The following is a 57,671-nucleotide window of genomic DNA, read 5'->3' on the forward strand; positions in this document are numbered from 1 at the left end:
GAATGCCCATTTTGTGTTCGATGGCGCCGCAGTTGATGGGGTTGCGTGCACCCAGTGAACCGTCAGCGTTGGGGATGAACTTGGGCACGAGGAACAGGGAGATACCCTTGGTGCCGGCAGGCGCGTCGGGCAGGCGGGCCAACACCAGGTGAATGATGTTCTCGGCCATGTCGTGTTCACCACTGCTGATGAAGATTTTCGCGCCGGTGATTTTGTAGCTGCCGTCGGCTTGTGGCTCGGCCTTGCTGCGCAGCATGCCCAGGTCGGTACCGCAGTGGGGTTCGGTCAGGCACATGGTGCCGGTCCATTCGCCGCTGGTCAGCTTGGGCAGGTAGGTGGATTTTTGTTCGGGGGTGCCGTGGGCGTGCAGGCAGTCGTAAGCGCCGTGGGTCAGGCCGGGGTACATGGTCCAGGCTTGGTTGGCGGCGTTCATCATTTCGTAGAAGGCCTGGTTCACGGTGACGGGCAGGCCTTGGCCGCCGAATTCAGGGTCGCAGCTCAGTGAGGCCCAACCAGCTTCCACAAACTTGGCGTAGGCTTCTTTGAAGCCTGTGGGTGTTTTGACGGAGAAGTCGGTTTTGTTGTGGGTACAGCCTTCGGAGTCGCCCACGGCGTTCAGGGGTTGCAGAACCTCAGCGCAGAACTTGCCACCCTCTTCCAGAATCTGGTTCATGGTGTCGGCGTCCATGTCTGCAAACGCGGGAATTTCCTTGAAGGTGGCTTCGGCGTTAAACAGCTCGTGCATCACGAATTGCATATCGCGAATGGGTGGCGTGTATTGGCTCATGCTAAGTCTCCTGGTACTGCGTAGGTTAGGGTTCTGTCGTTTTGGCTTCTTGGTTTTGGTAATGGGCAATCATGCGCTCAAAGCCATTGCGGGCACGTTGCACGGAATGAATATCGCCCATGAGGCGACCTTGTTGGTGGGCTGCGAGAATGAGCCCCACCATGTCAAAGACCAATTGGTCCGCTTCCAGCGCACGGGCACACAGGTGCCCTTCGTCGATGGCTTGAGACGCTGCACGATGCATTTCCTTTTGCCAATCGCGGTGCATTTTCACCAGCACGTCGCGCACGGCGCCGGGCCGGTCGTCGTATTCTGTGGCGCCGGAAATGTAAATACAACCGCTGTCGATTTCCTTGCCGATCCGGTCCAGCCAGCGCATGAAAATCGCCTTCAAGCGGGGCAAACCGCGAGGCTCTTTCAAACAGGGGAACAGCACGGACTGGATGAACTGGGTTTCGTACTCTTTAAGGACAGCGATCTGCAAATCTTCACGCGAGCCAAAGTGGGCAAACACGCCGCTTTTGCTCATGGTCATCTTTTCCGCGATTGAGCCAATGGTCAAGCCCTCGAGCCCTTGTGTGGACGCGATGTCGAGAGCCGCCTCCACGATGGCGACACGGGTTTGCTCACCTTTGCGCATGAAAAATAGACCGAACGTTCGTTTTTTTATGAGTGTACGTTATTTCCGGGAAAAAAGGCAAAGGCCTTGGGGTGGCTGGGCTTGGCCTGAGTTCGGGGGTTTGGCTGCGTATTTTTATTCTATTTTTTTGAACAAGATAGAAAAAGGATTATTAACCCACGCTGGGCGATGGGGCGCATGATTCACCCATCATCAACAACCACAAGAGGTGGACGATCATGACAACAAGCACTGAAAAACTGAATTTTATTGAAGCAACCCTGAACACTGTACAGGCCCCTTTGGCCCATGTGGGCCGAGTGTTGTTGGCGCTGATGTTTGTGCTGGCCGGTTTCAGCAAGGTGACGGGCTTTGCTGGCACAGCGGGCTACATTGCCTCGGTGGGCCTGCCCCTGCCCGAAGTGCTGACCGTGGTGACCATTGTGGTTGAGATTGGCGCTGGCCTGGCCTTGATGCTGGGCTTTCAGGCCCGCATTGCAGCCTTGGTGCTGGCAGGCTTTACCTTGGCGGCCTCGGTGATTTTCCACAACTACTGGGCCATGCCTGCCGACCAGGCCTTTGTGCAGCAGTTGCTGTTCATGAAGAACATCAGCGTGGCCGGTGGCCTGCTGCTGGTGGCTGCACTGGGCGGCAAAGCACGGCAATAAGGCCCGGCAGTAAGGCCCGGCGTTAAGCCCTAGCCCACCACGGGCACACACCAATCGGCGGCGTCTGGTTTAACCGGATGGCCGCCGGTGAACGTTCCAAAGGCAGGCAAGGTGAGCACGCCAGCCTCGCAATGAAAACAGGGCAAGCGTGCCCTGTCCCGCCCCTTGCCCTGCAAGTGCACGACCGGGTGCACATGCCCGGCAATCACCAATTGCCCGGTCACGGTTTGAGGGTGGTGGCACAGGCTGAAGCGGCCCATGGCCCAAGGTTCATCCACTACGGCGATGTTCAGGCTGGCTGGGGGGTCGCCTGCGCGGTCGTCGTGGTTGCCGCGCACCAGCGTCATGCCCACTGCCGCGTGCTGGCTGCGCCATGCGGCCAGGGCCTGCAACAGGTCGGGGTTGTGGGCGGCCCGGGCGTGAAGCAGATCACCCAGGAAAACCAAATGCGCAGGCTGGTGGGCAAGCATCAACGCGGTGAGGCGGTTGAGGTTGTCTTGCGTGGTGCCTGCCGGCACGGGTACACCCAATTGGCGAAACGTGGCGGCTTTGCCCAGATGCACATCGGCCACCAACAGAGCCTGATGTTCGGGCAACAACACAGCCCGGCCCAACAACAAGTCGATGGGGCCAAAGGGTGTTTGCTTGCGGCAAACAGGCTGGGCTGAGGTGAGCAGCTGCATGGGCAGAACGGAACGTTGTTCAATCAGACCGGAGTGACTGCGGAATCATTGGGACCGAACAAGACACCAATTTTTTTCAGTTTACCGAAGAGGTTGATGATGGGTTGGCTTACTAGGACAGATCCTGCAAAAACTGCACGGAATGAATTGGCATTCAACACTCTGGGCGATCTGGCGTCACACAACCATGTGACTGCAACAGGATTCAAGATTATTGCGGAGCAAGAACTTCGAAGAGCGGCCAATCTGCACCAACGCGCCCTCCACCAAGCCGCCTATTCAGTGGCCGACCAATTGGCCAGAAGCCAGACCAACTTAAGTGACTTGACTCAGTTAATACAAATGGGAACCAAAGCGCTTCAAAATTGCGAAGATGCAATTGATTACCTAAAAAGGCAATGTTCATTGAAACGCTCTGATCGCGAAGTGAACATGAATTCGGCTGAGTTAGTCAAAGCTGCCGAAGATGAATTCGAACAGGTACAAAGTGTGATGGTCAATATGGCCATCAATGATCACAGCCACCTGAAACGTGTAGTCGCAGAAATCGACAAAGCGGATGCACAACTTAACGGCCAATACTCTACCGCAAGGGCGGGGTTCATCGCCGTTCCACAATTCAAGTTTGGCTAAGCCCTAACCCGCCAGCGCCGCCTTCTCCAGCTCGGCCACCATCCGGGCCACACGGTCACTGAGGCTTTCGGTACTCACACTTTCGCGCAAGCGTTCAATCAGCAACGGGAAGGCGAAAGGGGTGGGCCTGTCGATGGTGCGAAACACCAGCCGTTTGCGCTGCATGGCTTTCAGGCTGCTGCGCATGCGGGTCAAATCCAGCTCATGTTCCAGCGCCTCGCGTTCGGCCTGGGTGAGCAGCAAATTGCCTTGGTCGAATTTTCGGAATACATCGAAGAACAGGCTGCTGGAAGCCTGCAACTGGCGGGCACTTTTACCCGCGCCGGGAAAGCCTTGAAACACCAACCCTGCAATGCGGGCAATTTCGCGGAAACGGCGCTGGGCCAATTCCGAGGCATTCAGGCAGGCCATGACATCGTCCAACAGGCCTTCGGTGCTCAACACCGGGGCCTGACCGCCCTTCAAGCCCAGCCAATGCGCCCAGTCCACCGGCTCGGGGCTGAGCAATTCGAAACCGTAGTCGCTCATGGCGATGGAGAATGTACCGGGCACGTGCTGCGAGGCGCGCCACGCAAACAGACTGGCCAAGCCAATGTGCACGGTGCGCCCTTCAAACGGATACACAAACAAGTGGTGGCCTTCTTTGCTGTGCAGGGTTTCAACCACCAGAGTTTGCGTGTCGGGAATGGCACTCCAACGGGCCTGCAAAGCCAACAAGGCTTGAACAGCCTGCAACTCCGGCCCCGGCATGGGTGTGCCTTGGGCCAGTGCTTGTGAAGCGGACTCAAGCATCAACAGTGAGGCGTGGGCCAGTTCACTGCTCAGTGGCATTTTGCCGCCCTGCCACTGCGGCACGGTGGCCTTTTTGCGCGAGGCCTTGCGCACATACGCAGTCATGTCGCGCACCTTCACCAATTCCAGCACGCGGCCTGCGAAGCTGAAACAATCACCGGGTTTCAAGCGGGCAATAAACCCTTCTTCAATGGTGCCCAATCGGCCGCCTGTCATCCACGCCACTTGCATGGACGAGTCCGACACAATGGTGCCCACCGACATGGCATGACGGCGCGCAATGTCGCGGCGCGGTACGCGGTACACACCGGCTTCGTCGCGGGCGATGCGTTGGTAATCAGGGTAGGCTTGAAGGCTGTCACCGCCCTGCTCGGCAAAACACACGGCCCAGTCGAACGCTTCGCGCGTCAAGTCTTTGTAAGCCCAGCTTTGGCGCACTTCTGCATACAAAGCGTCAGGCTCAAAGCCTGAGCCCATGGCCACAGACACCACATGTTGAACCAGCACATCCAGCGGGGCCTGTGGGCTGTGACGGCTTTCAATTTGACCAGCCAGCGCCGCGTGACGGGCAGCGGCCGCCTCTACCAATTCCAGTGCATGGGTGGGCACCACGGTGATGCGGGAAGGCCTGCCCGGCGCATGGCCAGACCGGCCAGCCCGTTGAAGCAAACGGGCCACACCCTTGGGCGAGCCGATTTGCAGCACACGCTCAACAGGCAGAAAGTCCACACCAAGGTCCAGCGATGAGGTGCACACCACGGCTTTGAGTGCACCGGCTTTCAGGCCTGTTTCAACCCAGTCGCGCACTGATTTGTCCAGCGAACCATGGTGCAAGGCGATAAGTCCGGCCCATTCGGGTTTGGCTTCCAGCACGGCGTGGTACCAAATTTCAGCCTGTGAACGGGTGTTGGTAAACACGAGGGTGGAGGCGCTGCTGTCCAGTTCGCGCACCACCCAGTCCAGTTGTGACAAACCCAAATGGCCACCCCACGGAAAGCGGTGTTCGCCATCGGGAATCAAGCTATCGATGAGCAAGGCCTTGGGCAAGGCGCCCTGCACCAACACAGGTGGCTTGGGGGCGGCTTGCACTGGGTGGGTCAGCACCTGAAGCGCGGTCTGCAAATTGCCCAAGGTGGCACTTAGGCCCCACACCTGAAGCGCAGGGTTCACCGTGGCCAAGCGGGCCAGTGCAAGTTGCAGTTGCACGCCACGTTTGTTGCCCACCAGTTCGTGCCATTCATCCACCACCACAATCGCAATGTCGCGAAGGGCGTCCTGCCCGGCTGCGCGGGTCAGCATGAGGGTGAGGCTTTCAGGGGTGGTGACAAGTGCAGCCGGTGGCTTGCGCTGAATCTGGCTGCGTGTGGCGGTGTCTGTGTCACCGGTCAGCATGCCCACCTGCAGGTCGGTGAGCAGTTCGCATGCGCTGGCTTGAAGGGCTTTGGTGGTGTCTGCGGCCAAGGCGCGCATGGGCGTCACCCACAACACGCGGGTTCGCGCTGCGCGTGGGGCAGGCTTGGGGGCCAGGGCCAGCAAAGCCCCAAACCAAACCGCCATGGTTTTTCCGGCACCCGTGGTGGCATGCAACAAGCCGCTGTGGCCAGCCTGCATGGCGGCCCACACCTGTTGCTGGTAATCGAACGCGCGCCATTGTCGGCGTTCAAAGAACGCCTGCACCTGCACCGGGCCAAGTGCCGACAGGGGCACGGCATGGGGTGAAGCGGCGGCCTGGGTGGAGGGCTGTGTGGGTTCGCTGGGCGCTTGGGTTTTGGCTGCACGCCGTTGACGTTGCCGCAAGGCTTTGAGCTGGGTTCCCACATTGGGACCCGGCGGAATTCCCCGAAACTCTGCCATAGACCACCCAGTACTGCATTGAATGGCGCTTATTGTGCCATGCCCAGCAATTCCGGATTGCCGCCCATGGCGGCTGTGTTCACGCTGAGCACTTGTTCCCACAGCAGTGCGTGCAAGGGGTAGCGGCCATCAGGCCCCGGGCCACACACGGGCACCAGCGCAGGCTGATTGTCAAACACTGCGCGATGCACCAGCTGCAGTGTGGCGGCGTCGCCAGCCACCAGCACAGCGTCCACCCGGCTTAAAGGTGGGTTGGGGCCTGCCCACACCTGGTTGCCAGTGGCCAAGGCCTGTTCGGTTTGGGCTCGCACATCCGAGGGCGATGGGCCTGCACACCACACCAGCCCGCGTGGCTTGTGGTTCAGGGTGTTGCGCTCGCCGACCGGGCCGGGCAGCAACAAGGGTTCGGCTGCGGGCAAGGGGCAAGCGCTGACCCAGGGCAACAACCAACGCCCACCCGCCTTGGGCCCGGTGCCCGAAAGGCCACGGCCACCAAAAGGCTGCGAGCCCACCACCGCGCCGATGGTGTTTCGGTTGATGTAGAGGTTGCCCACACGCAATCGGTCCGCAAACGATTGGTGAACGGATTCTATGCGGCTGTGCAAGCCCGCAGTCAGGCCATACCCCAGAGCGTTGATGCGTTCCAGCGTGGCTTCCAGTTCGTGGGCGCCATAACGAAGGATGTGCAACACCGGGCCAAAGACTTCGTCGCCCAAATCCTCCCAGTCATTCAATTCCACCACCGTGGGCGGACAGAACCAGTCCGACTGACCCTGTCCATGGTCGGGCCAGTGGGTGCGGTGCACGGGCAAGCCACGGTCCAGGCACTGGCCCACATAATGTTCCACCGCCATCCAGGCCTGTTGGTCGATCATGGGGCCAACATCGGTGTTGGGCTGATGGGCCGGGCCGATCACCCAGGTGGCCATGACGGCCTTCAGGCGTTGAAGCACTGTGTCGGCAATGTCATCTTGCACACACAGCACGCGGGTGGCTGAGCAGCGTTGGCCGGCGCTGTCGAACGCGGACTCCATCACATCACGCACCAGTTGGTCCACATGGGCAGTGGCATCGGCCAGCATGACATTCTGCCCACCCGTTTCCGCCACCAGCAGGGCTGGGGGGCCATCGCCGGACGTGTTGAGCAAGGTGTTTTGAATGTGGCGGGCCACCTCGCAGGAACCGGTGAACATCACCAAACCAACACCGGGGGCCTGAACCAGCTGGGCGCCCACATCACCATCACCATGCAACACCTGAACCAGCGACTGCGACAAGCCCACGGCTTTGCAGGCTGCGTGCATGCAACGCAGCACCCACTGTGCGCAATGGGGTGTTTGCTCGGCGGGCTTGAGCAGCACCGGGCGGCCACTGGCCAAAGCCGTGACCATTTGGCCCACCAAAATGGCCACCGGGAAATTCCATGGGCTGATGCACAGGGCCACACCCGCAGGTGGCTTGGTGGGCTGCAGGGTGAGCACCTGCGTGGCGTTGTGTTCGCAAAAGTCGATGGCTTCACGCCATTCAGCCACAGCACTGCGCCAGGTTTTTCGGGCTTCGTGGACAAGGCACACGAGGGCGGAATCGCGGTCCTGAACCATGGCGTGGGCCAAGGCTTTAAACAGTGCCGAGCGCTGCTGCAGACTGGATGCAGCCCATGTGTGGTGTTGTGCCCGAGCGGCGTTCAATGCTTGGCCAATGTGGGCTGGGTTGGCCCATTCAGGCCGTTCGCCCAGCACAGGCCGGGGCACACCCAAGGCCAGCAGGTGGTGTAACTCGGCGGGGTCCAGAATGTCCAGTCCGGGGGAATTGTTGCGGGCCATTGACGGGTGGCCTGTGTACAGTTCGCTGGCCTGAAGGCTGTGGGCTTTGGCCCTTGAAGCGGACGCAGCACGCAAGGCACTGAGCGGTGATTGCAGCACTTCATCCAGCGGCGTTGAAGGGTCCGCAAGGCGGTGAACGAAGGAGGTGTTGGCGCCGTTTTCCAGAAGGCGGCGCACCAGGTAAGGCAACAGGTCCACGGCCGGGCCAATGGGCGCATAGGTTCGACAGGGCACAGGCACATGGCTGTAAAGGGCCTCGCCCATGCCATGCAGGGCCTGCATTTCAAAGTCGCTGACCCCGTGGCGGCGTGCAAGGTGCAGCACCGCCGCCACCGACCACGCGTTGTGTGTGGCCAGTTGGGGGAAAAACACATCGGGCCGGGCCAAAAGTTGGTCGGCACACACAAGGTAGTTCAGGTCGGTGAGGTGTTTGCCGATGAACACCGGGCATTGCGCAAGGCCAGCCTGTTGGGCCAGCTTGACCTCAGTGTCCCAGTAAGCGCCTTTGACCAAACGCACCGGGAAGCGATGGCCCGTGTTCTGCGCCAACTGTGCCAAGCTTTCAAGCACGGCATGCGCACGGGTCTGGTAGGCCTGCACCACAAAACCCAAGCCTTGATAAGCCCGCAATGAAGGCTCGTACGCCAAGCGTTCAAACAAGGCCAGAGACAACTCGAGGCGGTGGCATTCTTCAGCGTCCAAGTTGACCATGACACCGTGGCTGTGCGCCTGCTGAACCAAGCGCAGCAAACGCGGATACAGATGGCGATGTACCTCTGCGGCGTGCAAGGTGTCGTAATGCCAATAGAGGGCGGACAGTTTGATGGACACACTGTGCTTCGGGCTCATTGAATGAGCCTGAGTGTTGCCCACACAATCGATGGCATGGCGGTAGGCGGCCTCGTAACGGTCAGCGTCTGCCGGGGCCAGCGCGGCTTCGCCCAGCATGTCGAACGAGCACAGTACACCGGCTGAATCGGCCTTGTGCATACCCTGTTCAATGGTGTCAGCCATCACAAACTGTTGGCCCAGCACACCGACCGCCTGTGTGACTGCCGCGCGCAGCAGGGGCTCGCCCCCCCTCGCCAGCGCCGCTGTAAGGGCACGCCAACCCTCGGTGTGGTTGAGGGCACTGACCCATTTGCCTGCAATCAACAGCCCCCAGGTGGTGGCATTGACGAACAGGGAATCACTGTGCCCCAAGTGAGATGACCAATCGGGCTTGCCCAAGGCATCGTGAATCAGGGCATCTCGGGTGGCGTTGTCAGGCACCCGCAACAGGGCTTCGGCCAAACACATCAAGGCCATGCCTTCGGGGGTACTCAAGCCGTACTCATGCATCAGGCGGTGCACACCAAGGCGGGCGGGTTGCCTTTGCCGCATGGCGGTGACCCACTGCGCGGCATCGGCGTGTATGCGGCTTTCGTCAAGGTTCAGGCGGCTGACTGTTTCGGCAAGCTGCTGTTCGTGCTCGGCCTGTGGCCGATGGCGAGCGGCCTGAAGACCAGCCCGGTTGGAGAGGGCCAGCCTCACCAACTGCTGAACCGCCTTGGCCGTGCGGCCTGCCTCATCGCGCCGGGGGTTGTATTCCACCACGTCCATCGACGCCACCTGCCCTGTTTGGGCAAGCCTGAGCAGGCACTGCGCCATGGTGTCCACCCCGGGCCCGCCCTGCACCGGGGTTCCAACACCGGGCGCCTCCTCGGGGTTGAGGCTGTCCACATCGAAGCTGATGTGCAGGTGCGCGTTGGGGGGAATGTGGGCAAGGACACGCGTCATGGCCTCGTCCACACCCAAGTTGGCCAGGTCAGCGGTGCTGACCCGGTGCAGCCCGCTGGCCTCGACAGCAAGCGACTCCAGCGGGTCCATTTCACGCAGGCCCAGGTAACAGACTTGATCGGGTTTGAGGGCGGCGCGATGGCCCATCACAGCCAACAACTCAGGCGGCCCTTGACCGCACAGGCAAGCCAAGGGCATGCCATGCAGGTTGCCGGTGGGTGAGGTGTCGGCGGTGTTGAAATCGGCGTGGGCGTCCACCCAGACAACACGCAAAGGGCGGTTGACTGCGCGACAGTGGGCCGCCACTGCGGCAATGGACCCGATGGACAAGGCATGATCACCACCCAGCATCACAGGCAGGTGGCCTTGCGCCAGTGATGTTTCCACCGCCCCATACACCTGCTGCACCCACGCCGCAGTTTCCTGCAAATTGCGATAACCACCCAACACCGGTGTGTTGGGGTTGGCAGGGCCACTCAGTGGGAGTGGGCAATGCACAGCCCAGTGCTGTTGGCGCAAACTCTCAGCCAGCGTGGCGGCCAGCACTGCAGGCGCCTCTTCGGTGCCCGGGCTGGTGGTGCCCACGCTGGTGCCCGCTTGAATGAGGGCAAGGGCTGGATCACGCCGCATGAACCACCCCATTGTGCGCGGTGTGCAGGCAACCGTAGAGGTCTTTCGGGTTGGCGCTTGAAGGGGCCAGTGACACCCAATGCCCAAGGTTGTCCTCTTGCGCCATTTGCCACCAGGTACGCAAGGTGCTGAAGTCTTCCAGCGCAAAGCCGACAGAATCGAACACGGTGATTTGGTCGGGATGTTGACGGCCGGGCACTTGGCCCGAGAGCACGCGCCACAATTCGGTGACGGGGAAGTCGGCGGGCATTTGTTGAATGTCGCCTTCCACACGGGTTTGTGGTTCGTATTCAACCACCACACGGGCAGCGGCCAGCACGTCGGGATGCAACTCGGTTTTACCGGGGCAGTCGCCCCCCACCGCATTGATGTGCGCACCGGGCCGCACGGCCTGCGCCGTGAACAATTGGGCCTTGCATTTGTCCGCCGTGAGGGTTGTGATCACATCCGCCTCTTGGACTGCTTCATCCACGCTATGACACAGACTAACCCGCAAGCCTTCAGTCTTCAAGCGTCGGGCCAAACGAAGGCTTGCCTCTGGGTCCACATCAAACAGCCTGAACTGTTGAACGCCCATCAGGCCTGCAAAGGCCAGCGCCTGAAACTCGCTTTGTGCGCCATTGCCAATGACCGCCATGCAGACAGGAGGCGCGGCCACCATGGCCCGTGCGGCCAACACCGAGGTAGCCGCCGTGCGCAGTGCGGTACTTAAGGTGAGTTCGCTGAGCAGCACCGGCACCCCGGTGTGCACAGGGGCCAATGCCCCCAAGGCCATGACTGTGGGCAAGCCTTGCTTCGGGTTGCCAGGGTGGCCATTGACGTACTTGACCGAGAACCAATCCCCGTCGGAAATGGGCATGAGCTCAATGACCCCCGCCACGCTGTGACACGCCATGCGGGATGATTTGTCGAATGCGGACCAACGCCGGTAGTCGTGCGCAATGGCGTCGACCAGCGTGTTCAAGACAGTGCGAAAACCCCGGCGGGCAACCAACTCGGCGATGTGATGGGTTTCCAGCAGACGGGTGTGGGGAACGGTGTGCATGGCTGCCCTCCTGGCCGTTTCGGCGGTGTGATGCATGGCCCATGGTGACCCGAGCTGAGGTGCAAGAACCAGCCTGCAAGGTGATTGCAAAAAGCCACTTTTTGCGCACAATGGGTAGACGACTTGCACACAATGAGCAAACACCATGGACAACACGGATTTGCACTTGATCAGCCTGCTGCGCCAGAACGCGCGGCTTGGACTGGTGGACCTGGCCCACAAACTGGGGCTAAGCCGCGCAACCGTGAAAAAGCGGCTGACGCGGCTGGAAGACGAGGGCTTGATTGTGGGCTACACCGTGCTGCTGAAGCCCGAGGTGCAGGACAACACCATCAGCGCGTGGATGAGCATTCAGGTGGAAGGCAACGACACCCGGCGGGTGGTGGCCAGCCTGCTGGGCGAGCCCGGCGTGGCGGCTTTGCATGGCACCAATGGGCGATGGGACTTGCTGGCCGAGTTGCGGGCTGAAAGCCTGCAGGGGCTTTCTGATGTGCTGGAGCGGATTCGGCTGATTCGGGGCATTCAAACCAGCGAAACCAGCATTCACCTGTCGTCTTACAAAGCCTGCTGACCGAGCAGGCTGAGGGCAGCGGCGTTCAGGCTGTTGTCGTCCAGGCTCTGAATGGGCAGGCAGTGGGCTGCGCTGTAACCCGCCAGCCATTGCGGGGTTGATTTTCGGTAAGCCCGGTCGTAATGGCGGGTGAGCAGGTCGGTGACCAAGGCTTCCCATTGACCGGCGTCCACCAAGGCGTGCCACTGTCGAATTTGTTCATGACCGTGCAAGTCTTTAAGAAACGCCAACTGGGTTTTGAGTTGCGCAGGGTTGCTCAGGAAGTAAGCGTAATCGCGCAGTAAAAACTCAACACGGGCTGGCACCTCGGCCTGAACGCGGATGACTTCACCGTGGCGTGTCATTTGCTCGAACACCGCTTCGGGCACCCGCAGCAGGCCAATTTTTTTGCTTTCCGCTTCCACATACACGGGGCGTTGGGGGTCGAACCCCGAGAGGACTTGCCACACGGTGGAGTCGAACATTCTCTGGCTGGGTTGGGCCCGGTCCATCAACAGGCCCAGCACCGACCCCTTGTGGGCGGCCAGGTGTTCCAGGTCCAGCACCTGAGCACCCAGTGCAGCAAGGCGCTGCAACAAAGCACTTTTGGCGCTGCCGGTTTCTCCACAGATGACGCGGAACTTGAAGCGTGAAGGCCACTGCGCCAAGTCCTCAAGCACGCGCTGCCGGAAGGCCTTGTAGCCGCCTTGCAATTGCGATGCGCCCCAGCCAACCTGCCTGAGGATGTGTGTCATGGCGCCGGAGCGGTTACCCCCACGCCAACACACCACCAAGGGGCGCCAGGTTTTGTCATGGTTGGCAAACACCGTGTCCAGGTGATGGGCCACATTGCGCGCCACCATGGCGGCACCCACTTTCTTGGCCTGAAAGATCGACACCTGTTTGTACAGCGTACCCACCACCACCCGCTCTTCATTGCTCAGCACCGGGCAATTGATGGCACCGGGAATGTGGTCCAGCGCGAATTCCGCTGGGGTTCGCACATCGATGATCTGGGTGAATTCGGACAGGTGGTCCAGTCCGACCAAGGGTGGGTGTTTCACGGCGGGCAGGCCAGTGGGCGTAAACCTTGATTATACCGGGATACCGGCAATCCACCCTTCCACCGGGTCTACCCTCAGGGGAAGGCCGAAGCGCTGGTCGGCACGTTTGGCGCACCAGCCCGCCACCAAGGCGCACAGCGCTGCGTCCAGGTGGTCGGCCTTGGGGTCTTCAAGCATCATGCCCCGCACCGACCTTGGAAAGGCCATGCGTATGCCCAGCACCATGCCTTCTTCGAGGGCGCACAACAACTCGGAGCGCGCCATGCGGCGGTCGGCGGTGTCTTTGGCAGCGTCGTCGGATTTGTAACTTTGCCGCCCCAGAATTTGGCGGGCCCAATAGCCCGGGTAGCCTTCCAGGGCGATGCGCCGTTCATCGCCACGGTGCATGCCCGGAATGAACACACCCGCCCTCTGCAGCAAGGGCGCACCGGCATGCAGCATGTACGCCACCGGGGGGTTGACCCACTTCATGGAGGGCGATGAGCCTGCCGGTTTGTCGCAGTACCGGTGGGCGAACTTTTGGCCGGCCGGGCGAGCATCGCACCAAGCCTTGAAGGTGGTGCGGATGTCGGCACGGCTTAGTTTGCTGTAGAAGGTCATGAGGTCGACCCAAGTGCGGTGATCAGACCGGCGCGCACCCGGCCAATTCAAGCCATCCACCAATTCGCGGGACAAGCCAAAAGGCATGTCGATCACCGCCAAAAAGGGCTGCACACTGTCGACCTGTGTCGCTGCGCCGGGCTGGGCTTGTACACCAACACGCATCAGGGTTTCAAACTCCGGCAGGGTGGGCAAGGACAAAGCCGACTGCACCTTCAGCACCGGGCCTTCCCAGCGGGCATGCACCACCGCCACCGGTTTTTTTCGAGTGGGGCTGCTGGAGAAATCAATCCCCAACAAGTCGAACTGTTCCACTTCGGAGAGGGGCAGGCTGCTTTGGGATTCAGGCTCACGGTGTGAGCCTGGCGCGGAGACTGTCATTCCATGTCCTCGGTTGAAACAGATGGGGCGTTGCCGGGCAACAAGGCCTTGAGGGTAGCCAGTGTATCGGCTTGGTGGAGGGCCTTGTCATCGCGAATGCGCAGCATGCGCGGAAAGCGAACCGCCACACCACTTTTGTGGCGTCCAGAAAGGCTGATGCCCTCAAAACCCAGTTCAAACACCAAGGTGGGCACCACGGTGCGCACGGGGCCAAACTTGTCCACGGTGTGTTTGCGAATTTCACGGTCCACGCGTTTGAATTCTTCGTCGGTCAATCCTGAATACGCTTTGGCAAAAGGCACCAAGCGGGGCAAACCCCGGGCTGTGGTGTCGGCCACGGCTTCGCCCTTTGCAATGGCTTGCGCAACGGCCTGTGCCTCCTCGGGGGTTTGGGGGCTGCGGTCCCACACGGCGAAGGTGTAGTCGGTGTACAAGCTGGCACGGCGGCCATGGCCACGTTGGGCGTACACCAGCACACAGTCCACTTGCATGGGGTCGATCTTCCATTTCCACCACAGCCCGTCGGCTTTGGTGCGCCCTGCCCCGTAGCGCGACTGGGCGTGCTTGAGCATGAAGCCCTCAACACCCCGCTCGCGGCTTTGTGCCCGAAGCTGCGCCAACGCGTCCCAACTGTGGGCAGGGTGCGCGGGCGAGCTCACCAAAGGTGAACAGCGAAGCAAAGGGTGATTCAACAAGCCCGGCTCTTGCAGCGATTGTCGGCGTGGCCACTGTGGAGTGTCCAACAGGGTTTGGCCACGAAGGGCCAGAAGGTCGTAGGCCATGAACACGACGGGCGATTCCTGCATCAATTTGCGGGTGACTGATTTGCGGTTCAAGCGCGCTTGCAGGGCCTGAAAGGGCGCAGGCCCTTGCCCGGCCCACACCAGAATTTCACCGTCGAGCACGGTGCCCTCCGGCAGGCCACGCAGGGCCTCGACCAGTTCGGGAAACTGATCGTTGATCAATTCTTCACCGCGAGACCACAGGCACACGGTGTCGCCGTCGCACACAGCCTGTGCGCGTATGCCGTCGTATTTCCATTCCACCAACCAGTCTTCCACCGGCCCCAGGGTGTGAACCTCGTCCTGAAACGGGTGGGCCAGAAAAAACGGGAACGGCTGCCCCGGGGCGCGTGGCAAGTGGGCGTCTTCATCGGGGGCCACCAAGGCCAAGAATGCGCTGGCTGTGGGTTGCCGTTTGGCGTCGGTGTAGCCCATCATGCGGGCGGCAATGCGCCGTGCATCCACCCCGCTGACTTGCGCCAATGCGCGTGTCACCAACAGGCGCGACACACCCACCCGAAACCCACCGCCCACCAGCTTGACCAGCAAGAACCGTTCGGTGGGTGGCAAGGGCAGCCACGCCCGCAAAAAGGCGGTGACGCGTTCGGTGTCATCCAAATCCCGCAGGGGAAGAATGATGCGCTCCATCCATTCCGCCAAACCGGCCTCGATGCGGCTGCCTTGGCCGTCAGTGTGGCTGTGTGCAGCAGGGGGCACCACATGCGCCATGGTTTCGGCCAGGTCGCCCACAGCCTGATAACTTTCTTCAAACAGCCAATCGGGCAGGCCACTGGCTTGCAAGGCCACAGCACGCAGACTGCGGGTTGGCACTGTGCGGCGGGGCTTCCCACCCGACAGGAAATACGCAGCCCACGCGGCATCGGCTGGCTTGGCCTTGGCGAAGTAGTCGGCCATGGCCTGCACTTTGTGCGCTGTGGAGGTGGACGAATCCAGTGTGTTGTACAGGGCGGCGAAGGCTTTCAAAACGGCGCCTCCTGCGGTGCTGTGCCCTCGGGCTGAGGGGCTGGTGCGGGTTCCTCAGCGCCCTGTTCCCCACCATATTCGGTTTGGAAGGCGCGGGCCTGCAAACCCTGATCGCTTAACCAGCGCACCATCGGCTCGACATAGCCGTGGGTGACAATCACCTGCTGGGCACCGGTGGCCCCGATGGCGGACATCAAGCCCGGCCAGTCGGCATGGTCGGACAACACAAACCCCCGGTCCACATTGGCCCGCCGGCGCGAACCGCGCAATTGCATCCAACCCGAGGCCAGGCCGTCGGAATAGCCCTTGGCGAAACGTTTCATCCAGGCAGCGCCCTGTGCGGCGGGGGGTGCAATTGCCAAACAGCGGGACCACACGGCTGGGTCTTCAACCTGACTCACCATCATCGTGTGGGGCAAGGCGACACCCGATTCGGTGTACGCCACATTCAAAGCCTGCGCCGCGCTGTGGCAGACGATGGGGCCTATGAACGCATCCACCCCCGCAACGATGCGTTGGGCCTTGCCGAAGGAGTAGCCATACAACACACTGGCCTTGCCTTCGGCGGCATTGGCCGCCCACCACTGGTTGATGTCGGCAAACACATCAACGGGATTGCGCCAGCGGTACACCGGCAAACCAAAGGTGGATTCGGTGATGAAGGTGTGGCAACGCACTGGTTCGAAAGGGGTGCAGGTGGGGTCGGGCTGGGTTTTGTAATCGCCGCTGATGACCCAGACTTCACCCCGGTATTCCAGCCGCACTTGACACGAGCCCAACACATGGCCTGCAGGGTGCAGGGACACCGTAACCCCACGGTGCACCAAGGTTTGGCCATAGTCCAAAGTGTCGAGATTCAACGCCCCCAAGCGGGACTGGAGCACCCGCGCGCCCGACGTTGCGCACAGGTAATGTTGGTGCCCTGCTCGGGCATGGTCGGCGTGGGCGTGGGTGATGATGGCGCGGTGCACCTTGCGCCAGGGGTCGATGTAAAAATCGCCCGGCGGGCAATACAAACCTTCCGGACGGCTGACCACCAAGTCCATGCTGCAACCCTGCTGTTCAGTAACGGCTACCCCAAGCGGTGATCAACACCGCCAACACCGCCAGTTTATAGCACAGCCAGCTCATGGCCCGGGCGCGCCAGCTTCGCCGTGCGGACCAGTCGGTGTCCACCACGCGGGCATCGTGTTCAATGGCCCGCAGCAATTCCGCCTTCAGTTGCTGGGCAAATTGGCGGTGTTGCACCACGATGTTGGCCTCGCGGGCGAACAAGGTGCTTAAAGGGTCAAGGTTGGACGAACCCACGGTGGCCCACCAGGAATCGACCACCGCTACTTTGGCGTGCAGAAAACTGGGCATGTATTCATACACCTGAACGCCGTGGTCCAACAGTTCATCGTAAAGGTGTTGGGTGGCGTAATGCTGGAAGGGGTATTCCACACGGCCTTGCACCAGCACCTGGACCACCACACCCCGCGCACGGGCGTCGTAAAGTGCGTGGCGCAGTCGGCGGCTGGGCAGAAAATAGGCGTTGGCCAGCACGACCGAGGTGTGGGCCTGTTTCAGGGCCTGAATGTACGCACGTTCAATGCGGCGGCGAAACCGGAAATTGTCGCGCAACACCAGTTGGGTGCGCATGGCGCCGGCTGGGGGCACCGGGCCCAAGGCGTCGTCCTCCGCAAGGAAGCGGGCCAGCCTTTCGCGGCGCAAGCGCCACCAACGCGCAGTGAAGGTGTCGGTGACTTTGCCGCGCGGCCCCACCTGCCACCACAGCCATTGCATGGCGTTCCACACATCCTGCACCACAGGGCCTTGAAGGCGCACTGCGAAATCGTACCGGGGGCCCATCGGTTCGCCTTCCACACGGGCTTCCTGCACACGTTGGCTTAAACCAGCCGCGCCGGCCAGAATGTGCACATAGGCTTGGTGCTCACGCAGTTCAGCCATGCGCAGTTCGTGTTGTTCATCTTCGTGGTTGAGGTCGTCAATCAGGTTGATGCCGCCCACGAAAGCCAATTGCCTGTCCACAGCAATCAGCTTGCGGTGCAAGCGCCTGAGCCTGCTGGCAGACAGGCGCAGTTTCGAACGTTCCGGGCGGAACACGCGCACATGGACACCGGCGCGACGCAGGGCGGGCACATGGTGCTCCACCCCCTCTTGCCCGCCAAAGCCGTCGATAACCACCCGCACATGCACACCGCGCAGGGAGGCATCGCACAGTGCCTTGCACACGGCCATGCCCACTTCGTCGTTGGCGAAAATGTAGGTTTCCACACGGATTTCACGGGTGGCTGACTGCAAGGCCGCCAACACGGCGGGAAAGTAATTCTGCCCGCCGACCAGCAGTTCGGCCTGGTTACCCGGCCGTTCAGGAGGGTGCTGTGCGGGTGTCATGCCGGGCCTTTGGGTTCAAGGTCCACCACGAAGGGCGAGTGGTCGGACAGCGCACTCCATTGGGGGCCATGGGGCACCACGGCTTTCACCGCCTCAAAGCCGCGCACGAACACGCGGTCCAGCCCCAAGACAGGCCAACGCGCAGGAAAGCTGCCCACGCGCACCCAGCGGCGCGCGTGCTGGTCGGGAATCACCTCGTGCGCCTTTAAGCCAGCGCGCAACACCGGGCCCAACTTGCGCCGCCAGTCGTTGAAATCGCCCGCCACAATCAGTGGCAGGTGGGGGTCTGTGTGGCGTTGCACATGACTCACCAGTTGTTCAGCCTGCCGGGCACGGCTGCCACCAAACAGGCCAAAGTGCACCACCAGCGCATGCACTGGCCCCTGCGGGGTGATCACCCGGGCATGCAGCAGGCCGCGTTGCTCAAGGCGATGGTCGGACACGTCCTGATTCATGGCCCATTCAATGGGGAAACGCGACAGCAAAGCATTGCCGTGGTGGCCTTCCGGGTACACCGCGTTCATGCCGTAGGCTGAAAAGTACCGGGGCGCGGAGGCGTGGCCCAGCACGTCGTCCAGAGCGGAATGACCGGCGAGAAATTCATGCTGGCCCTGAGTCGGCCAATGGGGAAACCGACGAGCATGGCCATCGTGCCGACCTTGCACTTCTTGCAGAAAAACAAGGTCTGCGTCCAGATCGTGCAGACAGCGGCGTAATTCATGAATGGTGAGGGCCGGCCTGCGCAGGCCCATCACGCCTTTGTGAATGTTGTAGGTGGCAATGCGCAGTGTCATTGGGCCCAAAAAGTAAGCACTTTACCGACAAAAGCAAAGAAAAACAGAATACTTGTCACATGGACCGGGTATTGTTCACCCATTAGGGTTACCCCTAAACTACGTTCAACTATTCAAGTTTTTCAATTACTGAAATCTGCAAGATTCAGAACAGTTATCTGCATACAGAATATACCAAGGAGCCCTCGGGCTCCTTTTTTATTGCCTGTGCGTTGTGGCCAGCAGTTCGGCCAGCGCCAGAATGGCCCGTGAGTTGTTGGGCGAGAAACAGAGCCCGGCTGCCTCGGCAGCGCTGCACCACCGCCAGGCGGTGTGCTCGCGCGGGGCCAACACGGGCTGGGTGCCCGCGGGCAAACACACCGCAAACCAATGCTCGGTGTTGTGGGTGACGCCGGGGCCGTAGCGGTGCCGCCAGTGCTCAAAAATTTCATACTGCTCGCTGTGGGGCCAGGCACGCACAAAGCCCGGCTGAACCAGTTCCGCAGCCGTGGCGTGTTGCACGGTGCACGTGGCATCGGGCTGCGCAGCCAAACCGGTTTCCTCATGCAGTTCACGCACTGCGGCCAACATGGGGGCTTCATCCACCGCATCAAGACTGCCGGTGACCGACTGCCAATAGCCCGCCTTGTCAGCGCGCTCGATCAATAAAAAATCCCCGTCGGCGCTGTACATGACGACCAGCACGGAGACGGGGATTTTATGCGCCATGACGCTGCGCCGCTTAAACCAGCGGCTTGGGCTCGGTTTGGCGCAGGCGAATGTGCAATTCGCGCAGTTGCTTCTCGTCCACAGGGCTTGGCGCTTGGGTGAGCAAACACTGGGCACGCTGGGTTTTGGGGAAAGCGATCACGTCGCGGATGCTTTCTGCGCCACTCATCATGGTCACAATGCGGTCCAAACCAAAGGCCAGGCCACCGTGGGGAGGTGCGCCGTACTGCAGCGCGTCCAGCAGGAAACCAAACTTCTGGCGGGCTTCTTCTTCGTCAATGTTCAGGGCGCGGAAGACCTTGCTCTGCACGGCCTCTTTGTGAATACGCACCGAGCCACCGCCCAGTTCCCAACCGTTGAGCACCATGTCGTAGGCCTTGGCCAGGCACTTGCCGGGGTCGGTGGAGAGGAAGTCTTCGTGACCGTCTTTGGGGCTGGTGAAGGGGTGGTGACAGGCCACCCAGCGGCCGCCGTCTTCGTCGAATTCGAACATGGGGAAGTCAACAACCCACAGGGGTTCCCACGCGCCTTGGACCAAGCCGTTCTTCTGGCCAAATTCGCTGTGTCCCACTTTCAGGCGCAGGGCACCGATGGCGTCGTTCACCACCTTGGCTTTGTCGGCACCGAAGAAGATAAGGTCGCCATTTTGGGCACCCGTGCGGGTCAACAGGGCGTTCAGGGCCACATCATGAATGTTCTTGACGATGGGCGACTGCAGGCCTTCGCGGCCCTTGGACAAGTCGTTGACCTTGATGTAGGCCAGGCCCTTGGCACCATAGATGCCCACAAACGTAGTGTAGGCGTCGATTTCCGAGCGGGGCATGTCGGCACCACCGGGCACGCGCAGGCCCACCACGCGGCCACCGTCCATGTTGGCGGCACCGGCAAACACCTTGAAGTCCACGTCTTTCATGACGTCGGTCAGTTCGGTGAATTCCATTTTGACGCGCAGGTCGGGCTTGTCGGAACCAAAACGCGCCATGGCTTCGCCGTACGTCATCACGGGGAAGGGGTCGGCCAGTTGAACGTTCATGGTCTCAGCAAACACTTTGCGGATCATGTGTTCGAACAGGTCACGGATTTCCTGCTCATCCAGGAAGGAAGTTTCAATATCGACCTGGGTGAATTCGGGCTGACGGTCAGCGCGCAAGTCTTCGTCGCGGAAGCACTTGGTGATTTGGTAGTAGCGGTCAAAACCCGCCACCATCAACATCTGCTTGAACAATTGGGGCGACTGGGGCAACGCAAAAAACTCACCGGAATGCACACGGGAGGGCACGAGGTAATCGCGTGCGCCTTCCGGGGTGCTCTTGGTCAGCATGGGGGTTTCAATGTCGATGAACCCTTCGCCGTCCAGGAAGGTGCGAATGGCCATGGCCACTTTGTAGCGCAGCATCAGGTTTTTCTGCATCTGCTGGCGGCGCAGGTCCAATACGCGGTGGGTCAGGCGTGTGGTTTCGGACAGGTTTTCATCGTCAAGCTGGAACGGAGGCGTGACGGATGCGTTGAGGATTTCCAGCGACTTGCACAACACTTCCACGCCACCGCTTTTCAGGTTGGCGTTTTCAGTACCGGCAGGGCGGGCCCGCACCAAGCCTTGAATGCGCACGCAGAATTCGTTGCGCACGGTTTCGGCCAAGGCAAACATGTCGGGCAGGTCGGGGTCACACACCACCTGCACCAAACCTTCACGGTCGCGCAGGTCAATGAAGATCACCCCACCGTGGTCGCGGCGGCGTTGAACCCAGCCACACAGTGAAACAGTCTGGCCCAGGTGGGCCTGCGACACATTGCCGCAGTAATCGGTGCGCATTTTCATGGAAAGTCAGTGCTTGTTTGAAGAATGGGAATCGGGCGCGTCAGCCGGCGGTACAACCACCCCCAGCGACACGATGTATTTCAGGGCTTCGTCCACGGTCAAGCCGGATGGACGCAAGGATTGTTTCGGCACGATGATGACATAACCCGAGGCCGGGCTGGGCGCAGTGGGTACGTACACGGACACAACAGGTTCGTCGTACTGCCGGGCCAGGTCCACCGGCGGGGTACCCGTGACAAACCCCAAGGCCCAGACATCAGGGTGGGGATACGGCACCAGCACAGCCTCTTGAAAGGCTTTGCCTGAGGAGCTGAGCAGGGAATCAGAAATCTGCTTGACGCTGGTGTAGATGACCTTGAGCAAGGGAATGCGCGAGAGCACCGCATCGCCTGTGCGCAGCAGCCAAGCCCCAAAAAAATTGGCCGACAGCACACCCGTGAGCACCAGCACCAAGGCAGTCAGCACCAAGCCCAAGCCCGGCACATAAAAACCGAACAGGGCTTCGGGCTGCCACGCGTCGGGCAACAGCAACAGCACCTTGTCCACCAGGCCGACCACGGTCAGAACCACCCACGCGGTAATCAGCAGGGGAACCCAAACCAGCAGGCCGGTGAACAGGTGCTTTTTCATCTCAGGACGCCGTGCTGCAGGGGCCCGCGCAGCCGGTGCCGGATGCATCGGGCGTGGCGCACGCCGCAGCGGGCGCGTCGGCCTTGGCCGGTGCGGCACTGCTGCTGGCGGACGAAGCACCGCCCCGGAAGTCAGTGACATACCAGCCGGAGCCCTTGAGCTGGAAACCCGCCGCAGTCACCTGCTTGGCAAAACTGGGTTTGCCACAGCTTGGGCAGTCGGTCAGTGGTGCATCACTGAGTTTTTGAAGAACGTCTTTTTGAAAGCCACAGGCTTCGCAGCGATATGCATAAATAGGCATGGTCTGGAACCCCCCGGGTAAACAACGACAAACCGCCTATTATACGGCGGCCAAGCCGGTGTTCCAAGAATTTCGCCTGCGATTCCGTGGGTTTAGACGTTGTACACGTTTTTCACAGCCCCCAGGCCCGTCAAGGGGTTGCGCGAACCCCCGGGACGCTGCTGGGAAACAGCCTGGGCTTCCCCGCCCCCACCATCCATGCCGACATACAAATGGATGGAGATGGCCAGTTCGGTGTTGGGTTCGAGGCCCAAGTGAATTTGCTCGTCCTGAACAACCCACGTGCACACCAGTGGGTCATTCTGAAGGCGATGGGGATCGTCGAGTTCGCCGTCAACAAATTCCTCCACTGAACCAATCTGCCGAACACGATCATTGTCTTTGATGGCGCGCTGACCACCGGCGGCCAAGGCATAAAGTACTTCGCGAAGGCGGCCTTGAGCCACAAGGCACCAACATTCGCAGGGGTGGCTGTGTACAGCGGTCTGCTGGCCCGGTTCAAAAGCAAACAGTTGCAGACACCAAGGCTTCTCGGGATTTTTGGACACATACAGCAGGTTCTTGCTGTACCCACCGGGCTGCCCCGGCGCTTTGGGGCGATACACCGACAAGTCAAGACTGCCTTCTTTGATCAGCGCCAACAACACGGGGGCAAGCCGCTTGCGCAGTTGAGTCAACTCCTTTGCGTTACCCTCGGTGTATAACGGGTCCACGGCCTGCGCAACGCATACCCGATTGGCGTCGTGGAGGCCTGCCCTTGTGCATCAAACAAGCCCTGCTCGTACTGCTCAGCACCCTTGTAAGCGTTTTGCCGGTGAGGCATGACAGCGGCCTCAGGCCTATGGCCCAATATGTCTTCAGACAGTTGACGGACGCGCAAGGCCAGTCCCGTGTGGTCAACGGCCGTCAAGGCGCCGATTGGGGGCCACTACTGGACAATTCAGAAACGTGCATCGATTCATTCAGAAAGTGAAAGGATGCATAGAGTAATGACTGGAAGCCTTGGGTGCCAACAACAAAAATAGCATACCCATAGAAGAAAAAAAGAGCGTCAGGGCCCTCGTGAGGCTGACGCTCTTTGTGTCGATCAACCAGGCGCCCTAGACAAACGCCTTACGACACGATGGAAAAAGGTTCAGGGCTGGGCCGTGGCTGGCTGCATGGCCTTGGGGTCGTTGCCCCAACGGTTGGCCCGTGTGAAGGTGCCCAAGTCATTGAAACGCACGCCATTGGCCCGCATCACTTCATGCGCTTTGGCCGCGGTCATCTGGCGGATGTAAAACGGGTCGCGCACGACAAAATGGTGAATGGCGTGTGTGGAGCCGAAGTTGAAGCAGAACAAGTGGGGAATCACAAACCACTTGCTGTTCAGCACCTGGCACTGCTGCACGAAGTTGCCGTCTTCAATGTCGCCGAAGTAATGCATGTTCGAGCTGATGAAGTTGATGCTGAACGAGCGCAGCAGATTGGGCCAGAAGATCAGCACTGCCACGGTGTTGGCCAGGGCCAGGTTGTCAGTCACCACGGAAGGCCAGGGCACACTGTAACCCACAGCCCAGGCGGCGGCTTCAATGGCCCAGTAGGCCACGTAGGCGTGCCAGCCAATGTAGAACAGCGAAGCCAGCGGGAAGTTGCCGATGGCACCACGCATGATGGCTTTCACACGCAGGTGGGGCGGCACTTTCAGGATACGCAGAACAACCGACAGCTCAAGGTCAAACATCATCAACAAGCGCAGTGGGGTAAAGCGTTCGCCGTTGGTGATGGCGCGCTCTTCCAGATCGGTGGCGGTGCCGGAATGCTTGTGATGGTGCAGGTGCAGGTGACGGCGCAACCAAGGGTTGATGGTGCTGGGGCGGCACACCCACACCAAGGCCATCATCAGGTTGTGCATGAACTTGTTCTTGCGAAAGTACATGTAGTGGATCAGGTCGTGTTCCAGCTCATGCGTGAAGGACAGGAAAATGGCAATCACGGGAATGGTGATGGCCCAGTGAAGCACGCCTTCCAGATACGCCCAGCCCGTGAGAATGGCACCGGCCATGGACAGCAGCAGAATGCCCATGCCGATCAGGTCTTGATGGGCCAGCACAGGATACTTGGCACGGATGCGGTCGCCTTCGGCCAGAATGGCTGACTTGATGGCCGCGATACGGGTTTGATCCGTGGTGTTGATGTGGTTTTGCTTGATTCGCGATGTTGTCGGCGCGGCGGGGGCCGGGCTGCCGTTCATGAGTTTGTCGCTCAATGTGGCCATGGTGTTGTCTCGTCTCTGCGTTATTGGAGTGATTGCAGTATGCTAGGCCCACACATGCGCCGCATGTTCCTGCACGACAACCTGTTGACCCGACGCGCCACCCATGACCGCAGACACCAGCCCCAAACGACCCGAACCCACCGCCTTGGCGAGCTGGATGCGCGGGCTGGCGCGCGAGCTGGAGCTTCGGGGCCTTCAACCCGCACTGCTTTTTGAAGAAGTGGGGCTGGACCTGGCCTTGCTCGACCAATCGGAAGCCCGTTACCCGGTGGCCCGCACCACCAAGCTGTGGCGGCGCGCCGTGGAACTGACGGGCGACGAAGGGCTGGGGCTGAGCGCCATACGGCACATCACACCCGCCACCTTTCATGCCGTGGGTTTGGGGGTGATGGCCAGTGAAACACTGGAACAGGCCTTCACGCGAATGAGCCGCTTTGCTGACTTGGTGACGGATGCCAGCCAGATTGTGCTTCGTGAAGAAGGCGACACCTTCATTGTGGAACTGGCCGTGCGGGCTGACGCCGAGCCAGCAGACCAGTCCATTGACGGTTTTGTTGCGCTGCTGGCCAACGCGGGCAAAGGGCTTGGGGAGCCCAGCCTGCGGCCCCGGGAAGTCAGGCTGCGCCGGCTGGCCAGTAACCGCCTTTTTCAGGAGGCACTGGAACGAACCTGCGCGGCACCCGTGCTGTTTGGCCAGCCACACATTGAATTGGTCTTTGACAGCGCCACAGTGCGCACCCGGCTTAAAGGCGCCAACCCCCTGATTGCCGAGCATTTGGACCAAGCGAGCCTGGCTGCCATCGAACGCTTAAAACCCGTGGGGCAACTGAGCCAAAAGCTTCGAAGCTGGGTGACCACTCAGCTTGCCGAAGGCACCCCCGGGCTGGAAGACGCGGCAGCCCACATGCACATGAGTGCGCGCAACTTGCAACGAAAACTGGCCGAGGAAGGCAGCAGCATGGCGCTGTTGATTGACGATGTACGCCAGCACGAGGCCATGCGCCGCTTGAAGCAAACGCAGGACTCGATGATTGCCATTGCGCTGGACCTGGGGTTTTCAGATGCGTCGGCCTTCAGCCGGGCCTGCAAACGCTGGTTTGGCAAAAGCCCCAGCGACATTCGCGCAGGCACCAGCCGGGGAACAGGTCAGGCCACCTGAACCGAGTGGGACAGCAAGCCCGTCAGCACCATGTTCAATTCATCGCCAGAATCCAGCGGCCCAACACCCTCGGGCGTGCCGGTGAAAATGACATCGCCCTCTTGCAGGGTGAACATGCGGCTGAGGTACGAAATCAATGACGTGATGGAAAACAGCATCTGGCTGACATCGCCTTGCTGACGCAACATGCCATTGATTTGCAGGGTGAAATTCAGGTCGCGCCAATCGCCCACGTCAGCCGTACTCACCATCGGGGACAACACTGCGGAGTCGTCAAAGCCCTTGGCCACGGCCCAGGGCAAACCACCCGCCTTGGCCTTGGACTGCAAATCGCGGGCGGTCAGGTCCAACCCCAAACCCACGGCTTGAACATGCCCCCACGCCCGCGATTCAAGAATGTTCTTGCCGCCCTGCCCGATCAGTAACACCAGTTCGCACTCGTAATGCACATCGCTGGAATGCGGGGGCAATTGAATCACATGGCCTGTGTTGATGGCCGACGTCGGTTTGAGAAACACCACGGGTTCGTCGGGCACTTTGTTACCGAGTTCTGCAGCGTGCGCGGCATAGTTGCGACCAATGCAGAAAATATTGCCCACCGCCACTTCGCGGGGTATGGCCTCCAGAACTTGTACTGTTTTCATGAATGGGTCCGTTTTTTAGTTATCAGTATTTTTCATTTCCACGCATCGCCGTTTGGAAATGCAATGGCTTGAAACTGGGTTAACCTTGAGGCGCTGGTTTATTGCGGATGCCCCAAAGTCCAACAAGCATGGCCAGTTCTCTATTATTACAACATGACAGGTCATACCGATGCATCAAGCAACTGACTTATTTCAGGGCATTTCCATTCGGCGTCCGCTTTTCATCATCAGCCTCACCGTGTTGCCCCTGGCCGCACAGGCCGAGCACAAGGCGCTTCCGGACGTGAGCGTACAAGGCCACTATGACAACGGCATAGGCACCAGCGACTCCGCCAGTGAAGGCGTGGTCACCGGGCGACTGATTGAAAACCGCCCCCGCCTGAGGCCAGGCGAGGTGCTCGAATTTGTGCCCGGTTTGATCGTGACCCAACACAGTGGCGACGGCAAAGCCAACCAATACTTTCTGCGTGGCTTTAACCTGGACCACGGCACCGACTTTTCCACAACCGTGGACGGCATGCCCGTGAACATGCGCACCCACGCCCACGGCCAGGGCTACACCGACCTGAACTTCCTGATTCCGGAGTTGGTGGACAGCATTCGTTACCGCAAAGGCCCCTACTTCGCAGAAGAAGGCGACTTCTCGTCTGCAGGCGCCGCGCACTTGGGCTTGTACCGCAGTTTGCCCAAAGGGCAAGCCTCGCTGACCCTGGGGCCCGATGGCTACCAACGGGCACTGGCCTTAAAGTCCAACCCCTGGCTGAACGGGCAATTGCTGTACGGCCTTGAACTGCAGCGCAACAACGGGCCTTGGGATGTGCCCGAGGGGTTGCGCAAAACCAATGCCATTCTGCGTTACTCCAGCGGCAGCAGCGACAACGGCCAAACCCTCACCGCCATGGCCTATCAAAACCGATGGACCTCCACCGATCAGGTTCCACTTCGCGCAGTGAACAGCGGGCAGATCGGCCGGTTCGGTTCACTGGACCCCAGCTCCGGCGGAGAATCCAGCCGGTACAGCCTGTCTTGGACCCTGCGCGACCGGCAGGGCAACCAGCTTCGAGAGGCCAACGCGTACGCCATTGCTTCCGCACTGGACCTGTACAGCAACTTCACTTATTTTCTGGACAACCCGGTGGATGGTGACCAGTTCAACCAACGGGAAAAACGCACGCTTTACGGCCTGAACCTGTCCAACACCTGGGCCGGCCACTTGGCGGGCATGGACACTCAAACGCGTCTGGGTATTCAAACCCGGATGGACCGAATCAGCCCTGTGGGCTTGTACACCACCGTGCAACGCCAACGGTTGGGCACCACGCGGGAAGACCGTGTGAACCAGGAAAGCATTGGCCTGTACGCGGACAACAGCCTGCAATGGACCCCTTGGCTGCGCACCGTTGCCGGGGTGCGTGTGGACAGTTATCGCTTCCGCGTGAACAGCGACTTGGCCGCCAACTCCGGCAAGGCCTCGGACAGCATCACCTCACCCAAACTGTCGGTGATTTTGGGCCCCTGGGCCAAAACCGAATACTTCGTGAACTGGGGCAAGGGCTTTCACAGCAACGACGCCCGGGGCACCACGCAAACCCAGTTGCCCGGCGGGGGTGGGCCCACTTCGCCAGTCACGCCACTGGTGGGTACCAAGGGCCGGGAAATTGGTGTGCGCACCGAGTGGATACCCGGGCTGCAAACCTCACTGGCCCTGTGGGAACTGGACATTGCCTCGGAACTGGTGTTCATCGGTGATGCGGGCAACACCGAGCCCAGCCGGGCCAGCCGCCGGCGCGGTATCGAGCTGAACAACCACTATGTCATTCGCCCCTGGTTGTTGATGGACCTGGACCTGGCCGCCTCGCGGGCGCGCTTTCGGGACAACGACCCGGCAGGCCCCTTTGTACCGGGTGCCATCAACAAAGTGGCCTCGTTCGGGCTGACGGTGACTGACCAAGGCCCTTGGTACGGCGGTGTGCAACTGCGTTACTTCGGCCCCCGCGCACTGATTGAAGACAACAGCGCACGCTCGGCCTCCACGGTGCTGGCCTATGGCCGCTTGGGTTACAAGTTAACGCCCAGCACCCGACTGACTGCGGATGTGTTCAACCTGTTCAACCGCAAGGCCAACGACATTGATTACTTCTACACCTCGCGCTTGAACGGCGAACCTGCAGCCGGGGTGGATGACTTTCACATTCACCCGGTTGAACCACGCACCCTGCGGGTGACGCTCAGCCAACAGTTCTAAAGGGCAGGCTGGCTGCGTGGGCCAGCGCATCCTCCAATCGGTCATTGCCCCAGTACAACTCACCATTCACCAGGAAGGTGGGTGCCCCGAAAATGCCGAGACTGACCGCATGGGCGGTTTGGTCTCGCAAAGCCTGTTTGTTGGTAGGGCTTAAGGCCGGGCCCAGCCAATCAGCCGCATTCAGGTTCATGTCGGCCAACACCTCGACCACCGCCTCCTCGGAGTCCAGCGCTTGGTCCTGAACAAAGTTACGCTGAAACACCTTTCGACAAAACTCGGGCCCCCACGGCTGCTGACTGGCCAACAAAGCCAGCCGGTGCGGCAGGATTGCACTGCGGGGAAACTCGCTGGGCATGTCAGGCAGCGTGCGAATGAAGGCAATACACGCCAGTCTACTCGCCTTGGACGAGGACAGCCCTCAAGACCACCGGCGTGCGAACAAACGGTCAAGGGACCACGCACCACCGCCGTTGAGCAACAAGGGTACAAACATCACGAGGTAGATCAGCGGCAGCTTGAAGTTGCCGTGGCCCTCGTCGGTAATCACATACCCCAAGGGCAAGTCAGCCCATTGGTTCAACTCGGCAGGCCAGTGCACTGCCCACGTGGCGACCACGGTCAACACCATCAAGGAAGCCGCCGCAAAACGCGTGCCCAAGCCCAGCACCAGCAACACCGCTCCGCCCAACTCGGCCCAAGTGGCCATGTGCCAACTCACCGTAGGGTCAATCACGCTGAAGGGCCATGGGAAGCTGGACTGGATGTCGGCAAACCAGTTGTCGCCCAGCCATTTTTCACGGCCTGCCGCCCAAAACTCAACCGCCAGCAGCAGACGCAGCAACAAAGGGCCCAGGCCCTCCCCCAGTGTGTTGAAGGCGCGTAACGCCGAGTTGATCCAATCAATCAAGGGATGGGTGGTGGATGTGTTCATGGCGCCCCCGGGCAATGTGATGAATGCATCCATGGTATGCAGCAGCGCATTCACCGGGAAATGGTGCTTTTTTATTCGCCCATAACCTGTTTTCATACGCACCCTTGCGGGTTTTGCGGCATGATTTGTGCCGTGAACCACGCGCACAGTGAAGGACGCACGCACCATGGAGCTGTATCAGATCAGGTACTTTCTGGCCCTGAGCGAAACCCTGAATTTTTCGCGGGCCGCTGAGCGCTGCTTCGTCACCCAGCCGGCGCTGACCAAGTCCATTCAAAAACTGGAAGACCAACTGGGCGCCCGCTTGTTTGACCGTAACAAAAGCGGTGTGATGCTGACCGAGTTTGGTCGGGCCATGCTGCCCAACTTCCAGCAGATCTACCACTCAGCCAACCAAACCCGTGAACAGGCCAAGAAGCTGCTGCGTGAACAGCGGGAAGTGATTCGCCTGGGGGTGATGTGCTCGATCGAACTGAAACTGTTTCTGGGTGCGATTGTGGCCTTCAACCAGCAAGCCGCGATGGTGGACGTCCAGATTGTGGAAGGCACGCTGGAGGCCATGCTGGACAGCCTCGACAAAAACCTCATTGACATTGCACTGGTGGCCAGCCCGCAGGAATTGCCCAAACGGTTTGAAGGCCACCCACTGCTGCGCGAGCATTATGTGATTGCGCATGGGCCACACCACCCCTTCAAAGGGCGTGGCCACATTGCCTTTGCCGACTTAAGCCAGGAACGCTACTGCGCACGACAAAACTGCGAGTACAGCGACCACATTGACCACTTCATGCAGCAGGCTGGTTTTGATGTTCAGGTGGTGCAGGAAACCCATCGCGAGGACTGGATTCAATCCATGGTGAAAGCGGACATGGGCGTGGCCTTCATGCCCGAGTTTTCAGCCCGCGATGCCGGGCTGGACTATGTGCACACCCGCGACGTGGCTTTTGAACGGGCGATTGTGGCGGCCACAGTGAGCAACAGGCCGCGAACACTTCAGCAGGAAGCCCTGCTCAAACAACTGGCCAGCGCAGCACCTACGCCCTAAGCTCAACAGGCACCACACCCAATACCACACCCAAGGCTTCCAGCACCTGAAGCTCTTGAAGCACCAGCGCCTCGCCCAGGTCCATGCCCAAAGTGGTACTCAGGGTGGTGGTCAATTCCGCCACTGAGCATTCGCCCTGTTTGATCGCATCCAGCAAATGGGCTGTGGCCAGGCTGATTTCTGCAAACTCGGCCTCGCCCTCGGCGTTGCGCCACACCACTAGGCTGGTGGGGCTCATGGGCACATCATGCCCCGGTTGAATTTGATGCACCGGAAACGGGTAGGTGGCCCACTGGGCGCTGGGCTCAATGCGCACCCAGCCCTCCTGAGCCCCCACCGGGGCCAGCTTGAATTGTTGTACGGGGTCTTCGCAGGTGAGCGCACGCAACTCCAGCCATTCATAGTGGCAAAGGTAGGCCACATAGGCGGGTGGCGGATCATCCAACCCTTGCGCCCCACCCTCCTGAAGCCATTCGACACACTGCAAGGCAATGTCGCGGAAGTAAGGGCTGTGACAGGCGTAATCGGCCATGAATGCGGCCGACAATACTTGCCAACCAGCCTCGCCCAGACAGGCACGGGCCACGGGGAAGCAACTGTCCAGAAAGCCTTGAATGTTGTTGCGCACCAGTTCGCGGTACACCGGCAAACGGTTGGGCGTGAGGCCCGGGTTCTCAAGGCCTGTGGGGTGGCGCAAGGCCGCCGCCATGGCCGACTGAAACTCATGCAAGTTCACGTTCGCCCCCGGCCAGTCGGTGGTGCTCGGCCTGCACCTGCGCAATGCGGCCCACTTCCGCCATCAATTCATCCAAGGGCGGAATGTTGAAGTCCCGCTCCAGCAGGGTGGGTTTGGTGCCATGGCAGGCGTAGGTGTGGGCCAGCAAGGCCCAGACAGGGTCGATGACGTCGGCACCGTGGGTGTCAATCAACAACCCATCGTCCTCCACATAATGCCCGGCCACATGCAGGTAGCGAATGGCTGCGGAGGGCAAAGCTGCAATGAAGGCTTTGGCATCGAAGCCGTGGTTCTGGCTGTTCACATAGACGTTGTTCACATCCAGGTGCAAGTGGCAAGCACTGCGATGCTGCAATTCCAGCAGAAAGTCCAATTCGCTCATTTCATCGAACTGCGTCAGGGCGTAGGTGGACACGTTTTCCACGCCGATGGTCTGCCCCAAGGCATCCTGAACCTGCAAAATACGGTCTGCCACGTGGCGCACCGTGGCCTGTGTGAACGGCAAGGGCAACAGGTCGTAGAGGTTACCGCCGTGGCCCGTCCACGCCAGGTGGTCCGAGAAGAACGGACTGTTCAGCCGCTTCATCAACAGGCGGGTGTTGTGCACCAAGCCCATGTCCAAAGGGTCCGTGCCCCCGAGGTTCAGGCAAAGGCCATGAAGCACCATCGGCACTTGCTCGCTAAGCTTTTGAATGAGGCTGGCGTCAGGCCCGCCGACCCCGGCCCAGTTCTCCGGGGCAATTTCCAGAAAGTCCAGCCCCGTGGGCAGGCCTTCCCGGAAAGCGTCCAGGTGAGCCCTGCGCAAACCGAGACCGGCACCTGACCACACGGCTGAACGGTGTTGCATGGCAGCCCCTTACTTCTTGGCGCCGCACTTGCCTTCGCCGCATTTGCCTTCAGCGGCTTTTTTATCGCTGCCTTTGGCGCCGCCACATTTGCCCTCGCCACACTTGCCTTCTGCGGCTTTCTTGTCATGGGTTTTGGCGCCACCGCATTTGCCTTCACCACACTTGCCTTCGGCGGGCTTGGCTGTACCGGCTTCTTTGGCCTGGGCCAGTTGGTAGCCCTGCGACAGGGGCTTGGTGTCAAACGGGCTGGCGTGGGCGGCGGACAAACCAGCGGACATGGCCAGGCCGGTCACCAACAGGGTACGAGTCAGAGTACGTTGCTTCATGAGTTTTCTCCTTGTGGGAATATGCATGTCGGGATGACATGGACTCAGTGTGCCCGCAGGCACGCAGCGCGTGAAATGGTGAATTTTCAGCGGCCGATAACCGACAGTTATACCCGGGCCCGGGCTTTTGCGCAGCCATAAAAAAACCCCGCGGCTGCGGGGTTTGGGTGTGCAGGCCAGCTAGGGCCACAACGCCGGACCGAATGCTTAGAACGGAATGTCGTCATCCAGATCAGCCACACTTTGCGGGGCTTTGCGTTGCTGCGGTGCGCTATTGCTGCGCATGCCGCCAGACGAGCGGGGTGCGGGCGAATCAAAATCGTCGCCACCACCCATGGAGGACCCACCACCCATGCCGCCGCCACCGCCACCTTCGCGGCCACCGAGCAGTTGCATTTGGTCAGCCACAATTTCTGTGGTGTAGCGGTCCTGGCCGGATTGGTCGGTCCACTTGCGGGTTTTCAAGCGGCCTTCAATGTAGACCGAGCGGCCTTTTTTGCAATACTCGCCCGCAATTTCTGCCAAGCGACCATAGATGACCACGCGGTGCCATTCGGTTTCTTCTTTTTTCTCGCCGGAATTTTTGTCTTTCCAGCTGGAGGTGGTGGCCAGAGACATATTAACCACCGCACCGCCGTCGGGCAGGTAACGCACATCAGGGTCTTTGCCCAGATTACCGACCAGAATGACTTTATTGACTGAGGCCATGAACGATGTGCTCCAAGTTGTGTGAGTGTGAATCAGTGAGACTGGGCCGGGGTGGGCGCCTGTCGGGGTGGCAATGCCTTGATGCCCACAGCCAGCAACAGCCACAGCAGGACACAGGCCAGCACCGCCTCAAACACCCCTTGTGGGCCCCAGTGGCGTAAAGCAAGGCCACCCAGCGAACCACCGGCAAACAGGCCCAAAGCCTGAGACGTATTATAAACCCCCAAGGCGAAGCCCCGCTGACTTGGGGGAGCCACCCGTGAAACCCAAGAGGGCAATGTGGCTTCCAGCAGGTTGAACGCGACAAAATAAGCCAGCAACAACGCCACCAAAGCCCAGCCCTGGGTGGAAAACAGCAGTAAACCGGCTTGAACCAGGGCCATCAGCACAATGGCCCCCAGCTTCACCTGCCTGTTTTTCGCCTTCTTTTCGGACCACACCATCATGGGCACCATCAGCAGAAACGAGCCCAACACCACGGGCAGATACACCTGCCAGTGATCGGCCAGCGGCAGGCCCAAGTGCGCCACCAACTGCCCCGGCAGCACCACAAACAGGGCCATTTGGGTGAGGTGCAGCATGAAAATACCCAGGTTCAAGCGCAGTAAATCGGGTTGAGTGAGTACGGCCCAGTTGGCCGCCCAACCCTGCTGCAGCCTTGCCTGCTGCTGCGCCAAGGGCGGCGCAGGCAAAATGAACAACACCACGGCGATGGCTGCAATTGCCAGCACGGCAGTCATGGTGAACAGGCCGTTCAAGCCCACCACACGGTACAGCACCGGAGAGAACACCAGCGACAGGGCAAAAGTCACCCCAATGGATGCGCCTATCATGGCCATGCCCTTGGAACGGACCTCATCGCGGGTGACATCGGCCAACAAAGCGGACAAAGCAGCAGAAATAGCGCCGGCACCCTGCAAGGCACGGGCCCACACCAATTGCTGCACCGTGTCGGCGAACGCGCCCAGTATGCAACCCAACGCAAACACGGCCAACCCGGCGATGATGACTGGGCGGCGGCCCACACGGTCGGAGGCCCAACCCAAAGGAATTTGCATCAGCGCCTGCGCCAGCCCATAGATGCCCATGGCCAGGCCAACAAGGCTGAGGTTGTCTCCCCCGGGCAGTTTGGCGGCGTGAAGGGCAAACACCGGCAGAATCATGAACATGCCGAACATGCGCAGCGCATAAATGCTGGCCAGCCAGCCAGCGGCTTTGCGCTCGGCGGGCAACATGGTGAAGGCGTCGGGAGTCTTGCTGCGGGTCATTGCACGTGGGAAGCCAGCCATGGGCCGGGAAAGTCAACGGCGTATGTTAGCAGGTTAGAGGAACTTCTCAGGCCGGGGTTGGACAGGCAGTTACCGCCTTGCGCATAATGCCCAAGTATTGAACGCTGCCCCACTTATGCAAATTCACGTCATTTCCCTGAAGCGTACCCCTGAGCGACTGGAACGCTTTGTGCACAGCAATGCCCATCTGAAACAGTTGCTTGTCTGCAATGCAGTCGACGGCCACGCTGCGGTGGCTGGACTGGAAACGGCCCAGCGAGAGGCCCTGATACACCCCGATGTGGCCTATTCCCCCGCGGCCATCGGCTGTGCCCTGTCGCACCGTGCACTGTGGATTCGATGCATGGAAAGCAATCAGCCCCTGACCATCTGCGAGGATGACGCGCTGCTGCACACCCACTTTGAACCCATGAGCCAAGCCTTTCTCACCACTTTGCCCGCTGACTGGGACATGGTAATGTGGGGCTGGAACTTCGACGCGGGTTTGCTGGCCAAGCTGGAACCCGCCATGGGCCAAACCTACATGAAATTTGACCCCACTGCGGTGGCCCGGCACCAAGCCACCTACCGCAGCACTGCATTCACGCCCGCAGCATTGAGGGTGCACATGGCCTTTGGGTTGATGTGCTACAGCCTTTCCCCAAGCGGGGCGGCCAAACTGTTGAAGGGGTGCTTCCCGTTGCAGCCTTTTGTGCTGAATGTGAAAGCCATTCCGAGAAAGGTGAACAATTTCGGCATCGATGTGGCCACCAACCGGTTGTACCCCAGCATGAATGTGTGGTGCCCTTTCCCGCCGCTGGCCTTGTCCGAAAACGACCAGACCATCTCGACCATTCAGGGCCGCGACGCTTAATGGCCCTTCAAGGCATTGATCACCACGTCGCCGTCTAACGCCATCCACGCCTGTTCATACGCGGCTTGCATGTCTGCCCAATCACCCTGGGCTTTGTGGGTCATCCAGCCGGGCAAGGCCTGTGCACCGGGAATCACCAAGCCCTTCAGTGGCCCTTCTGGCGGGACGCTTTGCACAGGCTCGGAGGCGGTGAGAATGTCCAGCGAGGGCTTGCCTGCGGCATGCGCCACGTGAATGACCAGGGTATCAACGGACACCACCGCATCCACGGCCTGCACGATAGCGCCCATGTGCTGCAGCGACTTGGCTGACCATGCCGACAAGTCCAACACCCGATCACCCCAAGCACTCAGCGCGAAACCGGGGTTCACCACCAACACCACACGGTAGTCGGTGTGGGCCACCAAGTCATCCAACAGACGGCGAACAAAGGGGCTGGGCATGCTGCGCAGGGGGGTGGATGCATGCGGGTGCAGCAGCAACGTTGGCCGGTTGGACACAGGCAGCACCGTGGGCACGTGTTGCAACAAGCCAGCGTCGAACGCAAACCACGGCTTTTTCAGGGCTGACGGCACCGCCTCGGGGTTGACCCCCAAGTGACGAAGGTAGAAATCGATGAAGTACTGGGTGCCATAGCCCGGCAAGGACAACAGGGAGCTGAAGTCGACATAGGCGTCGTACTGCCGCAATTGGTCCAGCGTGGGCGAATAACTTTGAACCGCTGCAATGCGGGGGCAGCTTTTGAGCAGGGTTTCTACGCCGGGCCGCGCGTTCCATGAGGCGTATGCATGGTACTCCACCTGAAAAGGCAACTCGCGCAACAAGGGGTCGGCGGCCATCAAGGCCCCGCAGCCCAAGGCCGTGTCGCCCAACATGGTGCCAAAACCATTGAGCAAGGCGATACGTACCTTGGCTTTTCCCTGGCCACCATTCTGAAACCAGGCCCCCACCTCATGAAAATCTCCGATGCGCCGGGGCAACAGGCCTTGAGGCAAGGCACTGTCGCTGATCTGCACCACCTCGCTCTTGGGCAGTTGCTTTTGGGCCATCAGCACTTCCCACACCACATTGCCGCAATACAGTCGGTTGGTGGGAATCTGGCCACTGGCCAATTGCTCTTCGTTGGGCGCTTCAAGCTGGCGCACCTTGTGGGGCAAAGTGAGCTTGACTGGGCGACGGACGTAAAAAAGTCTCATGGGCTGCATTCTGAAGGCTGGGGCTGAACCGATTATAGGGCAGCAAGCTCACAAGGCCGGGCAAGCCTTGGACGACTATGCACCCCAACAACTGACTTGAAACAAAAACCCAATTACACTAATGGGTTGGCCGCCATTTCCCTAGCAGCAGTTCATGAATTCCATTCGTATCCGGGGCGCCCGGACGCACAACCTGAAAAACATCAGCCTTGACCTTCCCCGCGACTCGCTGGTGGTACTGACCGGGCTGTCAGGTTCTGGCAAATCTTCCCTCGCCTTCGACACCTTGTATGCCGAAGGCCAGCGCCGCTACGTGGAAAGCCTGTCGGCCTATGCCCGCCAGTTCCTGCAACTGATGGAAAAGCCGGATGTGGACCTGATTGAAGGCTTGTCACCCGCCATCTCCATCGAGCAAAAAGCCACCAGCCACAACCCGCGTTCCACCGTGGGCACGGTGACGGAAATTCACGACTACCTTCGACTGTTGTTCGCCCGGGCGGGCACCCCTCGCTGCCCGGACCATGGCCTGGACCTCAGCGTTCAAACCGTGTCGGAAATGGTGGACACGGTGCTGGGCTGGCCTGAAGAATCCCGCGTGATGATTCTGGCCCCGGTGTTGAACCAGCGCAAAGGTGAAAACATTGAACTGCTGCAAGACCTGCGGGCCCAGGGTTTTGTGCGGGTTCGCTTGCGGCGCGGCACAGCGGCTGCGGCGGAAATTGTCGAGCTGGACAACCTGCCACCGCTGGACAAACAACTCAAGCACGACCTGGATGTGGTGGTGGACCGCTTGAAAGTGCGGCCCGATGCGCGCCAACGCCTAGCAGAAAGTTTCGAGACTGCGTTGCGCCTGAGTGATGGCAAAGCCATCGCCGTGAACATGGACAAAGCCGACGCGGAAACGACGTTTTCCAGCAAGTTTGCCTGCCCCGTCTGCGACTACAGCCTGACCGAACTTGAGCCGAGGCTGTTTTCGTTCAACAACCCGGCGGGTGCATGCCCGGTGTGTGATGGTCTGGGGCATGAAACCTTTTTCGACCCTCAACGCGTGGTGGCCCACCCCGAGGTGTCACTGGCTGCGGGCGCCATCACGGGTTGGGACAGGCGCAATGCGCTGGTTTTCCAGATGATGCAAAGCCTGGCAGCCCATTACGATTTTGACCTGGACACCCCTTGGAATGCGCTGGCTGAGCCCGTTCAGAACCTGCTGCTGTACGGGTCGGGCCACGAAGAGATTACCTTCACCTACCTGACCGAGCGGGGCAAGCCGCTGGCCAAAACCCATGCCTTTGAAGGCGTCATCCCCAACCTGATACGCCGCCACAAAGAAACGGATTCGCAAGCCGTGCGGGATGAGTTGGGCAAAATGATGGCGGTGAGGTCGTGTCAGGCCTGCGGCGGGTCGCGTCTGAAAACCGGCGCGCGCAATGTGTTCATTGGCGATGGCGAGCAATGCCGGGCTTTGCATGAAATCACCGAACTGCCCATTCAAAACGCGTTGATGTATTTCGACGCATTGCGCATGCAAGGCGCCAAAGGGCAAATTGCGGACAAGGTGGTGGCTGAGATCAAAGCCCGCCTGCAGTTTTTGAATGATGTTGGCCTGAATTACCTGACCCTGAACCGCAGTGCCGACACCTTGAGTGGCGGGGAAAGCCAGCGCATTCGGCTGGCCAGCCAGATCGGCTCCGGTTTGACCGGGGTGATGTACGTGTTGGATGAACCGTCCATCGGTTTGCACCAGCGCGACAATGACCGGCTGATCCAGACCCTGATGCGCCTGAAAAACCTGGGCAATACCGTGCTGGTGGTGGAGCACGATGAAGATGCCATTCGCTGCGCTGACTACGTGGTAGACATGGGCCCGGGGGCGGGTGAACACGGTGGCCAAGTGGTGGCCCAAGGCACCCCGGAAGACATTCTGAACCACCCCGATTCACTGACTGGCCAATACCTGGGTGGTGTACTGAAAATTCAACGCCTCAGCCCCTTGCGCCATGCCGACCCTGCCCGCCAGTTGCAGATCATCAATGCCCGGGGCAACAACCTGAAGAATGTGGATGTGAGCATTCCCGTGGGCTTGTTTGTGTGTGTCACTGGGGTGTCTGGTTCAGGCAAATCGACCTTGGTCAACGACACCCTGCTGGCCCAGGCCGCGCGCGAATTGAACCGCGCCCATTCCGAAGCGGCGCCCCACGACGCCATTCTTGGGCTGGAGCATTTCGACAAAGTGATTGCGGTGGACCAAAGCCCGATTGGCCGCACCCCCCGCAGCAACCCAGCCACCTACACGGGCCTGTTCACACCCATTCGCGACCTGTTTGCAGGCGTGCCCATGGCGCGTGAACGCGGTTATGACGCAGGGCGCTTCTCCTTCAACGTGAAAGGCGGGCGTTGTGAAGCCTGCCAGGGCGATGGTGTGGTGAAGGTTGAAATGCACTTCCTGCCCGACATGTATGTGCCTTGCGATGTGTGCCACGGCAAACGCTACAACCGCGAAACACTGGAAGTGCTGTACAGGGGCAAGAATATTTCGGAAATTCTGGACCTGACGGTTGAACAGGCTTTGGAGGTGTTTTCGTCTGTACCCTCCGTGGCCCGCAAACTGCACACTTTGATGGAAGTGGGCCTGGGTTACATTCGCCTTGGGCAATCGGCCACCACCCTGAGTGGCGGGGAAGCCCAGCGGGTGAAGCTGTCGCTTGAACTGTCCAAACGCGACACCGGCAAAACCCTGTACATTCTGGATGAGCCCACCACAGGCCTGCATTTTCATGACATTGCCCTGCTGCTCAAAGTGCTGGACCCCTTGGTGAAACAAGGCAACACCGTGCTGGTGATTGAACACAACCTGGATGTGATTCGCTGTGCCGACTGGATCATCGACATGGGCCCCGAGGGCGGCGGCGGCGGTGGTGTGGTGGTGGCCACTGGCACACCGGAACAGTTGGCCCAACACCCCACCAGCCACACAGGCCGCTTTTTGAACAAACTGATCAACAAACACTGATTGCGAACACCACCATGAACATGAACACCCTCAACCAATGGATCAACCAGATTGAACACAACAAGTGGGTGGAGTGGACCACGCTGGGCATTCGCTTTCTGCTGATTCTGCTGCTGGCGGCCATTGTGCTGCGAGTGGTGAAAATGATCATCAAACGGGCTGGCCTTCGGCTTCAAGCACGCGCAGGCAGCCGGGGGGAGCGCAAGCGCATTGAAACCCTGATGCGGGTGTTTCGCTATGTGGCCAACATCGCGATCACCATCATGGGTGTGCTGGCTGCACTGAACACCATCGGCATTTCAATTGCCCCCATGCTGGCCGCAGCCGGGGTGGTGGGTATCGCCGTGGGCTTTGGTGCGCAAAGCCTGGTGAAAGACTACTTCACCGGCATTGTGTTGCTGATGGAAAACCAGATTCGGGTGGGCGACGTGGTCAGCCTGGACAACCGAACCGGCACGGTAGAGGAAGTGACCTTGCGTTATGTTCGCCTGCGGGATGCTGAAGGCAACGTGCACTTTGTGCCCAATGGCGTGATTTCTGCCGTGACCAACATGTCCATGGGTTACTCGTTTGCGGTCATCGACGTGAGTGTGGCTTACCGTGAGAACGTGGAACGCGCCATGGACCTGATGAAGCAGATTGGCCAACAAATGCTGGACGAAGAGCCCTGGAAAAACCAGTTGATGGGCGAGTTCAACGTGATGGGCGTACAAACACTGGGCGACTCAGCGGTGGTGATTCGTTGCCGCTTCAAAACCGTGGGTGGCGAACAGTGGGCCATACGCAGGGAATTCAACCGCCGCATCAAAGAGGTATTTGACCGTGCGAAAGTTGAAATTCCCTTTCCGCAAGTGACCGTGCACAAAGCCTGAGTACGTACTCCTCTTTCTGAACGGATCCTTTTGAATGACGAAAACTGACTAAACCGGAACTTTATTCGACGGCCCTTCACCTAGGGTTCCTTGAATACCTTTTGGCACAATCAAAGACCGATGTTCAATCCATTTCAGATTAACGGCTTTAACCCCGCAGCGCCTGCCGACAATGCAGGGCATGCTCAACCCGTTGAAGCAGGCCAACCGCCTGCCGCCGCCGCTGCCCAAGGTATTGCGCAGGCACTGCAGCAAGTTGTTGAACAACCCCTGCCTGTGGTCATCGCTCCGCCTGCCGAGCAGCCCCTTGACAACCTAACGTTAGCGCTAATCCAAAAGGCTTGCGACCTCAATAACGGTAGAGAGCGCGTCGACGCCTTGAATCAACTGATTGACCGTCTGGAACAACCAGAACTTGATACAAGAAGCAAAAGACGCCCCCTTCTCACGGTGCTCCGAACTCTTCGGGATAATTCCACTGCTGAGACAGCCTCAAAGGCGCTGCTAAACTCGATAATCCAACTACACCACCGACTCAACAAAATGGATGCCGGCACCGAGCTCGGCAGCTCATTCGTTAAGCTGGGGCTCAAGTACCTGGATTTTAAAAATGCGAATAATCATCCCAAGGCAAAACTCGCCTTGGCGTACTTGTCATCATTGCCGTTGGCCGAGGGAGCACCCAAAGCATACCCAGACCTCGAATCGGCGACTATTCTTGACGAACACCGATGCCACCACCCGCTTGGCGTGCTTATTCTTCAAGGAAAAGTGGGGCCGCAAGATAACCCGACATGGACCAAGGCCCTTGGTCTGGCCGCAGCCACGCGTGATTACCTACGGCCATACTTTAGGGCCCGTAGTGACGTCGTTGACTACCTCCGCGAGCATGGAAACGAACTCGACGAAGAGGCATTTGAGGCCTTTGTAAGGCAAAGCTATATCGACAGGTTTCAGTTGGCTTGAGCATTGAGTCAAAACCCGATGGCGTAGGCCATGTCTAATGACCGTAAAAACTCTGAACCTTGGCGCGTATAAGGCCACACAACACTTCGGTTCTGTATTTCTAGGCACGTCATCATGGGTCCAGACCAATTCACCTTCCCCACCCTTCCCTTGGTAGTCTGCAATGCCCCATGGGGTTCTACACACCCCGTTACGCCGGTCTACTTTGCGGTACCTCATATCCTCAACACCGCAGAGGGCTTGGGGCAACAGGCCCTGGCCACGGGTGTTCCAGCCAGTGCAATACGCCCAACCATACCCACAGAACACAGGGCGTAGATCGACAGCATCGAGTCGCTCGGCGTCTCTGGAAGACTCAATCAAGCCCAAGCCGCTTATCAATCAGCCTTGGACAAACTTCCCAAACACGCAAGGGCGATCATGCTGCACGAGACCTTCCGTGCCACAACAGTCGACCTGGCCTACGCGGCTGTGTTGGGCCATCCTTTGGCCTTGTTCAAACTCGCTGAACTTGAACAGAATCATCCAGATTTGGCGCGTGTTTCTCCAGAAAACAGTATCCGTCAGGTACTTCATATTCTTCGAAACACTCGAAGCCGCTGGACCTCTGAGTGCGTTTTGGCGCACATCGTTGCTTGTGCGGGTCAGCACTCTGAAAAAATCGGGAACTTGCGCACTCAACTGATCGATATTCTGCGCCACAAAAAAGACAGGCAGCACGATGGCGCTGACCAAATTTATCAGGGCGTGGCACCCACGCCCTCGCTGCTTCACGCGACTAGCCAAAGGGGCAATCAATCTCAAGATGATGAAGTACAGCTTGCAGCGCACACTTTGTGCCAGTTTAGGCCGAGACTGATGTAAATCAACCTTGTTGTCCACAGGCAAGAAGATTTAGGGCACCAGCCATGGGCATCGAACTTTTTTGGGGGGCTGGCCACCCAAGGCTTCTACAATCCTGCCCCCTCGGTTCTAAATGCCCATCGATTCAAACAGCCAGGTCGTGACATCCTGCAAACAGGTTTTGCCGTACCTTGATTGGTTGGCTGCGCGGTTGGAAGTTCAACAACCGTTGGTCCAAGCCGCGCAAGCGTCCGCCCTGCCAATTCTGGGCAAACGCCCCCATTCAGAGATCAGCACGGCTGACGCCCAAACCGCGGTACCAGCCGATGCAACGGCGAAATGCTATAACCCATGGATATTGGGCTACATGGGCAACGCTGATCCGCAGGCGCGTTTGGGGCATGCCGACAAGGACTGCAAGCAGGCAAGGATTATTATGCAATCGCGCAACAATCCTTCTAACAGTGAGGATACTCCGTGGTCCACTGCACTGGCTTTTCTGTCGAGATCAATGGTTCTGGGCAGCAAGGAAGCGCTAGGCAATTTGCTTCAACTCGCCGAGCCTGATCAAGGGCCGTTGACGACTGAGGCTAAAGCGGCTGTTTGCACTGCGATTGATCATCTTGAATTTTGCTCCGAAGCGTGGACATCCAATACGCTGACTGAGTTTCTCAGCATTGACTACTCCAAGTTTCCAGCAGCGCTTGCATCTGTCCCAATGCTTCTTGAAAAAGCGCTACTCGAGAAAGCCAAAAACAAGCACCCGGGTGCCGCCGAAGCACTTGAAAAGGCCCAGCCGCGCTTGAACGAACTGAACAACTTATGCATTGAACTTGACAACAAGGAACGCAATAAAAAGGAGGTCCAAAGATTCATGGCCACCGCAAGTTTGGAAGACCTTCAGAAATGTGCAAAACGTGGCTACGAGAACGCCATAAGTATCCTGGAATCACCAAACACCCCACCAGGCGAAGTGGTGTCCAAGTTGAGATTGGTCGGTACCAGCTTAAGGGCGTCGATGCTTCTTGGAAAAAAGGAGGCCCTCGAAGGCCTGTTGCACCTCATCCGATGGAGTCCAAGGGAGGTTGCTGCTGAAATTTATGCAAGGATTCCATCTGTCATTGAGCGGCTGGAGTGTTGCTCCGCTCCGTGGACATCCGACTGCTTGGCCAAATTTCTCAGCATCGACTTCACCCGGTTTCCGCAAGCACTTCCAACAATCCCTAAACTTCTGGAACAAGCGCTGCGTAACAAAGCCAATAACAAGCACCCGGGTGCCGCCGAAGCACTTGAAAAGGCCGTGCTACGCTTGGCTGAACTTAATGGGTCGGCTTTGCCAAAGTGATGGCAAATTGCAGCCCGTGGGGCTGAACCAGTTCAACCTTCACCTGACCGTGATGCTGTTCGATTCCACGCTTTGCAATGGCCAAGCCCAGTCCCTGGCCTGCTTTGTCACCGTGTTTGAAGAAGGGGTCGAAGATCTGGCTGAGCAAGCCTTGCGGTACACCCGGGCCTTGGTCAGCCACAGTGATACAAAGCTGACCGTTGGCCTCCTGTGCGCTGACCATGACCACTTGTCCATGTTCACTGTGCTTTAAGGCGTTGCGCACAATGTTGTCAAAGCTGCGCATCAAGAGTTCAGCGTCGCAACGCATGAGCCAATGTTTGACTGCAGTGGTCAGCTCCACATTAACGCCCCGCGGCTCGGCTTCAAACTGGGCGTCATCCACCACCTGGGCCAGCAACTCCATCACATCGTGCGTCGTGTCAGGCTCATGATTTGAGCCTGAGTCCAAACGGGAAAGGCGCAAGAGTTCATCAATCAGTTGATCAAGGCGCTCGGCCTCTCGTTCTATGCGATCAAGGTTGTACTCCAATTGCTCAGGGTTCTGGCGGGCCAAACCTGTGGCCAGATTCAAACGCGCCAGTGGCGAGCGCAACTCATGCGACACATCGTGCAGCAGGGTCTTCTGCTGCTGAATACGGGCCTGCAACTCAGTTGCCATGTGGTCGTAACCCGCCAGCAATTGGCCCAATTCATCGCCGGGGCGGCTGGGTTTTCCCGGCGGGCTCAACCTTGCACTTAAATCACCGGTGGCCGCCGCTTGAAAAGCCTTGCGCAAGCGACTCAGCGGGCGGCTGAACCAATACGCCAGAACCCCGGCAAACAGGGTACTGGCCACCAAAACCACCACCCAATTGACCCACACCAATGGAGGAGGGGGCGGTGGTTTTTTGCGAGGTCCACCGCCAGGGCCTTCGGGCCCTGCCAGCGGGCGTGCAGGGCGAGGCATGAACAGCACCCAACGGGTTTGGTCGGGGGCCACCGCCAGCAGCACGCCGGGGGCCAGTGGCTGTTGCCCTTGAAGGGCCTGCTGAACGCGTTGCTGCAATTCCTGGTTCAACTCTCGGTCCAGCAGTTCCTGGCCAGTTTCACTGACGGCATACACTGGCACACCGGGTTTGTGGGGGTGTTTGCTCAGCAAAGCCTGAAGCTTGTCAGGCCCTTTGCCCTCAAGAATGGCTTGGGCTGATTCCAGCATGAACTGCGCCCTCGGCCCCTCGGCCAATTCACGCAACTCGGGGTCATCCCGCAGGGCATACAGCACCGCGCCAGTCAGGCCCGCTGCCAACAACAGACACAACCAGAAGGCCAGAAAGAATTTGATGAACAGGGTTTTCATGGCGAACCTACGTCAGGCTTAACTGATACCCTTGGCCCCGAATGGTGTGCAGGGCCAATGGGCTGTCGGCCTGCTGCAACCCTAGCTTGTTGCGCAGGTTGCTTAGGTGAACATCAATGCTGCGGTCGTACCGGGCCAGTTTGCGGCCCAAGCCCTGTTCGCACAGGTGTTCCTTGTCCACGATTGCCCCGGCGTGGGCCATCAGCACCTCAAGCAGGTTGAATTCGGCACTGGTCAGTTCAATGGCGTGGCCACCGAGGGTGGCCTTACGCCGCGCGGGGTCCAATTGCAGTGGCCCCAGCGTCAGCACGGGTTTGCTCACAGGCTCGGCGGCGCGCCTCAGTATGGCGCGAATGCGGGCCACAATTTCGCGGGGCAGGCAGGGCTTGGGCACATAGTCATCGGCCCCCAGTTCAAGGCCCACGATTCGGTCAATGTTGTCGCCCCGTGCGGTCAGCATCAACACGGGCACCTCGCTGAACTGGCGTAAAGCCTTGAGGGTGTCCAGCCCGTTCTGCTCTCGCATCATCACATCCAGCATCACCAGGTCTACCCCGCCAAGGCGCAAGCGGGCCAGCCCGTCCAGTGGGTTGGCACAGTGGGTGGCTTCGAAACCTTCGCCCTGCAGAAATTCGCAGAGCATGGCCCCCAGTTCAAGGTCATCGTCAATGTGAAGAATGTGCGGCATGGCCAAGTGTCCAAGGCAAGTACGGCCTCAGTGTAGCGGCCTGCGGCCTACAGACCAAGGCAGCAATACCCTTCTTTACCTTTCTTTACCCAGCCTGCATCCCCGTTTACACAGGCCCTGCGCACAATAGGCTCCATGGTGCTCACAACCTGTGTGCACCGCAGACCAACCGAAGGAGTACACCATGAATACACCTCACACCCCGATGCGTTCCAACAGCACCATTCAACGTTGGCTGGCTGTCAGTGCACTGACACTGGCCATTCCGTTTGCTCAAGCCCAGGCAGCCCCCTCCGTTGGCGATGGCACCTCGATCAACTCAACTAGGCCAGCCGCTGAACGCCCGGGGCCACGCCATGTGCGCCACCCAGAACATGGCCCGATACGGATGTTGGAGAAGTTGAACCTGAGTGCCGAACAGAAAGCGCAGGTCAAAACCATTCTGGACAAGGAACGGGACCGCATGAAAGACGGACATGAGGCACGCCGCGCCCAGCGTGACCAAATGAAGGCACTGGTTCAAGCCGAGCGTTTCGACCGCGATCGTGCAGCGCAGTTGATTCAGCAGGAACAAGGGCGTGAACTGCAGGACCGCTTGGCCATGCTGCAAACCCGTCATGACATTTATACCCTGCTGACCCCTGAACAGCGCAGCAAATTGCAGGAATTGGAAACGCGTCATGAACGTGAGCCTCGTGGCCCCCGCCATCCGGATTGATCAGGCCTGATGCACCGGCACATTGACCGCCTGAACCGGTAAGGTTCGGGCGGTGGACAACACCAGCAAACGGCCTGTGAGTTCAGTCTGCAAGGGCTGAAGCGAACCGGTGCGTGTTGCCAGATGCGCTTTCAATGCAGCCACATCGGTGTCGGTGAGGCTACAGATCGCCAATTCCAGGTGGTTCAGTTTGGGCGTGCTTTGAATCAGTTGCTGAACCACGTTCGGGCAGATTTGTTCTGCAACAGCATGAACCATGCGCAACATGCACCAGTCGCCCACATGCAGCCGAAGCACTTCAAGCTGGGGCTTGGGCTCTGCATTCAGGGCCGACAAAACGCTGTTCAGTGGGTACATGCCGGGCAGGTCTTGCGGCGTGGTACTGATGTTGCGCTGGTGGTGCAGCGTCAGGGACTTCAAGCGACCCAGCACCGGTTTCAAGGCAACAACAATGTCGCTTAAAGGCGGGTCATTGGTGTTCAACTGCAACTCCAGGGTGTGCAGGTGGAGGGCCTTCTCGGCCCAATAACGCAATGATTGGGCATCAAGCGGGTGGGCAGCCGCGCTGCGCCTCAACGCAGTTCTCAGCTTCAGCACGCTCAGTTGCGGACAATACCGTCGCAAGTGTTCCAACTGAACATTGGGGAAACGACAGGCCATGCTGCGCAGGTCAAGTTCGCGCAGACCACCCCCAAGCCCTGGCCCCAAGGGCAGAACGTCAAATCCATAGGCAGGCTCATCCGGCGGCAAGGTGCCTCGGGTCTGGCATTCCAGGTTCAACTTCAGGGTGAACTTTCGAAGGTTCGGTGACGCTTGCAACAAAGCGCGAACGTGCGCCATGGTGTTACCGGTGTGCCTGAGTTGGTCTGTGGGTGCAAGGCCCACACGGGTTTCCACCGTCAACTCCTCAAACCTGGGCAGCGGGGGAAGCGTATCCGGGTCCACCGCTTTTTTGCCCAACAGTACGCTCAAGGAAGGCCCCAGCGTATTTCTAGTGGCATCAGGCGGACTTCCCGGGGCACTGTTACTGACCCAGGACGGCAACTCATGCAGCATCACCGGCGAACCCACCACAGGCAGTTGCACCATGGAATGCCTGTGGGCGACTGGGCCCTGACCCAACAAGGATTGCGAAAGCAGGCCAGCGGAATGACGAAGGCCATGCGGCTGTTCCCGTTCCGGAATGTTGATGGGGCTGGACGCTTGCGCGCGTTGAACACCGCGATTGTGACTGCTGATTGCCGTGCTGACTTCCATGCTGGGCCTGTGAGAAATGACCCACAAATTGTAGTGAACAGGCCGCCCGGGGGATGCCCATTCAGCCTTACAACCACCCTCAGACTAAGGGACACAGACCGGGTGAATTGACAGCATTGATATACTATTCGTTAATGAGAATCATTATTAATATGGAATATCATGCCTGCCCTTCGCTCTACCCGCGTCCCCACCACCGTACTCAGCAACCGCCCTCCGTCGCTTGAAGCCCCCATTCGAGCCCCCCTGGCCAACAAGGAGTTCAAACACCAGCTTACGCACTGTAACCAGCAACTCGGCAATGCGCTGATGCAGGCCCAAAAGGTGAAACACTACGGCTTGGGCGCTGACACTGAACCGGAGCACCGCGCCATGACCAACTCGCTTCAGGCGGTTCGGCAATTGTTTGAACGACAGATGAAACAACGGGCCGAGCTTCACACCAATCGCTGTGCACTGCCCAGCCGCACAGAGAGCAGCGCTTCATCGGATGATGAGTCATCCGCCACAGGCTCCACAAACGCTGAGTTCAAGCCTGTGCTGGCCCTGCTGCCGCTGCCCGCCGCATCCGGCATCGCATCCGACTGTTGCGCAGACCAGGAAACGAATGTTGCCTCAGGGGGCTGTGACCACGAAGGCAGCAATGGCATCGTGCTGGACCTGGATGAAATGGTGCATGGTGCCTACGCCTCGGTGAAGTACCTGAGCCAGGCTGCGGATGGCGAACCCTCCAAGGTACTGGACACCTTCAGGGCCGAAGCCCAATCACTGAGCGACAAACCCTTGGCGCACCTGGGCCACGAGTTGGCTGAAAGTGGTGTGGGGCAGTTTGCAGCGGCAACAGGGACGAGTGTGGTGATGTTGCCTTTGGCTGCTCTGGCCATTCAGGCGGGTATTGAAGAGTACCAGCACGCGGGGCATGCGATGGCGTATCTGAAAGCAACGCGCGCCAAAGTGCAGGCCCGTAAAGAAGCCTTGGAGCTGGCCCGCCAACTGGATGCCGGCGGCGTGTTGGAATCGCGAAGCAAGGTGCTTGGCATTGAGGCGGAGCGCACAGCCCAAGCGTTGGTGCAAGCCCGCAAAGACCGGCACATCGGCTTTAGCTCAGCAGCCTCGGGCCTGTCCATCGGTTTGAAGGCATTGAGTGACCTTGGCTTGAAAATCAGCTTGGGCGTGAAAGGAGCGCTGAGCGGCAAAAGCTTCTTTGCCCTGGGAGAAACAGCCCAGGCAGGTGCCGCCGCAGCGACAGCCACCACGGTGTTTGGAGTGGCTGGCACTTTTGTACTTGGCCCTTTGGCCGGCGCATTTGCCACGGCCCTGGGTGCATTTTTCACGGTGAAATCACTTCAGAAACACCGACAACTCAAAACCGATTTTGGAAACTTGCAGCATGAACTGAAACACCACCGTTTGACTGAACAGGGCCAGTTGCACGAAAGCCATCAGGTGCTCGAGGCCTTTCTGCTGCGACAGGGCGAAAAGCGAATCGGCTTTTTCAAACGGTTTTCACGCTGGAACAAAGCATTCATGGTGGGCAGTGGCTTGTACGCCGCCAGCGCAACCACCAAAGCGGTGGTGGTTGGCCTGGCGTTGGCAGGCATTGTGGGTGCGGCCAGTAACCCGGCAGGCTTGATCGCCATCACCGCCGTCGGCGTGATTGGTGCGGTGGTGATGGGCATTGCCTCACTGAGCTTCATTCGCGGCCATGGCAAACAAGGCAAGTACAACCGGGCAACACAGGGTGCCCACACCTGGGTTGACCGGGCCTTGTTGGGTCAACTGCATGTTCACGGCAACGGTGAAGAGCGATTCAAACTGGCGGCCAGCCAATTGGCCCACCTTGATGCCAGAAAAGCCGCATTGAAAACCTTTCTGAATGACGCCGCCAGTGCGGGGCACAAACAGTCGCCCTTGCACAAGCACTTGAGTTGGTGGCAACACCTGCGAGGCCAGGTGTTGGGGCAGAAAGGGCTGACAAAGTACCTGGGGACCGAGGCCGGGCATGGTGCATTGAAAAACCTGGTGAAAACTTGCCTGACTGCGCAGTTGCAGGCACTTAAGGAACAAATCCAGGCGCGCCAGACGGTCAACCAAGGCTTGATGCAGCATGTTGAGGAAACCCTGGCCTCACCCACCACTGGCGTTGATGCGGAAGAACACCAAACCACGCTGACCCAACTGGATGGCCTGTCTCAGGTGTTGGGTGAGATTGACGCGGAGTTTGAACGTGACCAATCCGCACTGGAGTTGACTCAATTGCGTCTTAGCCAACTGGACAGTGACCAACATCGGTCAGTGCCTGAGTTGATGAAGATGCTGGCGCAGGACGAACCGAAAAACATCAAGGCTTCTGCCAAAGTTGTGCTCAATTCGCTGGACACAGACATTCGACAGGCGCGGGGTGTGCTGTTCGAGTCCATGCTGGATGGTGCGCGTCTGCGCCAGCAGGCCTATGAACGCCAACAGAAAAAACCGGCATGAAAAAACCCCGGGGGCTTGGGGGCCCGCCGGGGTTGATGACCGCACTGCGTGTGTTCAGCGGGGCAGAACCGTGCTGCCCATCAGGAACTGGTCCACTTCGCGAGCGGCTTGACGGCCTTCGCGAATGGCCCACACCACCAGGGACTGGCCCCGGCGCATGTCGCCAGCGGCAAACACTTTGTCCACGTTGGTGCGGTAGCAGCCTTCGCCATCGGTGGTGGCACGGGCGTTGCCGCGGTTGTCGCGTTCAACACCGAAGGCGTCCAGTACACTTTTGGCAGGGTTGGTAAAGCCCATGGCAAACAGCACCAGGTCAGCCGCAATTTCAAATTCACTGCCAGCCACTTCCTGCATCTTCATTTGGCCAGTGGCTTCGTCCTTGACCCATTCCACTTTGGCACACAGGGCGGCCTTCACGTTGCCCTTGCCATCGTCGATGAACTTCTTGGTGGTCACGGCGAAATCACGCTGCACGCCTTCTTCGTGGGAAGACGAGGTGCGCAGTTTCATGGGCCAGTAAGGCCACACCAGCGGCTTGTTTTCCTGCTCGGGTGGCTGGGGCATCAGTTCGATCTGAACCACTTGCTTGGCACCATGGCGGTTGGACGTACCCACGCAATCGGAACCGGTGTCGCCACCGCCGATCACGAGCACGTTTTTCTTGGTGGCCATGATTTGGTCTTTCAACTTGTCGCCTGCATTCACACGGTTTTGCAGGGGCAGGAATTCCATGGCGTAATGCACACCACTGAGTTCACGGCCAGGCACGGGCAAATCACGGGGCACTTCAGAACCACCGGTCAACACCACGGCGTCGAACTGTTTCATCAGTTCTTTGGGGCTGATGCTTTCCTTGGCCAGGTTGGCGATGCCCGCCTCGGCCAGTTTTTCACCGACGAACACGCCTGTGCGGAAAGTCACGCCTTCCGCTTCCATTTGCTTGACGCGGCGGTCGATGTGCGTCTTTTCCATTTTAAAGTCGGGAATGCCGTAGCGCAGCAGGCCACCGATGCGGTCGTTCTTTTCGAACACAGTCACATCGTGACCCACACGCGCCAACTGCTGGGCAGCAGCCATGCCTGCAGGGCCTGAGCCCACCACAGCCACTTTCTTGCCGGTTTTAACCGCTGCGGGCTGGGGAACTACCCAGCCGTTTTCCCAGGCCTTGTCGATGATGGCGTGTTCAATGGACTTGATGCCCACTGGCGCTTCGTGAATGCCCAAGGTGCAGGCTGCTTCGCAAGGTGCCGGGCAAATGCGCCCGGTGAACTCGGGGAAGTTGTTGGTGGAATGCAGCGTGGTGATGGCGGCTTTCCAGTCCTGCTTGTACACGAGGTCATTGAAGTCGGGGATGATGTTGTTGACCGGGCAACCGTTGTTACAAAACGGAATGCCGCAGTCCATACACCGTGCGCCCTGAATCTTGGCTTCGTCATCCTTCAGCGTGATCACGAATTCCTTGTAGTGCTTCACGCGCGCGCTGGGAGCTTCGTAGCTCTCGTCAACGCGCTGAAATTCCATGAAACCTGTGATTTTTCCCATGATGTTTAATTCCTCATTCCCAGGTTATTGGTTCAAGCGGCCACTTTGGCTTTGGCCTTGGCAGCGACATAGAGCTCTTTGAGCGCGCGGCGGTATTCGGTGGGGAATACCTTGACGAACTTCTTGCGCTCTGTGCCCCAGTTGTCCAGAATTTCCTTGGCACGCGGGCTGCCTGTGTAGCGGGCATGGCGCTCGATCAAACCTTTGAGGATGGCCTCATCGGTTTGGCGCTCACCGCCACGGGTCAGGCTGTGCCAGGTTTCCGGGCCGCTCTTGGCTTCCTGTTCGGCGCTGGTCAACACATCTTCCAGTTCCACTTGGGCCATGTTGCAGCGTTTGGCGAACAGGCCGTCAATGTCGTACACATAGGCCAAGCCACCGCTCATGCCCGCGGCGAAGTTGCGGCCAGTCTGGCCCAACACCACCACAGTACCGCCAGTCATGTATTCACAACCGTGGTCGCCTGTGCCTTCAATCACGGCAGCAGCGCCGGAGTTACGCACCGCAAAACGCTCACCCGCCACGCCGCTGAGGAAAGCCTCACCCGCGATGGCACCGTACATCACGGTGTTGCCCACAATCATGTTCTCGCAGCTTTCGCCACGGAAGTCGTTCGTGGGGCGCACGATGATGCGGCCACCGGACAAGCCCTTGCCCACATAGTCGTTGCCTTCACCCACCAGGTCGGCGGTGATGCCGTGGGCCAGGAACGCACCGAATGACTGACCGGCCGTGCCTGTGAACTGGATGTGAATGGTGTCGTCAGGCAAACCTTCATGGCCGTAACGTTTGGCCACTTCACCCGACAACATGGCACCGGCAGTGCGGTTCACGTTTTTGATCGGGGTGATGAAGGACACCTTCTCGCCCTTCTCCAGCGCGGGCTTGGCTTTTTCGATCAGGGTCTGGTCCAGTGCTTTGTCCAGGCCGTGGTCTTGCGTGCCAGTGTGGCGCAGCGGCTCTGTGGTGCCAGTGGGCACCCACAACAGGCGGCTGAAATCCAGGCCCTTGGCTTTCCAGTGGGTGATGCCTTTCTTCATGTCCAGCAGGTCAGCACGGCCCACCAGTTCTTCCATGGTGCGAATGCCCAACTGCGCCATGATTTCGCGCACTTCGTTGGCCACGAAGAAGAAGTAGTTCACGACATGCTCGGGCTTGCCGGAGAACTTGGCACGCAGTGCGGGGTCTTGAGTGGCCACGCCAACCGGGCAGGTGTTCAGGTGGCACTTGCGCATCATGATGCAGCCTTCAACCACCAGCGGTGCGGTCGCAAAGCCGAATTCATCGGCACCCAACATGGCACCAATCACCACGTCACGGCCGGTTTTCATCTGGCCGTCTACTTGTACGCGGATGCGGCCACGCAAGCCGTTGAGCACCAGGGTCTGCTGGGTTTCAGCCAACCCCAGTTCCCAAGTGGTGCCTGCGTGTTTGATGGAGGACACGGGCGATGCACCGGTACCACCGTCCTGGCCTGCGATCACCACGTGATCGGCCTTGGCTTTGGACACACCGGCAGCCACGGTACCCACACCCACTTCAGACACCAGCTTCACAGACACGGACGCTTTGGGGTTCACGTTTTTCAGGTCGTGAATCAATTGCGCCAAGTCTTCGATGGAATAGATGTCGTGGTGCGGGGGCGGGGAAATCAGGCCCACGCCGGGCACGGAGTAGCGCAATTTACCGATGTACTCAGACACCTTGCCGCCGGGCAGCTGACCGCCTTCACCAGGCTTGGCACCTTGAGCCATCTTGATCTGAATTTGATCAGCAGAGGTGAGGTATTCAGCAGTTACACCAAAGCGGCCAGAGGCCACCTGCTTGATGCGTGAGCGCAGGCTGTCGCCCTTCTTCAAGGGGAAGTCGGCCATCACCACGTCGCCCAATTCGCTCTTCAGTGTGGCGCCTTCGCCGATGGGGCCATTGCCGGGGCCAAACTTGTCCAGGCCAGCGCGCAGTTCAGTGCGGTAACGCTTCTCGTCTTCGCCGCCTTCACCCGTGTTGGACTTACCGCCAATGCGGTTCATCGCCACGGCCAGTGTGGAGTGGGCTTCGGTGGAAATCGAACCCAAGGACATCGCACCAGTGGCAAACCGTTTGACGATCTCGGTGGCGGGCTCCACTTCCTCAATCGGAATGGCTTTGCTGGGGTCAATGCGGAATTCAAACAGGCCACGCAAGGTCATGTGACGCTTGCTTTGGTCGTTGATAATCTGCGCATATTCCTTGTAGGTGTTGTAAGTGCCGCTGCGTGTGGAGTGCTGCAATTTGGCAATCGCATCAGGGGTCCACATGTGCTCTTCACCGCGGGTACGCCAGGCGTATTCGCCGCCAGCGTCCAGCGCTGTGGCCAGTACGGGGTCTTCACCGAAGGCGGACTGGTGAATGCGGATGGCTTCTTCAGCCACCTCAAACACGCCAATGCCTTCCACCTTGGTGGGTGTGCCGGTGAAATACGCGTCGATGAAGGCTTTGTTCAAGCCCACGGCTTCGAAAATCTGCGCGCCGGTGTAGCTCATGTACGTGGAAATGCCCATCTTGGACATCACTTTCATCAAGCCTTTGCCCACCGCCTTGATGTAGTTGTACACCGCTTTTTCGGGGCTGAGGTCGCCTGTCAAACCTTTGCTCATGTCAGCAATGGTTTCCATGGCCAGGTAGGGGTGCACCGCTTCGGCACCGTAACCGGCCAGCAAAGCGAAGTGGTGAACTTCACGTGCAGAGCCGGTTTCAACCACCAAACCGGTGGAAGTACGCTGACCCACTTTCACCAAATGCTGGTGAATGGCGGAGGTGGCCAACAAGGCGGGAATGGCCACTTCACCGCGATTGACCAAGCGGTCAGAGATGATCAGGATGTTGGCACCGTTGTTCACGGCGTCACGCGCCTCGGCACACAGGGAAGCCAGGCGTGCTTCGATGCCTTCCTTGCCCCAGGCCACGGGGTAGCAGATGTTCAGTTCATGGCTCTTGAACTTGCCGCCGGTGAACTGCTCAATGTTGCGGATCTTGGCCATGTCCTTGGAGGTCAGCACAGGCTGGCTGACTTCAAGGCGCATGGGTGGGTTGATGTTGTTCAAGTCCAGCAGGTTGGGCTTGGGGCCAATGAAGCTCACCAGGCTCATCACGAGGTTTTCGCGGATGGGGTCGATGGGCGGGTTGGTCACCTGCGCAAACAACTGCTTGAAGTAGTTGTACAGAGGCTTGAGTTTGTTGGACATCACGGCCAAGGGGCTGTCGTTGCCCATGGAGCCAATGGCTTCCTCGGCGGACACCAGCATCGGCGCCATCAGGAACTTCAAGTCTTCCTGGGTGTAACCAAAGGCTTGCTGACGGTCCAGCAGGCTTTCAGCAGGCTGAGCCACTTCGGGCTCGCCAGCCACTTCGTCCAGCTTGATGCGGATGGTGTCGATCCACTGTTTGTAGGGCTTGGACGAGGCCAGTTGGCTCTTCAGTTCGTCGTCGTTGATGATGCGGCCGGCTTCCATGTCGATCAGGAACATCTTGCCGGGCTGCAGGCGCCACTTCTTGACGATTTTGCTTTCAGGAATGGGCAAAGTACCGGACTCGGAGGCCATTACCACCAGGTCGTCTTCGGTCACGATGTAACGGGCGGGGCGCAGGCCATTGCGGTCCAGCGTGGCGCCAATCTGCTTGCCGTCGGTGAAGGCCAGGGCGGCGGGGCCATCCCACGGTTCCATCATGGCGGCGTGGTATTCGTAGAAGGCGCGACGGTTGTCGTCCATCAGGGTGTGCTGCTCCCACGCTTCCGGCACCATCATCATCATGGCTTGGGCAATCGGGTAACCGGCCATCACCAGCAGTTCCAGACAGTTGTCGAAACAGGCGGTGTCGGACTGGCCTTCGAAAATCAGCGGGTAGAGCTTTTGCAGGTCGTCACCCAACACGGCGGACTTCATCACGCCTTCGCGGGCACGCATCCAGTTGAAGTTGCCTTTGACGGTGTTGATTTCACCGTTGTGGGCCAGCATGCGGTAGGGGTGAGCCAGCGGCCACTCGGGGAAGGTGTTGGTGGAGAAGCGCTGGTGCACCAGGGCCAGGGCCGAGACGCAGCGGGGGTCTTGCAGGTCCAGGTAGTACTCGCCCACTTGGTTGGCCAGCAACAGGCCCTTGTACACAATGGTACGGGCGCTCATGGAGGGGGTGAAGTACTCGGTGCCATGGGCCAGGTTCAGGGCCTTGATGGCGTGCACCGCGCGCTTGCGAATCACGTACAGTTTGCGCTCCAGCGCGTCGGTCACCATGATGTCGCGGCCACGGCCTACGAACACTTGACGAATGACAGGCTCTTTGGCGCGCACGGTGGGGCTCATCGGCATGTCGGCATTCACCGGCACATCGCGCCAGCCCAGCAGCACCTGGCCTTCGGCCTTGATGGCGCGTTCCATTTCCTGCTCGCAGGCAATGCGGGATGCAGTTTCTTTGGGCAGGAACAACATGCCCACACCGTACTCACCCGCTGGGGGCAGGTTTACGCCCTGCTTGGCCATTTCTTCGCGGTAGAAAGCATCGGGAATCTGGATCAGGATACCGGCACCATCGCCCATCAATGGGTCGGCACCCACAGCACCGCGGTGGTCCAGGTTTTCCAGAATCTTCAGGCCGCTGGCAATGATGTCGTGCGTTTTGGTGCCCTTGATGTGCGCCACAAAGCCCACGCCACAGGCGTCGTGCTCGTACTCTTTGGAGTACATGCCGTGTTCTTCAGCGGCTTTACGAATGTCTTGCATCTGCAATCTCCGAGAATCGGGGGGCGCTGCATGCGCCAATAGCCCCATGAATTCGAGGGTCTTTTGACCGGTGATCTCGCACTGTACTGCAGCGCGTCAATCGAATCAAGAAAAACAATTAGTGTCTGACCCCTTTTAACGGGGAATCCCCAAAATCGGGTAAATTAATTAGGGACAGACCAATTTTTTCGCACAAATTCAGTGCATTAACCGCGCATCAACGGGGAGTTAAAGCACTTTGGCGGGGCGGCCACGAGGCCGGGGGCGCGGGGAACGGTTGGCCAATTCGGCCACCGTGAGGGCGAAGTCATCGTCTCCCCACAGCCAGCCTTTGTCCAAACAATGGCCCAAGGCAGCAAGGTCGGCTTGGGACAAGCCATGGTCAGCGAAGTGCCGGTAGCGGCTTTGGCGCTCAAACGGGGTGTTGCCCAAACCCCAATAGCTGGGCAAGTCCACCAGCCATGGCTCATTCACCACACCCGCATGGGCACCAAAGCTGCTCCACGGGTAGGTGGCGAGGTCGTCGGTGTTGCGGCCACGCAAAGGCAACTGCTCGACATACAGGCAGGCTTTGAGGCTGCGTACGCCCGGTTGAACCACGGTGGATTTGAAGCGGGCCTCCCACAGGGTGCTGACATTGGGGGCCTGAACCCGCGCCCAAGCGGAGAAATGCCTGTTCAGGTTTTGCACAAAGCGGCCCGCTGCGTCGGCGTTGGGGGCGTGCATCAGTAACAGCACTTGGCCTGGGGTCATGGCGTAGGCATGAATCAGCACCCGCTCCTCTTGGGCGCTGGGCAACAGGCGGGCGTGAAACACGGAAAATGCATCACGGGTGTTGAATACGGCTTGGCCGTTCACCCCCTGCAACTGCAACAACACAGGGCATTCAGGAATGTAGAGCCGGGCTAGGCGGGCCATGACAAAGCCCTCAGAATGCAGGCCCGGGCACCGTCAGCCGGTGGTGCTCTTTCATGGCATACCGGTCGGTCATGCCGGCAATGTAGTCGGCGATGGCACGCGGCACATCAGCCTGGGCGCGCTGGAAAAACTGCGGTGGCAACAGGCGCGGGTCGTCCATGAAAATGTGGAACAGGTCTTTGACCACCAAACGGGCTTTCATGGTGGCCCGCAGCACTTGATAGTGCTGGTACAGGCTTTTGCGCAGAAAAGCCTTCAGCTCGCGGTTCAGCTCCAACATGTCGTCGCTAAACCCGATGAGGGCCGGGGCCAGTTGCGCCTCGCGCAGGTCTGCAGGCCGATGCTGGGCAATCCGCCTGCGGGACTCGGTCAATAAGT

The 57,671-nt window shown here is 59.5% G+C and carries 48 protein-coding genes (1 of these 48 running past the window's edge); 14 read left to right on the forward strand and 34 right to left on the reverse strand.

Going from position 1 to position 57,671, the window contains the following annotated elements; translation table 11 throughout:
* A partial coding sequence (locus ACK4FF_RS00005) for an acyl-CoA dehydrogenase N-terminal domain-containing protein (protein WP_409703057.1) occupies positions 1-787 on the reverse strand: 787 nt, incomplete at its 3' end.
* Positions 788-812: 25 nt separating this feature from the next.
* Complete coding sequence (locus ACK4FF_RS00010) at positions 813-1,427, reverse strand: TetR/AcrR family transcriptional regulator (protein WP_409703060.1); 615 nt, start codon at positions 1,425-1,427, stop codon at positions 813-815.
* Positions 1,428-1,645: 218 nt separating this feature from the next.
* Between ACK4FF_RS00010 and ACK4FF_RS00015 the strand changes: the two genes are divergently transcribed.
* A complete protein-coding gene (locus ACK4FF_RS00015; RefSeq protein ID WP_409703063.1) occupies positions 1,646-2,074 on the forward strand; it encodes a DoxX family protein in 429 nt (142 codons plus the stop codon).
* Positions 2,075-2,103: 29 nt separating this feature from the next.
* Here the strand turns inward: ACK4FF_RS00015 and pdeM are convergent, their stop codons facing one another.
* A complete protein-coding gene (gene pdeM, locus ACK4FF_RS00020) occupies positions 2,104-2,757 on the reverse strand; it encodes a ligase-associated DNA damage response endonuclease PdeM (protein ID WP_409703066.1) in 654 nt (217 codons plus the stop codon).
* Between the two features lie 96 nt (positions 2,758-2,853).
* On the opposite strand from pdeM, the gene ACK4FF_RS00025 reads away from it, so the two are divergent.
* Positions 2,854-3,390 (forward strand): hypothetical protein, encoded by a 537-nt coding sequence (locus tag ACK4FF_RS00025; protein ID WP_409703069.1) that lies wholly within the window; start codon positions 2,854-2,856, stop codon positions 3,388-3,390.
* A gap of 3 nt (positions 3,391-3,393) precedes the next feature.
* Here ACK4FF_RS00025 and ACK4FF_RS00030 read toward each other — a convergent pair whose 3' ends face one another.
* Genes ACK4FF_RS00030 through ACK4FF_RS00040 form a run of 3 tightly spaced genes read right to left on the reverse strand, consistent with a single transcriptional unit; the run spans position 3,394 to position 11,313 of the window.
* A complete protein-coding gene (locus tag ACK4FF_RS00030; RefSeq protein ID WP_409703072.1) occupies positions 3,394-6,036 on the reverse strand; it encodes a ligase-associated DNA damage response DEXH box helicase in 2,643 nt (880 codons plus the stop codon).
* Positions 6,037-6,065: 29 nt separating this feature from the next.
* Positions 6,066-10,268 carry a proline dehydrogenase family protein gene (locus ACK4FF_RS00035; RefSeq protein ID WP_409703076.1) on the reverse strand — a complete coding sequence of 1,401 codons (4,203 nt, stop codon included), beginning with the start codon at positions 10,266-10,268 and terminating at the stop codon, positions 6,066-6,068.
* Positions 10,258-11,313: an ornithine cyclodeaminase gene (locus ACK4FF_RS00040; protein ID WP_409703079.1), complete on the reverse strand. Its 1,056-nt coding sequence runs from the start codon at positions 11,311-11,313 to the stop codon at positions 10,258-10,260. The genes ACK4FF_RS00035 and ACK4FF_RS00040 overlap by 11 nt, the downstream gene beginning before the upstream one ends.
* Before the next feature lie 145 nt (positions 11,314-11,458).
* On the opposite strand from ACK4FF_RS00040, the gene ACK4FF_RS00045 reads away from it, so the two are divergent.
* Positions 11,459-11,884, forward strand: coding sequence for an Lrp/AsnC family transcriptional regulator (locus ACK4FF_RS00045; protein WP_409703082.1), 426 nt, complete (start codon positions 11,459-11,461; stop codon positions 11,882-11,884).
* Here the strand turns inward: ACK4FF_RS00045 and mnmH are convergent.
* The 12 genes from mnmH to ACK4FF_RS00105 form a co-directional block, all read right to left on the reverse strand.
* Positions 11,869-12,927 carry a tRNA 2-selenouridine(34) synthase MnmH gene (gene mnmH / locus ACK4FF_RS00050; protein ID WP_409703085.1) on the reverse strand — a complete coding sequence of 353 codons (1,059 nt, stop codon included), beginning with the start codon at positions 12,925-12,927 and terminating at the stop codon, positions 11,869-11,871. The genes ACK4FF_RS00045 and mnmH overlap by 16 nt on opposite strands.
* 30 nt (positions 12,928-12,957) lie before the next feature.
* A complete protein-coding gene (locus ACK4FF_RS00055; RefSeq protein ID WP_409703088.1) occupies positions 12,958-13,908 on the reverse strand; it encodes a DUF429 domain-containing protein in 951 nt (316 codons plus the stop codon).
* The gene (locus tag ACK4FF_RS00060) at positions 13,905-15,674 is read right to left on the reverse strand and encodes a cisplatin damage response ATP-dependent DNA ligase (protein WP_409703090.1); all 1,770 of its coding nucleotides are present in this window, start codon (positions 15,672-15,674) and stop codon (positions 13,905-13,907) included. The genes ACK4FF_RS00055 and ACK4FF_RS00060 overlap by 4 nt, the downstream gene beginning before the upstream one ends.
* Positions 15,671-16,720, reverse strand: coding sequence for a ligase-associated DNA damage response exonuclease (locus ACK4FF_RS00065; RefSeq protein ID WP_409703093.1), 1,050 nt, complete (start codon positions 16,718-16,720; stop codon positions 15,671-15,673). The genes ACK4FF_RS00060 and ACK4FF_RS00065 overlap by 4 nt, the downstream gene beginning before the upstream one ends.
* 16 nt (positions 16,721-16,736) lie before the next feature.
* Positions 16,737-18,071, reverse strand: coding sequence for a phospholipase D-like domain-containing protein (locus ACK4FF_RS00070; RefSeq protein WP_409703096.1), 1,335 nt, complete (start codon positions 18,069-18,071; stop codon positions 16,737-16,739).
* Positions 18,068-18,865, reverse strand: coding sequence for an endonuclease/exonuclease/phosphatase family protein (locus ACK4FF_RS00075; RefSeq protein ID WP_409703099.1), 798 nt, complete (start codon positions 18,863-18,865; stop codon positions 18,068-18,070). The genes ACK4FF_RS00070 and ACK4FF_RS00075 overlap by 4 nt, the downstream gene beginning before the upstream one ends.
* A 198-nt stretch (positions 18,866-19,063) precedes the next feature.
* Positions 19,064-19,573, reverse strand: coding sequence for a dihydroneopterin triphosphate diphosphatase (gene nudB / locus ACK4FF_RS00080; protein WP_409703102.1), 510 nt, complete (start codon positions 19,571-19,573; stop codon positions 19,064-19,066).
* 13 nt (positions 19,574-19,586) lie between these two features.
* Positions 19,587-21,392 (reverse strand): aspartate--tRNA ligase, encoded by a 1,806-nt coding sequence (gene aspS / locus ACK4FF_RS00085; RefSeq protein ID WP_409703105.1) that lies wholly within the window; start codon positions 21,390-21,392, stop codon positions 19,587-19,589.
* A 6-nt stretch (positions 21,393-21,398) separates the two neighbouring features.
* Positions 21,399-22,022: a DUF502 domain-containing protein gene (locus ACK4FF_RS00090; RefSeq protein ID WP_409703108.1), complete on the reverse strand. Its 624-nt coding sequence runs from the start codon at positions 22,020-22,022 to the stop codon at positions 21,399-21,401.
* A 1-nt stretch (position 22,023) separates the two neighbouring features.
* Positions 22,024-22,323 carry an FmdB family zinc ribbon protein gene (locus tag ACK4FF_RS00095; protein WP_409703111.1) on the reverse strand — a complete coding sequence of 100 codons (300 nt, stop codon included), beginning with the start codon at positions 22,321-22,323 and terminating at the stop codon, positions 22,024-22,026.
* 92 nt (positions 22,324-22,415) lie between these two features.
* The gene (locus tag ACK4FF_RS00100; protein ID WP_409703114.1) at positions 22,416-23,036 is read right to left on the reverse strand and encodes a hypothetical protein; all 621 of its coding nucleotides are present in this window, start codon (positions 23,034-23,036) and stop codon (positions 22,416-22,418) included.
* A 422-nt stretch (positions 23,037-23,458) separates the two neighbouring features.
* Positions 23,459-24,580, reverse strand: coding sequence for a fatty acid desaturase (locus tag ACK4FF_RS00105; RefSeq protein ID WP_409703117.1), 1,122 nt, complete (start codon positions 24,578-24,580; stop codon positions 23,459-23,461).
* 103 nt (positions 24,581-24,683) lie between these two features.
* Between ACK4FF_RS00105 and ACK4FF_RS00110 the strand changes: the two genes are divergently transcribed.
* Positions 24,684-25,739, forward strand: a complete 1,056-nt coding sequence (locus ACK4FF_RS00110; protein ID WP_409703120.1) for an AraC family transcriptional regulator — start codon at positions 24,684-24,686, stop codon at positions 25,737-25,739.
* Here ACK4FF_RS00110 and ACK4FF_RS00115 read toward each other — a convergent pair.
* Positions 25,727-26,383 (reverse strand): fumarylacetoacetate hydrolase family protein, encoded by a 657-nt coding sequence (locus ACK4FF_RS00115; RefSeq protein WP_409703123.1) that lies wholly within the window; start codon positions 26,381-26,383, stop codon positions 25,727-25,729. The genes ACK4FF_RS00110 and ACK4FF_RS00115 overlap by 13 nt on opposite strands.
* Before the next feature lie 169 nt (positions 26,384-26,552).
* Between ACK4FF_RS00115 and ACK4FF_RS00120 the strand changes: the two genes are divergently transcribed.
* The gene (locus tag ACK4FF_RS00120; RefSeq protein WP_409703126.1) at positions 26,553-28,628 is read left to right on the forward strand and encodes a TonB-dependent receptor; all 2,076 of its coding nucleotides are present in this window, start codon (positions 26,553-26,555) and stop codon (positions 28,626-28,628) included.
* On the opposite strand, the gene ACK4FF_RS00125 is transcribed toward ACK4FF_RS00120, so the two are convergent.
* Together ACK4FF_RS00125 and ACK4FF_RS00130 are read right to left on the reverse strand one after the other, a co-directional pair.
* Positions 28,612-28,983: a DsbA family protein gene (locus ACK4FF_RS00125; RefSeq protein ID WP_409703129.1), complete on the reverse strand. Its 372-nt coding sequence runs from the start codon at positions 28,981-28,983 to the stop codon at positions 28,612-28,614. The genes ACK4FF_RS00120 and ACK4FF_RS00125 overlap by 17 nt on opposite strands.
* Positions 28,984-29,046: 63 nt before the next feature.
* Positions 29,047-29,559 carry a DoxX family protein gene (locus ACK4FF_RS00130; protein WP_409703132.1) on the reverse strand — a complete coding sequence of 171 codons (513 nt, stop codon included), beginning with the start codon at positions 29,557-29,559 and terminating at the stop codon, positions 29,047-29,049.
* Positions 29,560-29,725: 166 nt separating this feature from the next.
* Here ACK4FF_RS00130 and ACK4FF_RS00135 point away from each other — a divergent pair, with 166 nt between their 5' ends.
* Positions 29,726-30,604: a LysR family transcriptional regulator gene (locus ACK4FF_RS00135; RefSeq protein WP_409703135.1), complete on the forward strand. Its 879-nt coding sequence runs from the start codon at positions 29,726-29,728 to the stop codon at positions 30,602-30,604.
* On the opposite strand, the gene ACK4FF_RS00140 is transcribed toward ACK4FF_RS00135, so the two are convergent.
* From ACK4FF_RS00140 to ACK4FF_RS00160, 5 genes are all read right to left on the reverse strand, one after another.
* Positions 30,594-31,340: a DUF2063 domain-containing protein gene (locus ACK4FF_RS00140; RefSeq protein WP_409703138.1), complete on the reverse strand. Its 747-nt coding sequence runs from the start codon at positions 31,338-31,340 to the stop codon at positions 30,594-30,596. The genes ACK4FF_RS00135 and ACK4FF_RS00140 overlap by 11 nt on opposite strands.
* Positions 31,327-32,187 carry a DUF692 domain-containing protein gene (locus ACK4FF_RS00145; RefSeq protein ID WP_409703141.1) on the reverse strand — a complete coding sequence of 287 codons (861 nt, stop codon included), beginning with the start codon at positions 32,185-32,187 and terminating at the stop codon, positions 31,327-31,329. Before ACK4FF_RS00145 ends, ACK4FF_RS00140 begins: the two co-directional genes overlap by 14 nt.
* A 9-nt stretch (positions 32,188-32,196) precedes the next feature.
* The gene (locus ACK4FF_RS00150; RefSeq protein ID WP_409703144.1) at positions 32,197-32,514 is read right to left on the reverse strand and encodes a hypothetical protein; all 318 of its coding nucleotides are present in this window, start codon (positions 32,512-32,514) and stop codon (positions 32,197-32,199) included.
* 207 nt (positions 32,515-32,721) lie between these two features.
* Positions 32,722-33,222, reverse strand: coding sequence for a single-stranded DNA-binding protein (ssb, locus tag ACK4FF_RS00155; RefSeq protein WP_409703147.1), 501 nt, complete (start codon positions 33,220-33,222; stop codon positions 32,722-32,724).
* A gap of 32 nt (positions 33,223-33,254) precedes the next feature.
* Positions 33,255-34,511: an MFS transporter gene (locus ACK4FF_RS00160; protein WP_409703150.1), complete on the reverse strand. Its 1,257-nt coding sequence runs from the start codon at positions 34,509-34,511 to the stop codon at positions 33,255-33,257.
* A 115-nt stretch (positions 34,512-34,626) separates the two neighbouring features.
* On the opposite strand from ACK4FF_RS00160, the gene ACK4FF_RS00165 reads away from it, so the two are divergent.
* Complete coding sequence (locus ACK4FF_RS00165; protein ID WP_409703153.1) at positions 34,627-35,364, forward strand: glycosyltransferase family 25 protein; 738 nt, start codon at positions 34,627-34,629, stop codon at positions 35,362-35,364.
* Here the strand turns inward: ACK4FF_RS00165 and ACK4FF_RS00170 are convergent.
* Entirely contained in the window at positions 35,361-36,560 is a 1,200-nt protein-coding gene (locus ACK4FF_RS00170; protein WP_409703156.1) for a glycosyltransferase family 9 protein, read from the reverse strand. The two genes, ACK4FF_RS00165 and ACK4FF_RS00170, sit on opposite strands and share 4 nt — an antisense overlap.
* Positions 36,561-36,714: 154 nt before the next feature.
* Here ACK4FF_RS00170 and uvrA point away from each other — a divergent pair, with 154 nt between their 5' ends.
* From uvrA to ACK4FF_RS00195, 5 genes are all read left to right on the forward strand, one after another.
* Complete coding sequence (gene uvrA / locus ACK4FF_RS00175; RefSeq protein WP_409703159.1) at positions 36,715-39,570, forward strand: excinuclease ABC subunit UvrA; 2,856 nt, start codon at positions 36,715-36,717, stop codon at positions 39,568-39,570.
* A 14-nt stretch (positions 39,571-39,584) separates the two neighbouring features.
* Positions 39,585-40,442: a mechanosensitive ion channel family protein gene (locus ACK4FF_RS00180; protein ID WP_409703162.1), complete on the forward strand. Its 858-nt coding sequence runs from the start codon at positions 39,585-39,587 to the stop codon at positions 40,440-40,442.
* Between the two features lie 120 nt (positions 40,443-40,562).
* Positions 40,563-41,408 (forward strand): hypothetical protein, encoded by an 846-nt coding sequence (locus ACK4FF_RS00185; RefSeq protein WP_409703165.1) that lies wholly within the window; start codon positions 40,563-40,565, stop codon positions 41,406-41,408.
* A 387-nt stretch (positions 41,409-41,795) separates the two neighbouring features.
* Positions 41,796-42,272 carry a hypothetical protein gene (locus ACK4FF_RS00190; RefSeq protein WP_409703168.1) on the forward strand — a complete coding sequence of 159 codons (477 nt, stop codon included), beginning with the start codon at positions 41,796-41,798 and terminating at the stop codon, positions 42,270-42,272.
* A 112-nt stretch (positions 42,273-42,384) separates the two neighbouring features.
* Complete coding sequence (locus ACK4FF_RS00195; protein ID WP_409703170.1) at positions 42,385-43,596, forward strand: hypothetical protein; 1,212 nt, start codon at positions 42,385-42,387, stop codon at positions 43,594-43,596.
* Here the strand turns inward: ACK4FF_RS00195 and ACK4FF_RS00200 are convergent.
* Together ACK4FF_RS00200 and ACK4FF_RS00205 are read right to left on the reverse strand one after the other, a co-directional pair.
* Complete coding sequence (locus tag ACK4FF_RS00200; RefSeq protein ID WP_409703173.1) at positions 43,571-44,935, reverse strand: ATP-binding protein; 1,365 nt, start codon at positions 44,933-44,935, stop codon at positions 43,571-43,573. The genes ACK4FF_RS00195 and ACK4FF_RS00200 overlap by 26 nt on opposite strands.
* Positions 44,936-44,942: 7 nt before the next feature.
* Entirely contained in the window at positions 44,943-45,623 is a 681-nt protein-coding gene (locus ACK4FF_RS00205; RefSeq protein WP_409703176.1) for a response regulator, read from the reverse strand.
* Positions 45,624-45,807: 184 nt separating this feature from the next.
* Here ACK4FF_RS00205 and ACK4FF_RS00210 point away from each other — a divergent pair, with 184 nt between their 5' ends.
* Positions 45,808-46,341: a Spy/CpxP family protein refolding chaperone gene (locus tag ACK4FF_RS00210; protein ID WP_409703179.1), complete on the forward strand. Its 534-nt coding sequence runs from the start codon at positions 45,808-45,810 to the stop codon at positions 46,339-46,341.
* On the opposite strand, the gene ACK4FF_RS00215 is transcribed toward ACK4FF_RS00210, so the two are convergent.
* Positions 46,342-47,598, reverse strand: coding sequence for a hypothetical protein (locus ACK4FF_RS00215; protein WP_409703182.1), 1,257 nt, complete (start codon positions 47,596-47,598; stop codon positions 46,342-46,344).
* A gap of 162 nt (positions 47,599-47,760) precedes the next feature.
* Here ACK4FF_RS00215 and ACK4FF_RS00220 point away from each other — a divergent pair, with 162 nt between their 5' ends.
* Positions 47,761-50,079 carry a hypothetical protein gene (locus tag ACK4FF_RS00220; protein WP_409703185.1) on the forward strand — a complete coding sequence of 773 codons (2,319 nt, stop codon included), beginning with the start codon at positions 47,761-47,763 and terminating at the stop codon, positions 50,077-50,079.
* Between the two features lie 54 nt (positions 50,080-50,133).
* Here the strand turns inward: ACK4FF_RS00220 and ACK4FF_RS00225 are convergent, their stop codons facing one another.
* From ACK4FF_RS00225 to ACK4FF_RS00240, 4 genes are all read right to left on the reverse strand, one after another.
* Entirely contained in the window at positions 50,134-51,621 is a 1,488-nt protein-coding gene (locus ACK4FF_RS00225; RefSeq protein ID WP_409703188.1) for a glutamate synthase subunit beta, read from the reverse strand.
* 32 nt (positions 51,622-51,653) lie between these two features.
* The gene (locus ACK4FF_RS00230; protein WP_409703192.1) at positions 51,654-56,375 is read right to left on the reverse strand and encodes a glutamate synthase-related protein; all 4,722 of its coding nucleotides are present in this window, start codon (positions 56,373-56,375) and stop codon (positions 51,654-51,656) included.
* A 228-nt stretch (positions 56,376-56,603) separates the two neighbouring features.
* Positions 56,604-57,293 (reverse strand): transposase, encoded by a 690-nt coding sequence (locus tag ACK4FF_RS00235; protein ID WP_409703195.1) that lies wholly within the window; start codon positions 57,291-57,293, stop codon positions 56,604-56,606.
* Between the two features lie 10 nt (positions 57,294-57,303).
* Positions 57,304-57,671, reverse strand: partial view of a deoxyguanosinetriphosphate triphosphohydrolase gene (locus ACK4FF_RS00240; RefSeq protein ID WP_409703198.1) — the final stretch only. Its footprint extends 769 nt past the window's final position; the window shows 368 of its 1,137 coding nt (coding positions 770-1,137); its start codon lies off the right edge, out of view; the stop codon is at positions 57,304-57,306.

Source organism: Limnobacter sp. (genome assembly GCF_046297615.1).
GTDB lineage: Bacteria > Pseudomonadota > Gammaproteobacteria > Burkholderiales > Burkholderiaceae_B > Limnobacter.

Bases quoted from the DNA above. Each gene is read 5' to 3' on its own strand.
- ACK4FF_RS00010 (WP_409703060.1), bottom strand. From the start codon at position 1,427: ATGCGCAAAGGTGAGCAAACCCGTGTCGCCATCGTGGAGGCGGCTCTC.
- ACK4FF_RS00015 (WP_409703063.1), top strand. From the start codon at position 1,646: ATGACAACAAGCACTGAAAAACTGAATTTTATTGAAGCAACCCTGAAC.
- pdeM (WP_409703066.1), bottom strand. From the start codon at position 2,757: ATGCAGCTGCTCACCTCAGCCCAGCCTGTTTGCCGCAAGCAAACACCC.
- ACK4FF_RS00025 (WP_409703069.1), top strand. From the start codon at position 2,854: ATGATGGGTTGGCTTACTAGGACAGATCCTGCAAAAACTGCACGGAAT.
- ACK4FF_RS00030 (WP_409703072.1), bottom strand. From the start codon at position 6,036: ATGGCAGAGTTTCGGGGAATTCCGCCGGGTCCCAATGTGGGAACCCAG.
- ACK4FF_RS00035 (WP_409703076.1), bottom strand. From the start codon at position 10,268: ATGCGGCGTGATCCAGCCCTTGCCCTCATTCAAGCGGGCACCAGCGTG.
- ACK4FF_RS00040 (WP_409703079.1), bottom strand. From the start codon at position 11,313: ATGCACACCGTTCCCCACACCCGTCTGCTGGAAACCCATCACATCGCC.
- ACK4FF_RS00045 (WP_409703082.1), top strand. From the start codon at position 11,459: ATGGACAACACGGATTTGCACTTGATCAGCCTGCTGCGCCAGAACGCG.
- ACK4FF_RS00055 (WP_409703088.1), bottom strand. From the start codon at position 13,908: ATGACAGTCTCCGCGCCAGGCTCACACCGTGAGCCTGAATCCCAAAGC.
- ACK4FF_RS00065 (WP_409703093.1), bottom strand. From the start codon at position 16,720: ATGGACTTGGTGGTCAGCCGTCCGGAAGGTTTGTATTGCCCGCCGGGC.
- ACK4FF_RS00070 (WP_409703096.1), bottom strand. From the start codon at position 18,071: ATGACACCCGCACAGCACCCTCCTGAACGGCCGGGTAACCAGGCCGAA.
- ACK4FF_RS00075 (WP_409703099.1), bottom strand. From the start codon at position 18,865: ATGACACTGCGCATTGCCACCTACAACATTCACAAAGGCGTGATGGGC.
- nudB (WP_409703102.1), bottom strand. From the start codon at position 19,573: ATGGCGCATAAAATCCCCGTCTCCGTGCTGGTCGTCATGTACAGCGCC.
- aspS (WP_409703105.1), bottom strand. From the start codon at position 21,392: ATGAAAATGCGCACCGATTACTGCGGCAATGTGTCGCAGGCCCACCTG.
- ACK4FF_RS00090 (WP_409703108.1), bottom strand. From the start codon at position 22,022: ATGAAAAAGCACCTGTTCACCGGCCTGCTGGTTTGGGTTCCCCTGCTG.
- ACK4FF_RS00095 (WP_409703111.1), bottom strand. From the start codon at position 22,323: ATGCCTATTTATGCATATCGCTGCGAAGCCTGTGGCTTTCAAAAAGAC.
- ACK4FF_RS00105 (WP_409703117.1), bottom strand. From the start codon at position 24,580: ATGGCCACATTGAGCGACAAACTCATGAACGGCAGCCCGGCCCCCGCC.
- ACK4FF_RS00110 (WP_409703120.1), top strand. From the start codon at position 24,684: ATGACCGCAGACACCAGCCCCAAACGACCCGAACCCACCGCCTTGGCG.
- ACK4FF_RS00115 (WP_409703123.1), bottom strand. From the start codon at position 26,383: ATGAAAACAGTACAAGTTCTGGAGGCCATACCCCGCGAAGTGGCGGTG.
- ACK4FF_RS00120 (WP_409703126.1), top strand. From the start codon at position 26,553: ATGCATCAAGCAACTGACTTATTTCAGGGCATTTCCATTCGGCGTCCG.
- ACK4FF_RS00125 (WP_409703129.1), bottom strand. From the start codon at position 28,983: ATGCCCAGCGAGTTTCCCCGCAGTGCAATCCTGCCGCACCGGCTGGCT.
- ACK4FF_RS00130 (WP_409703132.1), bottom strand. From the start codon at position 29,559: ATGAACACATCCACCACCCATCCCTTGATTGATTGGATCAACTCGGCG.
- ACK4FF_RS00135 (WP_409703135.1), top strand. From the start codon at position 29,726: ATGGAGCTGTATCAGATCAGGTACTTTCTGGCCCTGAGCGAAACCCTG.
- ACK4FF_RS00145 (WP_409703141.1), bottom strand. From the start codon at position 32,187: ATGCAACACCGTTCAGCCGTGTGGTCAGGTGCCGGTCTCGGTTTGCGC.
- ACK4FF_RS00150 (WP_409703144.1), bottom strand. From the start codon at position 32,514: ATGAAGCAACGTACTCTGACTCGTACCCTGTTGGTGACCGGCCTGGCC.
- ssb (WP_409703147.1), bottom strand. From the start codon at position 33,222: ATGGCCTCAGTCAATAAAGTCATTCTGGTCGGTAATCTGGGCAAAGAC.
- ACK4FF_RS00160 (WP_409703150.1), bottom strand. From the start codon at position 34,511: ATGGCTGGCTTCCCACGTGCAATGACCCGCAGCAAGACTCCCGACGCC.
- ACK4FF_RS00165 (WP_409703153.1), top strand. From the start codon at position 34,627: ATGCAAATTCACGTCATTTCCCTGAAGCGTACCCCTGAGCGACTGGAA.
- ACK4FF_RS00170 (WP_409703156.1), bottom strand. From the start codon at position 36,560: ATGAGACTTTTTTACGTCCGTCGCCCAGTCAAGCTCACTTTGCCCCAC.
- uvrA (WP_409703159.1), top strand. From the start codon at position 36,715: ATGAATTCCATTCGTATCCGGGGCGCCCGGACGCACAACCTGAAAAAC.
- ACK4FF_RS00180 (WP_409703162.1), top strand. From the start codon at position 39,585: ATGAACATGAACACCCTCAACCAATGGATCAACCAGATTGAACACAAC.
- ACK4FF_RS00185 (WP_409703165.1), top strand. From the start codon at position 40,563: ATGTTCAATCCATTTCAGATTAACGGCTTTAACCCCGCAGCGCCTGCC.
- ACK4FF_RS00195 (WP_409703170.1), top strand. From the start codon at position 42,385: ATGCCCATCGATTCAAACAGCCAGGTCGTGACATCCTGCAAACAGGTT.
- ACK4FF_RS00200 (WP_409703173.1), bottom strand. From the start codon at position 44,935: ATGAAAACCCTGTTCATCAAATTCTTTCTGGCCTTCTGGTTGTGTCTG.
- ACK4FF_RS00205 (WP_409703176.1), bottom strand. From the start codon at position 45,623: ATGCCGCACATTCTTCACATTGACGATGACCTTGAACTGGGGGCCATG.
- ACK4FF_RS00210 (WP_409703179.1), top strand. From the start codon at position 45,808: ATGAATACACCTCACACCCCGATGCGTTCCAACAGCACCATTCAACGT.
- ACK4FF_RS00215 (WP_409703182.1), bottom strand. From the start codon at position 47,598: ATGGAAGTCAGCACGGCAATCAGCAGTCACAATCGCGGTGTTCAACGC.
- ACK4FF_RS00220 (WP_409703185.1), top strand. From the start codon at position 47,761: ATGCCTGCCCTTCGCTCTACCCGCGTCCCCACCACCGTACTCAGCAAC.
- ACK4FF_RS00225 (WP_409703188.1), bottom strand. From the start codon at position 51,621: ATGGGAAAAATCACAGGTTTCATGGAATTTCAGCGCGTTGACGAGAGC.
- ACK4FF_RS00230 (WP_409703192.1), bottom strand. From the start codon at position 56,375: ATGCAAGACATTCGTAAAGCCGCTGAAGAACACGGCATGTACTCCAAA.
- ACK4FF_RS00235 (WP_409703195.1), bottom strand. From the start codon at position 57,293: ATGGCCCGCCTAGCCCGGCTCTACATTCCTGAATGCCCTGTGTTGTTG.